The organism is Mycetohabitans endofungorum (assembly GCF_002927045.1).
GTDB lineage: Bacteria > Pseudomonadota > Gammaproteobacteria > Burkholderiales > Burkholderiaceae > Mycetohabitans > Mycetohabitans endofungorum.
This window is the reverse complement of sequence record NZ_PRDW01000014.1, coordinates 1-57,671: the sequence shown is the minus strand read 5'-3', so window position 1 is coordinate 57,671 and position 57,671 is coordinate 1. Positions and strand designations below refer to the sequence as shown.

General features: G+C 59.2%; 45 protein-coding genes and 2 pseudogenes (1 of these 47 running past the window's edge). 17 read left to right on the top strand and 30 right to left on the bottom strand.

The features are described 5' to 3' along the window. Both lplT and thiD read left to right on the top strand, forming a co-directional pair. Positions 1–1,031, top strand: the 3' portion of a protein-coding gene (gene lplT, locus B0O95_RS13080; RefSeq protein WP_104078272.1) for a lysophospholipid transporter LplT. The gene continues 274 nt to the left of window position 1, outside the view; 1,031 of the gene's 1,305 nt are visible here — the last part of the coding sequence; its start codon lies off the left edge, out of view; the stop codon is at positions 1,029–1,031. A gap of 67 nt (positions 1,032–1,098) precedes the next feature. Beyond that, entirely contained in the window at positions 1,099–1,908 is an 810-nt protein-coding gene (gene thiD / locus B0O95_RS13075) for a bifunctional hydroxymethylpyrimidine kinase/phosphomethylpyrimidine kinase (protein ID WP_104078271.1), read from the top strand. Positions 1,909–1,916: 8 nt separating this feature from the next. On the opposite strand, the gene B0O95_RS13070 is transcribed toward thiD, so the two are convergent. The 4 genes and pseudogenes from B0O95_RS13070 to tsaB all read right to left on the bottom strand — a co-directional run bounded on the left by B0O95_RS13070 (position 1,917) and on the right by tsaB (position 5,308). Beyond that, a complete protein-coding gene (locus tag B0O95_RS13070) occupies positions 1,917–3,050 on the bottom strand; it encodes a DUF1853 family protein (RefSeq protein WP_199180518.1) in 1,134 nt (377 codons plus the stop codon). Then, positions 3,005–3,964 carry a uracil-DNA glycosylase gene (locus B0O95_RS13065; RefSeq protein ID WP_104078269.1) on the bottom strand — a complete coding sequence of 320 codons (960 nt, stop codon included), beginning with the start codon at positions 3,962–3,964 and terminating at the stop codon, positions 3,005–3,007. Before B0O95_RS13065 ends, B0O95_RS13070 begins: the two co-directional genes overlap by 46 nt. A 130-nt stretch (positions 3,965–4,094) precedes the next feature. Then, positions 4,095–4,559 (bottom strand): annotated as a pseudogene (gene rimI, locus B0O95_RS13060) (ribosomal protein S18-alanine N-acetyltransferase); the annotation flags it as partial. Continuing rightward, the gene (gene tsaB / locus B0O95_RS13055; protein WP_104078267.1) at positions 4,556–5,308 is read right to left on the bottom strand and encodes a tRNA (adenosine(37)-N6)-threonylcarbamoyltransferase complex dimerization subunit type 1 TsaB; all 753 of its coding nucleotides are present in this window, start codon (positions 5,306–5,308) and stop codon (positions 4,556–4,558) included. The pseudogene rimI and the gene tsaB, both read right to left, overlap by 4 nt. Before the next feature lie 125 nt (positions 5,309–5,433). Here tsaB and B0O95_RS13050 point away from each other — a divergent pair, with 125 nt between their 5' ends. The 4 genes from B0O95_RS13050 to aceB all read left to right on the top strand — a co-directional run bounded on the left by B0O95_RS13050 (position 5,434) and on the right by aceB (position 11,374). Beyond that, positions 5,434–5,703: an acyl-CoA-binding protein gene (locus B0O95_RS13050; protein WP_104078266.1), complete on the top strand. Its 270-nt coding sequence runs from the start codon at positions 5,434–5,436 to the stop codon at positions 5,701–5,703. Positions 5,704–6,281: 578 nt separating this feature from the next. Then, a complete protein-coding gene (locus B0O95_RS13045) occupies positions 6,282–7,886 on the top strand; it encodes a DEAD/DEAH box helicase (protein WP_233203361.1) in 1,605 nt (534 codons plus the stop codon). Positions 7,887–8,286: 400 nt separating this feature from the next. Then, positions 8,287–9,594, top strand: coding sequence for an isocitrate lyase (aceA, locus tag B0O95_RS13040; RefSeq protein ID WP_104078264.1), 1,308 nt, complete (start codon positions 8,287–8,289; stop codon positions 9,592–9,594). 184 nt (positions 9,595–9,778) lie between these two features. Continuing rightward, positions 9,779–11,374 carry a malate synthase A gene (gene aceB / locus B0O95_RS13035; RefSeq protein WP_104078280.1) on the top strand — a complete coding sequence of 532 codons (1,596 nt, stop codon included), beginning with the start codon at positions 9,779–9,781 and terminating at the stop codon, positions 11,372–11,374. Positions 11,375–12,008: 634 nt separating this feature from the next. Here aceB and B0O95_RS13030 read toward each other — a convergent pair. The 3 genes from B0O95_RS13030 to B0O95_RS15910 all read right to left on the bottom strand — a co-directional run bounded on the left by B0O95_RS13030 (position 12,009) and on the right by B0O95_RS15910 (position 13,711). Next, positions 12,009–12,659, bottom strand: coding sequence for a hypothetical protein (locus tag B0O95_RS13030; RefSeq protein ID WP_104078263.1), 651 nt, complete (start codon positions 12,657–12,659; stop codon positions 12,009–12,011). A 2-nt stretch (positions 12,660–12,661) separates the two neighbouring features. Then, entirely contained in the window at positions 12,662–13,144 is a 483-nt protein-coding gene (locus B0O95_RS13025) for a glycoside hydrolase family 108 protein (RefSeq protein WP_104078262.1), read from the bottom strand. 420 nt (positions 13,145–13,564) lie between these two features. Next, positions 13,565–13,711: a hypothetical protein gene (locus B0O95_RS15910; protein WP_158249496.1), complete on the bottom strand. Its 147-nt coding sequence runs from the start codon at positions 13,709–13,711 to the stop codon at positions 13,565–13,567. 897 nt (positions 13,712–14,608) lie between these two features. Between B0O95_RS15910 and B0O95_RS13015 the strand changes: the two genes are divergently transcribed. Beyond that, a complete protein-coding gene (locus B0O95_RS13015; RefSeq protein WP_104078260.1) occupies positions 14,609–16,105 on the top strand; it encodes a glycerophosphodiester phosphodiesterase family protein in 1,497 nt (498 codons plus the stop codon). A gap of 338 nt (positions 16,106–16,443) precedes the next feature. Here B0O95_RS13015 and B0O95_RS13010 read toward each other — a convergent pair whose 3' ends face one another. Then, positions 16,444–17,277, bottom strand: coding sequence for a sulfite exporter TauE/SafE family protein (locus B0O95_RS13010; protein ID WP_104078259.1), 834 nt, complete (start codon positions 17,275–17,277; stop codon positions 16,444–16,446). Between the two features lie 780 nt (positions 17,278–18,057). Here B0O95_RS13010 and B0O95_RS15905 point away from each other — a divergent pair. Both B0O95_RS15905 and B0O95_RS13000 read left to right on the top strand, forming a co-directional pair. Next, complete coding sequence (locus B0O95_RS15905; RefSeq protein WP_233203358.1) at positions 18,058–18,228, top strand: hypothetical protein; 171 nt, start codon at positions 18,058–18,060, stop codon at positions 18,226–18,228. A 466-nt stretch (positions 18,229–18,694) separates the two neighbouring features. Continuing rightward, a complete protein-coding gene (locus B0O95_RS13000; RefSeq protein WP_104078257.1) occupies positions 18,695–19,624 on the top strand; it encodes a DMT family transporter in 930 nt (309 codons plus the stop codon). Positions 19,625–19,987: 363 nt separating this feature from the next. On the opposite strand, the gene B0O95_RS16170 is transcribed toward B0O95_RS13000, so the two are convergent. From B0O95_RS16170 to argG, 6 genes are all read right to left on the bottom strand, one after another. Next, positions 19,988–20,254 (bottom strand): LysR substrate-binding domain-containing protein, encoded by a 267-nt coding sequence (locus B0O95_RS16170; protein ID WP_199180519.1) that lies wholly within the window; start codon positions 20,252–20,254, stop codon positions 19,988–19,990. Positions 20,255–20,337: 83 nt separating this feature from the next. Then, positions 20,338–21,627 (bottom strand): phosphatidylserine decarboxylase family protein, encoded by a 1,290-nt coding sequence (locus B0O95_RS12985; protein WP_370641804.1) that lies wholly within the window; start codon positions 21,625–21,627, stop codon positions 20,338–20,340. A gap of 75 nt (positions 21,628–21,702) precedes the next feature. Further along, positions 21,703–24,354 carry a hybrid sensor histidine kinase/response regulator gene (locus B0O95_RS12980; RefSeq protein WP_199180517.1) on the bottom strand — a complete coding sequence of 884 codons (2,652 nt, stop codon included), beginning with the start codon at positions 24,352–24,354 and terminating at the stop codon, positions 21,703–21,705. Positions 24,355–24,571: 217 nt separating this feature from the next. Then, positions 24,572–24,760 carry a TetR/AcrR family transcriptional regulator gene (locus B0O95_RS12975; protein ID WP_233203357.1) on the bottom strand — a complete coding sequence of 63 codons (189 nt, stop codon included), beginning with the start codon at positions 24,758–24,760 and terminating at the stop codon, positions 24,572–24,574. Positions 24,761–25,246: 486 nt separating this feature from the next. Beyond that, positions 25,247–26,692 carry an NAD-dependent succinate-semialdehyde dehydrogenase gene (locus B0O95_RS12970; RefSeq protein WP_104078253.1) on the bottom strand — a complete coding sequence of 482 codons (1,446 nt, stop codon included), beginning with the start codon at positions 26,690–26,692 and terminating at the stop codon, positions 25,247–25,249. 67 nt (positions 26,693–26,759) lie between these two features. After that, entirely contained in the window at positions 26,760–28,118 is a 1,359-nt protein-coding gene (gene argG, locus B0O95_RS12965; protein ID WP_104078252.1) for an argininosuccinate synthase, read from the bottom strand. 506 nt (positions 28,119–28,624) lie between these two features. On the opposite strand from argG, the gene B0O95_RS16165 reads away from it, so the two are divergent. Beyond that, positions 28,625–30,058, top strand: a complete 1,434-nt coding sequence (locus tag B0O95_RS16165) for an F-box domain-containing protein (RefSeq protein WP_199180516.1) — start codon at positions 28,625–28,627, stop codon at positions 30,056–30,058. A gap of 106 nt (positions 30,059–30,164) precedes the next feature. Here the strand turns inward: B0O95_RS16165 and B0O95_RS12955 are convergent, their stop codons facing one another. Further along, positions 30,165–31,736 (bottom strand): hypothetical protein, encoded by a 1,572-nt coding sequence (locus tag B0O95_RS12955; protein WP_233203355.1) that lies wholly within the window; start codon positions 31,734–31,736, stop codon positions 30,165–30,167. 716 nt (positions 31,737–32,452) lie between these two features. After that, entirely contained in the window at positions 32,453–32,956 is a 504-nt protein-coding gene (locus tag B0O95_RS12950) for a ProQ/FinO family protein (protein WP_233203360.1), read from the bottom strand. Between B0O95_RS12950 and B0O95_RS16675 the strand changes: the two genes are divergently transcribed. Beyond that, positions 32,849–33,223, top strand: coding sequence for a hypothetical protein (locus B0O95_RS16675; protein WP_233203363.1), 375 nt, complete (start codon positions 32,849–32,851; stop codon positions 33,221–33,223). The two genes, B0O95_RS12950 and B0O95_RS16675, sit on opposite strands and share 108 nt — an antisense overlap. A gap of 140 nt (positions 33,224–33,363) precedes the next feature. Here the strand turns inward: B0O95_RS16675 and B0O95_RS12945 are convergent, their stop codons facing one another. From B0O95_RS12945 to B0O95_RS12935, 3 genes are all read right to left on the bottom strand, one after another. Further along, complete coding sequence (locus B0O95_RS12945; protein ID WP_104078249.1) at positions 33,364–34,473, bottom strand: NADH:flavin oxidoreductase/NADH oxidase; 1,110 nt, start codon at positions 34,471–34,473, stop codon at positions 33,364–33,366. A 138-nt stretch (positions 34,474–34,611) separates the two neighbouring features. Beyond that, on the bottom strand, positions 34,612–35,211 hold the full coding sequence (locus B0O95_RS12940) for a TetR/AcrR family transcriptional regulator (RefSeq protein ID WP_104078248.1): 600 nt from the start codon (positions 35,209–35,211) through the stop codon (positions 34,612–34,614). A 282-nt stretch (positions 35,212–35,493) separates the two neighbouring features. Next, positions 35,494–36,954 (bottom strand): DegQ family serine endoprotease, encoded by a 1,461-nt coding sequence (locus B0O95_RS12935; protein WP_104078247.1) that lies wholly within the window; start codon positions 36,952–36,954, stop codon positions 35,494–35,496. Between the two features lie 2,002 nt (positions 36,955–38,956). Between B0O95_RS12935 and B0O95_RS12930 the strand changes: the two genes are divergently transcribed. Next, a complete protein-coding gene (locus tag B0O95_RS12930) occupies positions 38,957–40,753 on the top strand; it encodes a pyridoxal phosphate-dependent decarboxylase family protein (protein ID WP_104078246.1) in 1,797 nt (598 codons plus the stop codon). A gap of 631 nt (positions 40,754–41,384) precedes the next feature. Here the strand turns inward: B0O95_RS12930 and B0O95_RS12925 are convergent. From B0O95_RS12925 to B0O95_RS12905, 5 genes are all read right to left on the bottom strand, one after another. Beyond that, positions 41,385–41,660 carry a hypothetical protein gene (locus tag B0O95_RS12925; protein WP_104078277.1) on the bottom strand — a complete coding sequence of 92 codons (276 nt, stop codon included), beginning with the start codon at positions 41,658–41,660 and terminating at the stop codon, positions 41,385–41,387. 272 nt (positions 41,661–41,932) lie between these two features. Beyond that, positions 41,933–42,832 (bottom strand): LysR family transcriptional regulator, encoded by a 900-nt coding sequence (locus B0O95_RS12920; protein ID WP_104078245.1) that lies wholly within the window; start codon positions 42,830–42,832, stop codon positions 41,933–41,935. Positions 42,833–43,258: 426 nt separating this feature from the next. Next, positions 43,259–44,035: an SDR family NAD(P)-dependent oxidoreductase gene (locus tag B0O95_RS12915; RefSeq protein WP_104078244.1), complete on the bottom strand. Its 777-nt coding sequence runs from the start codon at positions 44,033–44,035 to the stop codon at positions 43,259–43,261. Positions 44,036–44,139: 104 nt separating this feature from the next. After that, on the bottom strand, positions 44,140–50,067 hold the full coding sequence (uvrA, locus tag B0O95_RS12910) for an excinuclease ABC subunit UvrA (protein WP_104078243.1): 5,928 nt from the start codon (positions 50,065–50,067) through the stop codon (positions 44,140–44,142). Positions 50,068–50,215: 148 nt separating this feature from the next. Next, the gene (locus B0O95_RS12905) at positions 50,216–50,455 is read right to left on the bottom strand and encodes a sugar ABC transporter permease (protein WP_233203354.1); all 240 of its coding nucleotides are present in this window, start codon (positions 50,453–50,455) and stop codon (positions 50,216–50,218) included. 620 nt (positions 50,456–51,075) lie between these two features. Here B0O95_RS12905 and B0O95_RS15645 point away from each other — a divergent pair. Further along, positions 51,076–51,300 (top strand): hypothetical protein, encoded by a 225-nt coding sequence (locus tag B0O95_RS15645; protein ID WP_146064076.1) that lies wholly within the window; start codon positions 51,076–51,078, stop codon positions 51,298–51,300. Between the two features lie 54 nt (positions 51,301–51,354). On the opposite strand, the gene B0O95_RS12895 is transcribed toward B0O95_RS15645, so the two are convergent. Beyond that, a complete protein-coding gene (locus B0O95_RS12895) occupies positions 51,355–51,897 on the bottom strand; it encodes a GNAT family N-acetyltransferase (protein WP_104078240.1) in 543 nt (180 codons plus the stop codon). A 195-nt stretch (positions 51,898–52,092) separates the two neighbouring features. Beyond that, the gene (locus tag B0O95_RS15640; RefSeq protein WP_146064075.1) at positions 52,093–52,407 is read right to left on the bottom strand and encodes a hypothetical protein; all 315 of its coding nucleotides are present in this window, start codon (positions 52,405–52,407) and stop codon (positions 52,093–52,095) included. A gap of 169 nt (positions 52,408–52,576) precedes the next feature. On the opposite strand from B0O95_RS15640, the gene pip reads away from it, so the two are divergent. Further along, complete coding sequence (gene pip / locus B0O95_RS12885; protein WP_104078276.1) at positions 52,577–53,557, top strand: prolyl aminopeptidase; 981 nt, start codon at positions 52,577–52,579, stop codon at positions 53,555–53,557. Positions 53,558–53,587: 30 nt separating this feature from the next. On the opposite strand, the pseudogene B0O95_RS16665 reads toward pip, so the two are convergent. Both B0O95_RS16665 and B0O95_RS12875 read right to left on the bottom strand, forming a co-directional pair. Further along, positions 53,588–53,754 (bottom strand): annotated as a pseudogene (locus B0O95_RS16665) (type II toxin-antitoxin system RelE/ParE family toxin); the annotation flags it as partial. 159 nt (positions 53,755–53,913) lie between these two features. Continuing rightward, on the bottom strand, positions 53,914–54,555 hold the full coding sequence (locus B0O95_RS12875) for a hypothetical protein (RefSeq protein ID WP_233203352.1): 642 nt from the start codon (positions 54,553–54,555) through the stop codon (positions 53,914–53,916). Positions 54,556–55,013: 458 nt separating this feature from the next. Here B0O95_RS12875 and B0O95_RS15635 point away from each other — a divergent pair, with 458 nt between their 5' ends. Further along, on the top strand, positions 55,014–55,586 hold the full coding sequence (locus B0O95_RS15635; protein ID WP_146064074.1) for a hypothetical protein: 573 nt from the start codon (positions 55,014–55,016) through the stop codon (positions 55,584–55,586). On the opposite strand, the gene B0O95_RS12870 is transcribed toward B0O95_RS15635, so the two are convergent. Next, the gene (locus B0O95_RS12870; protein WP_199180515.1) at positions 55,553–56,104 is read right to left on the bottom strand and encodes an NADPH-dependent FMN reductase; all 552 of its coding nucleotides are present in this window, start codon (positions 56,102–56,104) and stop codon (positions 55,553–55,555) included. The two genes, B0O95_RS15635 and B0O95_RS12870, sit on opposite strands and share 34 nt — an antisense overlap. Before the next feature lie 326 nt (positions 56,105–56,430). Here B0O95_RS12870 and B0O95_RS12865 point away from each other — a divergent pair, with 326 nt between their 5' ends. Both B0O95_RS12865 and B0O95_RS12860 read left to right on the top strand, forming a co-directional pair. Then, entirely contained in the window at positions 56,431–56,619 is a 189-nt protein-coding gene (locus B0O95_RS12865) for a hypothetical protein (protein ID WP_104078237.1), read from the top strand. A 206-nt stretch (positions 56,620–56,825) separates the two neighbouring features. Continuing rightward, positions 56,826–57,185: a DUF3564 family protein gene (locus B0O95_RS12860; RefSeq protein WP_104078236.1), complete on the top strand. Its 360-nt coding sequence runs from the start codon at positions 56,826–56,828 to the stop codon at positions 57,183–57,185. A 12-nt stretch (positions 57,186–57,197) separates the two neighbouring features. On the opposite strand, the gene B0O95_RS12855 is transcribed toward B0O95_RS12860, so the two are convergent. Next, positions 57,198–57,671, bottom strand: a 474-nt coding sequence (locus B0O95_RS12855; protein WP_199180514.1) for a lysylphosphatidylglycerol synthase transmembrane domain-containing protein, incomplete at its 5' end; no start/stop codon positions are given.

The following is a 57,671-nucleotide window of genomic DNA, read 5'->3' as shown; positions in this document are numbered from 1 at the left end:
TGCTGGCCTACGGTGTCGTCGGATTCGGCGCGGCCGCGTACTCGCCGGCTAAGTACGGCATCTTGACCGAGTTACTGCCGCCAGAGCGCCTGGTAGTGGCCAACGGCTGGATCGAGGGAACGACCGTCGCGTCGATCATCCTGGGCACCGTGATGGGTGGCGCGCTGATCAGTCCGCACATCGCACAACTGTTGCTGCGGCACTTGTCGTTCGCCCACACCGCGGCAGAATCGGCAATTGTGGTGATCATGTCCGTGTACGCACTGGCTGCGGTGTTCAATCTGTGGATACCGGACACCGGCGCACGCTACCCACAGCAGCAACACCGGCCAATCCGGCTGATCCGTGACTTTGCCGAGTGCTTCGGCGCGCTGTGGCGCGACAAGCTCGGCCAGATCTCGCTGGCGGTCACCACCTTGTTCTGGGGCGCTGGCGCTACGTTGCAGTTCATCGTGCTTAAATGGGCCGAGGTATCGCTCGGCATGACGCTGTCCGAAGGTGCCGTGCTGCAAGCCGTGGTCGCGGTCGGCGTGGCCGGCGGCGCAATGCTCGCGGCCACGCGCGTGCCGCTCAAGCGCTCGCTGACGGTACTGCCCGTCGGTATCGTGATGGGTCTGCTGGTCATGACGATGTCATTCTATACCCGGGAATTATTTCCATCCGACTGGGCATGGCACATTGGCCACATCCGGGTGCCCGCCTACCTGATATGCGCGTATGCTTTCCTCATGGTGGTCGGCGGCATGTCAGGCTTTTTCGTCGTTCCGATGAATGCGCTGCTGCAGCACCGCGGGCATGTGCTACTGTCCGCCGGCCATTCAATCGCGGTACAGAACTTCAACGAGAATCTGTCGGTGCTCGTGATGCTGTGCCTGTACGCTGTGCTCATCTGGTTCAACGTGCCGATCCAGCTGGTGATCGTGCTGTTCGGCACCCTTGTGTGCCTGACCATGTGGTGCGTAATGCGCCGGCACGCAGCAAACCAGCGCGCGTTCGATTCAGTCGCGTTGATCGGTGAGCAGGGGCATTGACGCGTGCGGCGATGGCCGCAGCGCGGCATGGATGACTATTTGAGTGGCTTTTCGCGTGCTTTTTGCCATGGAGCATATGATTCCGAATGTGCTGACAATTGCCGGGTCCGATCCAAGCGGCGGCGCCGGCATCCAGGCTGATCTCAAGACCTTTTCCGCGCTAGGCGCATACGGCACCGCGGCGATTACCGCGTTGACCGTGCAAAACACGCGGGGCGTCACCGCGGTGCATCCGGTGTCTGCCGACGTCGTCTCTGCGCAACTGGACGCGGTATTCAGCGATCTGCGCATCGACGCAGTCAAGATCGGCATGCTGGCGAACGCGGCGATCGTTCGCGCAGTGGCTGCCGTACTAGAGCGGTACCAGCCCGCGCACGTGGTACTCGATACCGTGATCTTGTCGTCCAGCGGCCACTCGTTGCTCGAGCCCGATGCACTTGATGCGCTGCGCGAGCGATTGCTGCCATTGGCCAGCATCATCACGCCGAACTTGCATGAAGCGGCAGCGCTGCTTGACCAACCCGTCGCCGCCGACGAAGCGCAGATGGCACGCCAAGGTGATGCGCTACACGCGCTAGGCGCCCACGCGGTGCTGATTAAGGGGGGGCACTTGCCGGGCGATTTCAGTCCAGACTGGCTGATCGAGGCAAGCCGCCATACCCGGCTGGCCGGCGCTCGCGTGAACGTGACCGGCACGCACGGCACCGGCTGTACATTGTCCGCCGCGATTGCCGCGCTGCGCCCGCAACGACTGGACTTGGCCAACGCCGTCAGCGATGCAAAGACCTATCTGACCCAGGCATTGATCCACAGTACGCGGCTTTCGGTCGGGCAAGGCACCGCCGGGCCACTGCACCACTGTCACGCATGGTGGTAGCCGCGAGGTCACGGAACCGTCGTATACGCGGCCGCACGTTTGGGCCAGTCATCCGGCACGATGAATCCGCGCGCCAACTCACACCACTCGCCGGCCGGGTTGCCGACGTCCTGGCTGACGCGCACGTCGGCTAGCGCCGCCACCATCAATGGCTGATTCGGCCGGTCGCGCCAATAGTCGATGCAGCGCACCAGCACAGCGGTCGAATCGCGATACACGCGCGGGTCGTCAGCGGACAGCCGCAGCGGCGCCATCCAGCGCAAACGTGGCACGATCGTCCAGGCAGGCGCGTCGAATACGGGCCACTGCGCGGCACATGTCCACCAGCCCTGTAAGTGATCCGGCGCGACGGGTCCCGGCGCGGCATCGCCGCGCGGCGCGCAGTTCCCGCTGACGTTGTCCGAATCGCCGACGCCGCTCAGATCCCAGCGACGGAACAGCCAGCCGCACACGATCATGGCCGCCTGCCAACGACCATTGGCGGCCAACGCCGCGATTTGCGGATGCTGGCTCAGCGTCAGCTGGTGGGTCAGCAACCGAGTCAGCTTACGGTCGAAGCGGTCGGCCAAATTCGGCCCCACATAGCGCGCCAGCGAACCGGGCGGACCACCCACGTCGAGATAGCACTTGACCGTCAGCTCCCAATGCCACGCCCTTGCGTCGTCATCCACGAACAGAAAGTCGCACTCCCCCAGTGTGTGGCCATCGACCCGCACGGGCCGGTTCGCAGCAATCAACCGCGTTGCGGGGCCATATTGTAAAAAGAAGCTGAGCAACTGCTCCGCATATAAGCCGAGACGCGACTGCGGCCGGGCATCCAGAGCCGCATGCAACGCGTGCGGATCGGCGTCGAGCCGCGCCAGCCATGCGAGCGCTTGCTGCCGCTGCCGCGGCTGCGCCAGCACGTGTGCCAATCGCGGGCCGAAATATCGCGCGTCAAGCAACGAGGGCGACAATAGCAGCCACGCCAGATCACGCACCGCAACGTCGCGATACGCATGGAGCAGATCAACGCAGAGCCTGCTGGCATGCGCAGGCATCCGGTGATCCACGCGCTCGCGCGCGGCAGCCGCGCCGGCGTCGCGATCATGGCGGCTCAATGCGCGACGGTGCGCTTGCGATGAATCGCACGAGCCAGACATAGGTCGCTCCAGGCCTTGTGCTTGTCGTGCAGGCTGCGCAACAGGTACGCCGGATGATATGTGACGATCACCGGCACGCCTTCATACTCGTGCACACGCCCCCGCAACGAAGCAATGCTCGCGTCGGTCTTCAGCAAGCTCTGCGCGGCGAACCGTCCGAGCGCGACAATCACGCTCGGCTTGACCAGCGCCACTTGCCGTTTCAGGTAGGGCTCGCAGCGCACCACTTCGTCCGGCTCCGGATTGCGATTGCCCGGCGGCCGGCATTTCAGCACATTCGCGATATAGACGTTGTCGCCGCGCCGCAGCTGCAATGCACGCAACATGTTGTCCAACAGCTTGCCAGCCTGGCCGACGAACGGCTCGCCTTGCTTGTCCTCGTTCTCGCCTGGTGCTTCGCCGACCAGCATCCAGTCGGCCGTCTCGTCGCCGACGCCGAACACCGTGTTCGTGCGTCGTTCACACAGCCGGCACAGCGTACAGCCCGCGACGCGCGCCTTCAACGCTGCCCAATCCAACATCGGCACCGGTTGCGCGTCTGCCGCGGCCCCGGGCGCTGATGCAGCAGCCGTCTTGACTCCTTCAAATGCCTTGCCGACTTCACCCGTTGGTCCAGTTGCACTGTCCTCTGCCCTAGTCGCTTCAACTCGCGACCGCGCGGCCTCAACCGACGTGTGGCTTGCTTGAGGGGGCGCATGCGCTGCACTCTCTTGCGTGTCGCAAGCCTGCACAGTCACATCCGTCGCTTGGAGCGGCTGCGACGGCAGCGCGATGCCGGCCTCGCTCATGACGTCCCGAGCCGGGAACAGCGCATCGCCCTGAGCGTCACCAGGACGATGAACATGCCCCGCGCCGCGGCGGACCCACAACGGCGCAATGCCGAGTTCTTCCAGAATCGTGTCAAGCTGCGCCATCGGCCTGCTCCCGTTCCGCTTCCAGCGGGGTGCCCGCGCGCCGCGCGCCGGGCATCGCCTGTCCGTGTGGTGGCGCACTCTGTGATGAGGCAGCCTGCTGCCGGGCACGCCACCCCTGTGCGTCGGCGTGCAAGCCATAACGCATCACGATTGCGTCCTCGCGCGTGTGGTGCCGCGCGGGATAGTAACTCTTGCGCCGGCCGATTACGATGAAGCCAAAACGCTCGTACAGCCGCATGGCACGCTGATTGGACGGACGCACCTCGAGCAGCACGCTGCCGAGCTGGCGCGCACGCGTGATGCGCACCGCTTCGCGCAGCAACGTCAAGCCAGCGCCGTGGCCTTGCGCGCCGGGCGCCACGCACAGGTTCAATAAGTGCATCTCGTCCACGACCGGCATCAGCACGCAATAGCCGACTAACACGCCAGTGACGTGCCTCAGGCAGACACCGAAATAGCCATTGCGCAGTGAGTCCTCGAAGTTGCCTCGCGTCCAGGGAAACTCGTACGCGTCGCGCTCGACCGCCGCGACCTCATCGAGATCGCTCTCGGTCATCGGCGTCAGATAGCGCTGGGTCATCAACACGCCGCTCATCGAGCCTCCTTCGCCGAATCTTTGAGCGCACGGGCCGCCGCGCGCTCGTCAGTGGTCTGCGCGACTTTGTCGCGCACGTACTCGGGCATGGCCAGGTGCGCCGGCAACGCGTGGCCCGCCATAAACGCACGCCAGCCAGCCAGCGCCAGCGCGTGGGCGTGCGGCATCGCGCAAGGGTCGATCACACGCGCCCGCGTCGCGGCACACAACGCGTCGCCGAACACGGACGATGCATTGCCGGCTAGCGTAAACGGCTCGTCCGGAGCCGGCACACGGGCGGGCGCGGCGAGCGCGGCAGGATGGCATACCCGCCAGTCGGCGAGCGTGTCGTCCCACGCAAAGTCCGCCCAATAAACCTCGCCCATCCGGGCGTCGAGCGCCACAAGCACGCGTTGTGCATCTGGATCCGATGCGCGCGCGCGTTCCGCACAGGCGAGCAACGTGCCAACCGGCACCACCGGCACGCCAAGCCCGAATGCCAGACCCTGCGCCACGCCAGCCGCCGTGCGCAGGCCGGTGAACGAGCCGGGCCCCGCGCCGAACGCCACCGCGGCGCAATCAGTCAGCGTGAGTGTTGCTTCCTCCAGCACTTCGCGTACCGCGGGCAGCACGCGTGCGCTGGAAACCGGGCCAGTGTGCTCATGGCGGCTGATCACGCACGGCGAACCGGCGGCATGCGGCAGATGGAACACCGCGACCGAGCAGAATTCGGTCGACGTATCGAGGGCAAGCAAGGCATGAGGCGTCATGACCGCTATTGTAATGCCGGCCCGCGTCAACTCTATTATTTGGAGGACTTGCTCCAGCACATGGCGGCACGTTCCGACTACACTCGGCAGTTCAGCATTGATGGACAGGGCCGAGGAGGGTCACGATGAGTGAGATCGATGCGCGGTTCGCACAGGCGCAAGACGAAGTTAGGCAATTGCCGGAGCGCCCCAGCAACCTAACGTTGCTGCGCTTATACGCGCTGTTCAAGCAAGCCACGGAAGGTGATGTGTACGGCGACAAGCCCGGCTTAGCCGATATCGTCGGCAAGTACAAGTACGATGCCTGGGCCGCGCTGAAAGGCACGTCGCAGGACACCGCCAAGCACCAATACGCCGAGTTGGTCGAATCGTTGAAGAACGGCACCGCGTCGTGATGCTGCGCGCCCGCGCCGGCGGGCACAGCGCGATCTTGCTCGCAGCAGGTGGCGCAGCGCAGCAAATTCAGGTAGAATCGAGGCTTCGCGCGCCGGCGAACTACTAACATATTGTTTGGCTGGGTCGCGCGTTTTTGCAGCGTTTTGCTCCAATCCCCGTTTAGAAACTGTCCCCTCCCACCTTTGCCCGCTTTTGGGTGCGGTTGTAGACCAAGCAAGGTTCGCGTTTCCGCGTTGGGCGGTTCGCACCGTTACAGGTTCTAACATCGGCTCGCATTTCACGAGCCATGCCCGTTTTTCGATCTGGTGAACGGATATCGTTCATCGCATCCGACGATCGTGGCTGCCGATTGGCGCCTCTCGCATTTTTCCGAACCGGTTCGCGCCGCAGGCGCGAAACTCATAGGATCGTCATGACCTCGAATTCCCCCTCGTCACTCGGCACGCTGGCGCGTGAACTTTTCGGCAACGATGCCCCCTCGTCGCACGGCGACGCGCCGGCGGTGCCCACGCCGGCCGCTGAAGCCCCCCCCGCCACGGCAGTGCACGCAGCCGCCGCCACACCGGCACCTGATGCAATGGCCACGTCGATGGCCGCGCAACCCAACTCCGCAGCAAGCGCGGCCATCGACGCTGCACAGACCGCCGACACGGCGAACAACGATACCCCCCGCGGCGACGGCTTTATAGCGCTCGGCCTGTCGCCGGAGATTGTCTCCGCGCTGACCGCCGCCGGCTATCACGCGCCAACGCCGGTCCAGCAGCGCGCGATACCGGCTGCACTCGCCGGCCGCGATCTGCTGGTCTCGAGCCCGACCGGCTCGGGCAAGACCGCGGCATTCATGCTGCCCGCAATCGAGCGCTTCGCACAGATGCAAAAAGCCGGCACGCTTGGCCAGCGCGCGAACCAGCCCGCGCATCAGGCACAGCGCGGTGATCGGGGCGAGCGCCGTCATCGCCGCGAGCAACCTGTCGCCAAACCGGCGCTGCTGGTGCTTACACCGACACGCGAACTCGCGATGCAGGTGACCACTGCGGCGACCACCTATGGCAAGCACCTGCGGCGACTGCGCACGGTCAGCATTCTGGGCGGGGTCGCCTATGGCCAGCAATTGATGCTGCTGGCGAAGAACCCCGAAATCCTGGTTGCCACCCCCGGCCGGCTGATCGATCACCTCGAGCGCGGCCGCATCGACCTGTCCCAGTTACAGATGCTGGTGCTCGACGAAGCCGACCGGATGCTCGACATGGGGTTCATCGAAGACATCGAGGCTATCATCGACCGCACCCCGGCCACACGGCAGACGCTGCTGTTCTCGGCGACGCTCGACGGCAAGGTAGGTTCGCTGGCGCAGCGCTTTCTTAGCGACGCCGAACGGATCGAAATCCGTCGTGAGCCGGAGTCGCGCGCGAACATTGCGCAGTCCATCCACTACGTCGACGACCGCGCCCATAAGGATCGGCTGCTGACGCATCTGTTGGCTGACGGCGCGCTCGATCAAGCGATTGTGTTCACCGCGACAAAGAATGATGCGGACGTGATCGCCGCCAGGCTGGCCGAAGACGGCTTCGCCTCCGCCGCATTGCATGGCGACTTGCCGCAAGGCGCGCGCAACCGGACAATCCGCGCATTGCGTGAACGACGCGTGCGCGTATTGGTCGCGACAGATGTCGCTGCGCGTGGCATCGACATACCCGGCATCACGCACGTGTTCAATTACGATTTGCCCAAATTCGCAGAAGACTACGTGCACCGGATCGGCCGGACCGGACGTGCGGGGCGCAGCGGCATCGCTGTCAGCCTTGTGCACCATGCTGAAGTCGGCACCCTGAAGCGGATCGAGCGATTCGTGCGCACGCCGCTGCCTGTCAATGTGATCGCCGGATTCGAGCCCAAGCGGGCACCGTCCACGCGTGCACCGGCCCGTCGCGGCGCGCCGCCGCGCGGCCACGGGCGGGGTGCCAGCGGCTATCAAGGGCGAGGAACGAGCAACGGTTACGGCAACGCTCGGCACGGTGCCGGTGGTGGTAGTCGCGAAGGCGGCGGCCGCGAGGCCGGCTATCGCGGCGGGTTCAGTGACGCCCGCGCCGGTAATGACCGTGGCCGGGGCGGTTTTGCGGATTCGCGCGGGCCGACGCGTCGTCGGGATGACGATCGCCGTACGTCACGCTACGACGACTGACCGTTCTGACGCGAGCGGGCCGGCGACGGCCCGACATTCCGAGAGATGGCGCCCTGCGGCGCCATTTTTTTTGCGCCGTACTTATTGCACCGTACGGCTGGCGTTCGGATCAAAAATTTCATTATATGAAATTATCTTTTGTGTCATAAAAATAGGTGGTGCGTGGCACAAAATTTCTATTGCAGGATAGAAAACATAATTTCATATAATAAAATATAATTTTCAACGCTTTGATTTTTATGGTTTAAATATATTCAACAAAACGCTTTTCGCCCCTGTTTCGCTTGGCTTGGTTTGCCTAATCTCTTATATAAGACTTCCCAACGCAACGCTAACCTCGGCGGTGCGAAACCGAAGTCATCCAGGCTACCCAATACGTTATTCGAGCAAGGAGAACGCTATGTCTCGCCAACAGGAAGCTCAAAAACTGCAGGCCCAGTGGGAAACTGATCCACGCTGGAAGGGCATCAAGCGCGGCTACACCGCAGAAGACGTAATTAGCTTGCGTGGCTCGGTATCGGTCGAGCACACGCTTGCCAAGCGCGGCGCCGAGAAGCTGTGGACGCTGATCAACGAAGAGCCGTTCGTCAACGCGCTTGGCGCATTGACCGGCAACCAGGCGATGCAGCAGGTCAAGGCCGGGTTAAAGGCAATCTATTTGTCCGGTTGGCAAGTCGCGGGCGATGCCAACGTCGCTGGCGAAATGTATCCGGACCAATCGCTGTACCCAGCCAACTCGGTGCCGCTGGTGGTCAAGCGCATCAACAACACGCTGACCCGCGCTGATCAGATCCAATGGTCCGAAGGCAAGAATCCGGGTGACGAAGGCTACATCGACTTCTTCGCGCCGATTGTCGCGGACGCCGAAGCCGGCTTTGGCGGTGTGCTGAACGCATACGAGTTGATGAAAGCGATGATCGAAGCGGGTGCGGCCGGTGTGCACTTCGAGGATCAGCTCGCCGCCGTCAAGAAGTGCGGCCACATGGGCGGCAAGGTGCTGGTGCCGACCCGCGAAGCGGTGGCCAAGCTCATTTCGGCGCGGCTCGCGGCCGATGTCAGCGGTACGCCAACGGTATTGGTGGCCCGCACCGACGCGGAAGCCGCCGACCTGATCACCTCCGATATCGACGACAGCGACAAGCCGTTCCTTACTGGCGAGCGCACGGTCGAAGGCTTCTTCCGGGCCCGTCCGGGTCTGGAGCAAGCGATCTCGCGCGGCCTGGCGTACGCGCCGTATGCCGACCTAATTTGGTGTGAGACCGGCAAGCCGGACCTGGAATACGCGAAGAAATTTGCCGAAGCAATTCACAAGGCATTCCCGGGCAAGCTGCTGTCGTACAACTGTTCGCCGTCGTTCAACTGGAAAAAGAACCTGGACGATGCAACGATCGCAAAGTTCCAGAAGGAACTCGGTGCGATGGGCTACAAGTTTCAGTTCATCACGCTGGCCGGCTTCCACAGCTTGAACTACTCGATGTTCAACCTCGCGTACGGCTACGCGCGCAACCAGATGAGCGCCTTCGTTGAATTGCAGCAGGCCGAGTTCGCCGCAGCCGAAAAGGGTTTCACTGCGGTCAAGCACCAACGTGAAGTCGGCACCGGCTACTTCGACGCGGTCACGCAGACGGTCGAGCGCGAAGCGTCGACGACCGCACTGCATGGCTCCACCGAAGATGAACAGTTCTTCGACAGCAAGAAGGTCGCGTGAACCGCGTCGGCTGACCGCCCCCGACAAAAAAGGGCGTCTGCGCACGACGTGTCGCCGATGCAGCCAGGCCAAAGGCGGCGCTATTCGACGCGCCGGCCGCGGATGCGCTGGGCGAAACCGCGTTCGGTGTACCGTGCGCGTCGCTGCTGTTCGTGTCATAAACTTGACCGACCAAGGAGAAATCATGGCACACCCGACTCTCTCGCTACCCGAAGGCGTGCAGATTCACGCCCCGCTCAAGCCCGGCTTCGAAGCAATCCTCACGCATGACGCACTCGAGCTGGTTGCCCAGCTTCACCGCCAATTCGAAGCGCGCCGCCAAGCCCTGCTGGCTGCGCGCGTGGCGCGTGCCAAGCGGTTGGATGCCGGCGAAAGGCCCGACTTTCTGCCTCAGACTCAAGCCATTCGAGATGGCAGCTGGACTGTCGCACCGCTGCCTGCCGACCTGCAATGCCGTCGTGTCGAGATCACTGGGCCGGTCGAGCGCAAAATGATCATCAACGCGCTAAACTCCGGCGCGGATTCGTACATGACCGACTTCGAGGACTCAAACGCGCCGAACTGGGACAACCAGATCCAAGGCCAGATCAATCTGAAGGACGCGGTGCGACGCACAATCTCATTAGAGCAGAACGGTAAGTCATACCGGCTCAACGACAAGATCGCGACGCTGCTGGTGCGCCCCCGTGGCTGGCACCTCGACGAGAAGCATGTGACAATCGATGGCCAACGCGTGTCCGGCGCTCTGTTCGACTTCGCGTTGTTCCTCTTCCACAACGCCAAGGAGCAACTGTCGCGCGGCACGGGTCCGTATTTCTACCTGCCGAAAATGGAAAGCCACCTGGAAGCGCGGCTGTGGAATGATGTGTTCGTCGCCGCGCAACAGGCACTCGGCATCCCACGCGGCACGATTCGCGCGACCGTGCTGGTCGAGACTATCCTCGCCGCGTTTGAGATGGACGAGATCCTGTACGAGTTGCGCGAACACAGTGCCGGACTGAATGCCGGACGCTGGGACTATATCTTTTCGGCAATCAAAAAATTTAAGAACGACAACGACTTCTGCCTCGCCGATCGTGCCCAGGTGACGATGACTGCGCCGTTCATGCGGGCGTATGCGTTGCTGCTGGTCAAGACCTGTCACCGGCGCAACGCACCGGCGATCGGCGGCATGAGCGCGCTGATCCCGATCAAGAACGATCCTGCCGCCAACGACAAGGCGCTGGCCGGCGTGCGCTCGGACAAGGCGCGTGATGCGGGCGATGGCTACGATGCTGGCTGGGTCGCCCACCCCGGCCTGGTGCCGATCGCAATGGAAGAGTTCGTCAAGGTGCTCGGCGACAAGGCCAATCAGATCAGTAAGCAACGCGACGACGTGCAAGTCACCGCCAAGGATCTGCTCGACTTCCGTCCGCAAGCGCCGATCACCGAAGCCGGCTTGCGCAACAACATCAACGTGGGCATCCATTACCTTGGCTCGTGGCTGGCTGGCAACGGCTGCGTGCCGATCCACAATCTGATGGAAGACGCGGCGACCGCCGAGATCTCGCGTTCTCAGGTGTGGCAGTGGATCCGCTCGCCGAAGGGCAAGCTCGATGACGGCCGCAAGGTGACCGCGGAACTCGTGCACGCGCTGAGCGTCGAGGAACTCGCGAAGGTCAAGGTTGTCGTCGGCGGCGACACTGCGCCGTATGATCGGGCCGCACAGATCTTCGAGCAGATGTCGACGTCGGGCACGTTCACCGACTTTCTGACGTTGCCGCTGTATGAATCGATCTGACGCAACCCCTTCTGTGGGTTGCTTATCGGCAGCGCTGGCGCATGGTTCGTACCAGGCCGCGGCGCGATGGTGGCCGTGACCGGCCAGCGTAGCCCGCCAGCCTGCAAGCTCGGCGCAATCAGCCCGCTGAACCGTCCAACTGCGCGCGCGTGGGACGACTGCAGCACATGAACACGACTCGCGCTCATGATGCCATCATCCTATGATGCGCTTTTCTGCGTGCCGCCGCTTATCAATTCTCATCGCGGTGCCAGGCGACGCGGCATGTTAAATCCTTGTCGATTTGTTGCCCTGGCCAGCGGCTCGCGTTGATCAGGCTGCTGGTGCACACGGCAGCCGGCGTGGCTCGGGACGATATTGTTGTGATTACGGGCAACGCGGTGACCGCGTCGCATTCATGCAACATTTCGCAGCCAACGGCACCGATTAATTACCGTACGGCGGGTAGAATTTTTGTAAGCGCGCAGAAATGGACGGCTAGCACTCTGCGATCTGCCCAGGCAGACTTATCTCTGCTCGGAGCAAACGGTTGCTTACACGCCAATTCGTATGAGATGCACCTTTTCACTTCGCACTGGCACCGCTCTCGGTAACGCCTAAACTGCCGCACTCGCTTGCAGCATTTAATTAATATTTATGATTTGTCGTTCGCTATAGTGGGCAACGTTGCCTGAGCAGACATTGGTGCACCATTCATCGTTTGGGTTGTCACATGCGTGTCCGGATCGGTCGCGAAGCTGGTAATTACCGCCGCCTGCTTGGTTGCCGTCGATGATGAGCCAAAAAAGAATTCTTTTGCACCCAGCACCATCGCGATCAGCACCCCCTCAATATTGCCGAGCACGCCAAAAGCGACCGGATTGACAGGTATGCGAGCGAACAGCAACCAGAAATGCGCGCCAATCACTAAAAATAGGCCAACTGTGTACAGATAGGCTAGGTTACGCGGAGTGTGATCGTGTTCAGTCAAAGCCATTTGCCGGGCATTGGCGCGATCAGCCGCATTCGTCTTCGCGGTTTCCACGTTGGCCGTAATGCGCGTCTTTTCCACATCCGCTGCAATGCGCTGCAGATCAACCTGGCTCTCAACGATCGACTCCTGAAACCGGTAAGCAAGGTCTGGGTTTGCCTGGATCGCAGCCAGTGCCTGTTCTGGGGTGTTCGTGCCCGTGACAGTTTGGGCGATATTGACTACTTTTTGGGCCACTTGCTCGGCTTGACTGCCGCCAATCCAATGCGCAATCTGCGGCGCGAATTGTGCGAGTGCAAGAACAATCGGTAACATGGTCAACCTCCAGCCACTCTTAAGTTAGTCGCGATGCGCCGCGCCCAGCCGCGGCCAAAGCTTGGCCAAGTTTGCAGTGCGGTCAAGTAAGTCAAGCGCGCGGCAATAAAACGCATAATGAAAAGCTCAGGATCGACTGCCTGCACCGCAGCGATCGTCTTGGGCCCGAGTTTGCCGTCGGCGAATGCGTCACTGGCCTGCTGCATCCAGATAACAACGTGACCACCGTTGTAGTTGGCATCAAAAATTTGAAATGCGACCCGTGCGTCATAGCGGTCACAGTGCAATGGATCCCAGTACAAGGCCTTGGCGATCTGTTTCGCTGTCTCACGCGGTAACTCTCGCATCGGGCCGGTGTAGCCCCATGCGCGCGCGACGCGCTGGGTCACGCCCCACATCGTCTCGCCCCCCGGATCCTGAGGGTTATTGGAATAACCGCCTTCATTGCCGATAAGCTTATCGAATGCGTCGTCGAAAACGCCCATACCTTTCTACCAAAAAAGGAACACTTTCGCTTCGCACGCAAAGCGATTCATGCACCAGCTGATTAAAGCACCGCATCACGCCGACACGCGTCAGCACGAGCCGTTAAACAATGAGCAGAAAAGTGAATATGCTTGATCAGTCATCACGCGGCGTTACCGCCATGCTCGTAAAACTGATAGTCGGGAAAAGAGGCTGCGTGTGGACTGCGTACCTGAGGAGAGTGTCGTTGAGTCAAGCCAGTATTCTCTTTCATTATTGCGCCCCAAACATCACTTGCATGGATCGAAGACCGCGGTACTGCACTTGCCTCAGCGAACCGTCATGCCTCATTTCGCTGCATGCCCCATCGTTCGGATGGAAGGAAATTTCTCACAAGTTCAACAAAAGTTCAAGTTTTTTGGACTGCGGCATTTGTCTCATCATGTCATCACGCTATTGGCATGCCCGCTTACGTCGTCCAGGTGCAGCGCACGATCAACCGCCTCCAGGCTCTCGAACAACTCGCACCGCCGATGCATCACCGGCTTGACCGGTGCATAGCGCAAACGTGATGGCCGCTCGAGCATCTCAGCAACTTACAATCCGAGTGGTTCGTCCGTCCGCGGATTTTCGATGAATCCAGGTCTGCTTTACAACGCAGTTCTAAATAATTGAGCACATTCCGATGAACTATGTCGACGTATAACTTCGCAGGTACACCCTGCGGGTCTTGCCCTTGCCGGAGCAGCGCATCTGCACCAGCGTCCCGCACACATGTAACGCACTCTGCTGCTGGATTTTTTGGTAAAGCGTGTCGATCAGCCGCTGTCGCTGCACACCGCTGTACCGACCCCAGGCGCCATGTCATGGCCCAATAATTTCGAACAGTTAGATAGATAGTTTGTGTCTCCGTCAATTTCGAAGGTAGTGGGCGACGATAGCCTAATGTTGAATTCTTCCTGCACCGGCAAGACCCGCGTCACCTCTCACCCAGACTTGCTCTGACACCCACGATCTTGGTCGCGCCACGTCGCTCAACACCTTGCACGTGCCAACCACGATCGCGCCAATGCGCATGCAGTGCATCAATGCATTGGTCGCACTGCTTGTTGCCTTTGCCGATGACCTCAAGCAACCCACTCGGCTCGCTGGTGACCATTTGTCGTAATTTGCTGACATGGCACGCTTATCACCAATGCATTATCCGCCAAAAACTTAGCCATTTCTATTCTCTCCCGTGGTTTTTCACGTGCTTTGGGCTAGCTTGTTGCACACACAGTATCGCTCCGCGTTGCGCTTGTCTCACTCACTACCGAGTTTGCCGATGGACTTCGATCTGAATGCCGTATCCAACAACGCTCAAGTAGCCTTACATATGGGGAGCCTGCAAGCCGGTCACTCTGTCCGAGGTTGCCCCGCCTCGTTTTCTAGTCCTAACGACGCCAACAAGCACGAACACCCAACAAGATTCATAAGGGTATATTATGAAAGAATTTAAGACAAGACCATTTAGAAAAATCAACCGATCCTTACAACTTTTAGATAGAGCAAACATCGAAAATATCGATGACATCGTGGCAACAGTTGTATTTGGATTAAATAATAAGTTTGACCCTGACTGGAAAGAAGAAACGGTTCCCGAAGGCTTATCTTCAAGCGTGATTGAGATAGTAGAAAAAGCCATCACTCAGGCACAAAAGAATAAAAATACTACGGCTCGCGAAGCAAATGCCTATTATGGACTTAGCCCGCTGGTTTCATCACTCAAAGGAGCAGAAGAAGGCCAAGATAAAGGAACGTATGTCTCAATCGTCGATGAAGTACAAAGAGCGCTACGTCTAAAAATGGCGCAGCGTAGTGACGGCGTTAGTATTATTGCACATCGGGGACATGGCCCCACCAACCGAACGCGTGGCGGCCTGATTAAGCTTACTGATAAGCGGCGTACCGATAGACCCGCGGAAAATTCAGAAAGTGCATTTCGGGCAGCATTTAACGCTGCTGGCACGAAATTGCAACCCGGACTCGACGGCATTGAATGTGATGTCTTTTTATCAAAAGATAACATACCAATTCTGAGCCACGAAGGAAAAATAAAAGAACAACTTTCAGATAGCGCATCATATCCACACATCGACGAAGAAAAATCGATTGATCATTTAAATGCGGAAGAATTGTATAAAATACGTCGAAACGGAGAAGAAAGCAATTTTATTTCACTCGAACATCTTCTCAAACTATCCGAACAAAAAGCCCCAAGTTATTTTAACGGAACAAATAATCCGTTTCGCATAGAAATTGAGATGAAGGGAAAGCCATCAGACGAGAAAAACAAAGACGAATACTCAAAAAATCTCACAAGCAGCGTTGCAAAAACTATTAATCGATTTTTAAAAAGGCAAACCGAGCCATGGTGTTGGGAATTTATCCTCTTCAACGGTGAAATGAAAGATATAGAAAGTTACAACAACCTTAGGTTTACAAAAACTCACTTGGGTGGACTGTACACAGGCATCAACTACAAAAAACACACATTTGACAAAATTCGCCCAGATGAATTGCGCATGGCGTTAAGTAACCAAAATATAAAAAATTTTAATAATAGCAAATTAGGGGAATATGAATATATTATAACCCTTGTGCCGGGCGCTGAGAGACCATACGAGGAATACGAATCCGAGCTGGGCGAACTTGACTTCCCCAACCCAAAAAGCGAATATGCACAATCCGTTAACAAAGACATGCTTAATAAAAAAGGTAAAGAATATATTAATATTATTAAATTTCTTGATTCTATCAAGGACAGGACGAAAACCGACCAATCCGGACCCTCCCATCATTTGCTAACTGATATTCCAAAAAACGCCGAGCATTATAAACTGTATATCCAAGGCAAAATTCCCAGCATGAGCCAGCTGACTTCACTGAATTCAGGAAATAAGCAGCCTGCATCGGGAACCAAGCGCAAGGGCAAAAAGTGATAAGCGGATGTAATCCCACAGAGGAAAATAGCCCGGTTTGGTTATCTGATCTGCCGTGCCGCGCCAGCCGCATCGCCACCTTGCCTTTCAAGTTCAGAACCAGCGTTGCACGCCCTATGTATCGGCCCCAGGAATGCGCCACCACGACGCCCGGTGTAGTCGCCCTCGCCAGCACATATGATGCCTTGTTCACCGCAGTGCGGCGGCTGACTGCGGGCCAATCCGCGTCAGGCGGCACGCATCCTTGCGCCAATCTGGGGGCTCGTCGCGTCGAGCGTCAAGCGCACGAATGCTCGACGCAGCGATCAAGCCCACTGGATCGCCACGCGCACCGTAGCTCATGCCGACCAACCGCGCGAGGCAAACAGCACCTTGACCATCATGCCAAGCGCAACCAACCCAGCCCCCACCGCAAAACACTGTTGCAGGCGAGGTCCACTCAACCGCCCGGCGATTCGGCATCCACCGAGCATGCCGACGACAGCACCGGCGGCGAACGGCAAGCCCACTGGCCAGTCCATCCGTCCAGCCAGCGCACTAGCGGCGACGCCAGCCGTCGAGACCAACGCGACCACCGCCAACGACGTTGCGACGATCGCCTGCATTGGCGCGTTCGTCGCTCGCCTGAGCGCCGGCACGATCACGAAGCCGCCCCCCACCCCAAGCAAGCCGGACAGAAATCCTGCACCGGCACCCAGCGCGATCAAGGCACGCGCGCAGGAGACAGTCCAAACGAAGTGCCTGCTCGCGTGCTCCAGTTGACAAGGCGGTGACATGCTCATGCACGGCGCGCATCGATCCGAATGGCTGGCACACGCACGGCTCTGAAGGAGCATGCGCCATGATACCCACGCCAACACGCACGCAAAGACGAGCGCCAACGGCCCGTTCGGTAGCCAGCGCGCGGCCCACAGGCCGATCGGCGACCCAACCATGCCGCTTACCGCCATCAGCGCGGCCGCCCGGTAGCGGACAATCCCGCTGCGCAAGCCAATTGCCGCGCCGACCGCTGCCGACATACCCACCGCAAGCAGTGCTATCGGCCCAGCCCGCGCAACGCTCAGATCCAGCGCAAATAACAGCAGCGGTACCGCAAGAATCGCACCGCCTGCACCGGTCAATGCCAACACCAGGCCAACCGCAACGCCAAGGATCGCAGTACTTTCGATCATTTTTACGCGCTCCTGATTGTCGCTGGGATGTCGCCGGGCCGCACGACCTGACACGCGGCGCGAGCCGGAATACCACGCCACCCATTAACGCCCACGGATACCACCGTTGCGCAGCCTCGAGACGAACCGCGCGGCGCGCCCTGGCCGAGCGCCACCCTGCTCGAGTTTGCGTAACCGTATGATCGAAGTGAAGCACCAGCATCGGCGTTCGCTTTCGATGCGTTGCGCATCCGGCAATGCTCCCCCAGTGCGTCACGCCGCGTCGTCCAGGATGCGGCTTCTTGCCAAAGCGCGGCTAACACGCGCACCAGCGCCCGGCAGACGGAACGCCAATACATGGTCCAGCGCGCCTGGCGCACGATCCAGCGCGAGCCGTTGCCCAGGGACGCAGCCGGGCGCCATTGTACGTGCCAGCGCCAACAGCAACCGATGCGGCCAGGACAGCCGCCACCGTGGCGATCGCCTCGTGCGCCCGAGATCAACGCATCGGCCGACAAGCTCGTGGTGATCGTGTTGATGTTACAACTCAAAGGACCGCCGGCCGCCCGATACGACCGATGGCCACATCCAGCTTTGGCGTTGACGTGCTGGCCGAACGTTTGGCACATCCTGTCAGTATCCGGAACACGTGCCCCACTCGTTCGAAAAACCATGTCGTGCTGGGATATTGCGATGGAAGCAACGACAAAGCACTCAGGTACTACGCCGGTTTGTCTCCTGTAACCAGCTTTATTCGCAAAAAGCGATGGCGTCATTCGGAGCCTTTCTATTAATCTCGGCATGCTGCCATTCGGCAGTGCAATGCCGCTGCGGCCTGCGCCGCCCGCCGATGCATTGACCACGTCGATAGCATCGAACCGCCAGGTGATCGTAGCCAAGCACAAGCCCATTGGCATCGAGCCGACAATCGTACGCGAAGCCGGAATGCAGCGTGACACACTGATGCAGTAGTCGGATAAGCTGATACTATGTAATAGACAATGCGCGAGGCGGCGCTGCGCGTCGGCGCACCCCGACAGCGTTTTGTCGGATCACGGACGTTTTGCCCGCTTAACATGCGCGGTAACGGACCGTTTCAGGCTATGCACAGCGGCCAATTCAATTCTCTACCATTCGGCTTACGGGGTATGTGGCACGTTTCCCGCACAAGGTCGTGACGCTATCGTGGTATGAAAAACTACCATGATAAGTGGCGAGTCCACCCATAGGCTGTCCTTCACAGCAGCCAGCGGCGGCTGCGCTTACCGCTTACCATACGTTATCCGCCAAAAATATAATCGCCTCCGCTGACCCCACCGATACTGCTCGCGCTTTCGAATAGGCTGCTACACAGTGGTGCTTGCCTAGTTGTCCTTGTCCCATCCGGACTTGCCGATGCGTGTAACGTGCAATACCGGTCACCCTGCGAAGGCTATGCATGATCTCCCGATCGGTGTTCAACGTGGCCAACTTGCTGGCGCTCGCAGCACTTTGGAGTACGTCGTTTCTTTTTGTGCGCATCGGCGTTGCGGAGTTCGGCGTCGTGCCGATGGTAGCGTTGCGTGTGTCGATCGGCGCTACTTTCTTAATCGCGCTGTTGATCACGCGAAAAGGCGTGGAGGGAAAATGGCGTGATTCGCAACGCAAGCTGTGGCCGTTGTTCGTGCTCGGCGTAATGAACGCTGCGATGCCGTTTTGCCTGTTTGCGTATGCCGTGCCTGCCCTGTCGGTGAGCCTGGCCTCCGTGATCAACGCGACTGCACCGCTGTGGGGCACGCTGGTAGCGTTCCTGTGGCTCGGGGACCGGCCCAGCATCATGCGAGTTTCAGGCATCGCGCTCTGTTTCGCCGGCGTGACGCTGCTGGTCGGAAATCAGATCAGTGCAACGAGCGGCATCGCAGGCGCGGCACCGTGCGCGCAGGCCACTGCACTGGCCGCCGCCGCGGGACTCACCGCCACAGCGCTGCTGGGTATCGCGGCCAGCTATACGAAGCGCTATTTGTCCGACATCGACCCATTAGTGATCGCGGCCGGCAGCCTCGTCGGCGCATCGATCGTACTACTACCGCTCGCCGCATGGGCGTGGCCAGCGACACCGGTTTCGATGCAGGCGTGGCTCGCGGCGCTGGCGCTCGGCGTGGCGTGCACCGGCGTTGCCTATGTACTGTACTTTCGTCTGCTCACCACCGGTGGGCCGACTCACGCGATGACCGCCACATTCGTGATTCCGGTGTTCGGCATCCTTTGGGATTCGCTATTCCTTTCGGTATCCATATCAATACGGATGATGGAAGGCTGCGCCATTGTGCTGATCGGTACCGTCTTCACCACGGGCTTAATCGAGCGACTTCGCTCGCAGCCATCATAGCGACGTGTAACGCGTTGTGGACCACACGGCTTATTCGGCCGGCGCAGAGCGCGCTAATCAGGCCGGCATCGATCAGGCCATAAGCGTGACGGCACTCCATGCGTTTGCCGCCGAAGCGGTCGATCCCGCCACCAACGTGGCGATGGGAATCTTTTTCACGTCTAAGCGCCTGCTTGTCAAGAATGGGCAACGACGCAAGTATAAGAACGCTCAAGCGCGAGCAGCGCGTCATCGTAACGTATCGTATTTTCACGGCCGTGGACGCGCGAGGCAGCGCGACCCGGCAGTGGGATTGACGAGGGGTGATCGTCGGCGGCGGGCGGACGCGCCAGCCAGCCGCGTCATTGCCGGACAGCTTGCACGCTAGAACAGGCCGGACTGTCGCATTTGCGCGAGAAAAGCTTGCACGGCGGCCGAATGGCGACGGCCGCGCCGCACGAATAGCTGAGCCTTGGCACTTTCGAGCACGGCGTTGGTCGTGCGCCGTGCAACGAGCACACCAGCGGCCAATTCGCGCTCCACCGGATAGACTGACAAGAATGTCACGCCCAGCCCCACGCCAACGTAGTGCATCAGCGCATCGATCGAGTTTGCCGAAAATACGGCATTGAACCGGATTCCCTCCGCCACCTCGGCTTGGCGCGTCAGCGCGCACAGGCCGGTGCCCGCCGGGCGAGCGCCAGCGGGTATTGCGTTACAGCATGCGGCGGGGTCTATCGCGCCATCGCCAGCCGCGCATTGACCTTGATTGGCGTGGCATTGTCGTCGAATGGCGGCTGCGGCTCGAACTGCTCGATCACACCAGGCTCGAATATCAGGCAGTACGTGGAGCCGCCGTACTGGAAATAGCCGATCTCGTCGCCCTTGTCCACATGTTGCCCAGGCAACGCCACGATATTGCATGACGAGACCTCGGCCATTCCGACGAACACGCACGCGACCTGCCCGAGCGCACAATCATCGCAATCGATCACGATCACCGCCCGCGCGGCGATCGCGGTGGTGTAGCCCTGCGAGGCATTCAGCCCGCTCGGGTTGACACCCTCGGCCTCGAGATCGGAATAATAGCTGCCATCGACCCAGTATGCCTTCGATACCGTACCACTGACCGGCGCATGCCAACGATGATAGTTGTATGCGCTCAAGTATGCCTGGTACACGGATCCGCCGACGAACCGCTTGGCCAATTCGCGCTCGCCCGTCGTTAGAATTTCCTGCAACGAATAGGGCTGCTCTTTGATCCAAAAGCGATTATGAAGCTGGACGTCCGAGCGGATGTTATATGGCGACGCCTCGCAGGCACTGACAATGACCTTGGAGTCGTGCGGCGCGTCGACAGGCCGCGCGCCGGGCTTGAACTGGCGTGTAAAGAAACTATTCCAGGATGCGAAGCCCCAATACGGCTGCTTGGGATCGCAGATGAATTCCATCATGCCAATTTTTTTTAACGCTTCGTCGCAGAACCAACCATCCGGCGATTGGGTGTTCAGGTGCGTTCGGGAGTACGGACCGCTCAGGAACCCGCACCAATGATTCAATACCCGCTTGAGTTGCGCGTTGAGCGCCGGGTCACGAAAAAATGCATAGCCGGACGGCATGCACATCGGCCAGTCGAGCAACGCATTGAGAGGGCAGATGATCAGGCTCGACTCGCTGAAGGGCGGTGCATACGTCATCAGATAGTCGATCAAGGACATCAACTCGTCGATCGTCGCGTAGCCCAGTTGGTAACCCGCGCCACGCGCATCATCGATGGCCCGTTCGAGGTTCATGCGTAATACGGCATCATTGCCCACCAACGCAGCCAGTTCCTGAACCACGCTGGTACGCAAGTCGGGGCGTGCTTTTGCGCGCGCCGCCAATTCCAGCCGATACTGCGCCAGCACGTCTTCCCGGTTGGGAAGCCAGCCGCCGAGCCGCCGCTTTTCGCGTGTGCGTGCGTCCGTTCCAGATGCCATTGCTCTCTCCGACTGTCGATAGGTTAAGGAATAGCGTGAACGCACCGACCTCAGCAAGTTGCTTACCCGGGAATATCGTCATATCGCGCTGCGACTGCGCTGACAGCCAGCGGGCGGCCGCTACGCCGATTTGCGGCACGCCGCAAGCCGACGGCCAAGCGCCAGCGCGTCCAACGGCTTTTGCAGTACGGGAACATCGTCGAGCAATGGGTCAACATCCGCGCATTGCCCGTACCCCGACATCAGAAACACATGAACATGCGGCTGGGTACGCCGCAGCGCTAATGCAAGCTGGTCGCCAGCCATGCCGGGCAACGTGAGATCACTCAGCAGGACATCATAGCGCTGCGCCGCGGCCCGCTTCAGCGCTTCCTCCGCGCTGCCGGCCGCACAGCACCGCAGCCCCATCACTTCGATCAGGTCGCGCATCGCCTCACGCGAGGGTGCGTCGTCTTCCACCAGAAGCACATGACATGGCAACTGCCCTTCTTCGCCGCACGGCCCGGGGACGGCGGACTGTGCCGCCACAAGTAATGGCAATGGGGAGGGCGATACCGATTCGGCTGGTAGAATAGACGGCGATGGCGACTCGACATTGGAACTCGACAGTGCCGACTGAGGAGGCATCGCCCGTCCCCCAGACTGCCCTTCGAGCGCACTGCGCAGCTTATGCGCCAACTCATCACGCCGATACGGCTTGGCCAGCAACGTCACGCCCGGATCGAGCCGGCCATGATGGAAAATCTCGTCGCGCGTGTAACCCGACGTGAACACCACGGGCACAGACGGCACCCGTTGCGCGGCAAGGCGGGCAAGTTCGGGGCTCTTCACGTCCCCCGGCATCACGACATCGGTGAACAGCAGGTCAATGCGCGCGTCGCCGAGCAGTATCGCCTTGGCCTCGTCGCCGGTCGATGCAGTCAACACCTGGTAGCCAAGCTGCGCAATCATGTCGACAGCGGTCAGACGCACGTCCGCATCGTCTTCGACGATGAGCACCGTCTCGTTACCACGCGGCACGCCGCCCGACGTCGCGGGCGAGTCCGCGCACAGCGTCTCGAGCGAGCGCGGGAAAAACAACTCGACCGTCGTGCCGCGCCCGACCACGCTATCAATCTCCATGTGACCGCCGCTTTGCTTGACAAAGCCGAATACCATGCTCAAGCCCAGCCCGGTTCCATGGCCTTCCGGCTTGGTCGTGTAGAATGGCTCGAACGCATGCTCGAGCACCTCGGCAGACATGCCCACACCGGTATCCGAGACTGAAAAACAAACGTACTCGCCCGGTCTGACTTCAGTGTCGCCGCCACCGCCGTGACCATTGTCCGGCTTGCCGTCCAGCATCACGTTGCGTGCGGCGATCGTCAACGTGCCCTCGCCGCACATCGCGTCACGAGCGTTGATGGCCAGATTCAGCAGCGCGTTCTCCAACTGATTGCGGTCGACCAGCACGTTCCACAAATCGTCCGGCACGATCGTATCAATATTGACCGTCTCGCCAAGCGAACGATGAACCATCTCGTCCATGCCTTCGAGCAACTGCCGCGGACAAACCACCGACGGCGACAAAGGCTGGCGTCGCGCGAACGCGAGTAGGTGCGACGCCAGCCGGGCACCGCGCCGCACCGCCTCCGCCGCGGTTGCAATCCGGCGTTGCGCGACCGGGTGGTTAGCCAGTTCCGCCGACAACATTTGCAGGTTGCCGTTGATCACTTGCAAGACATTATTGAAGTCGTGGGCGACACCGCCGGTGAGACTGCCCAGCGCCTCCATTTTTTGCGCCTGCCGCAGTTGCGCCTCCACCGCCGCCCGCGCGGAAACCGCGTCCTTGACCCGCTGCTCCAGGGTGGCCGTCAACTGCACTAATGCCGCTTCCGCGACCTTGCGCTCATGAATGTCGATCAGCACGCCGGGCAGCCGGCGTGGCCCTCCATGCGCATCCAACTCCCACTGTCCACTCGACTGCACCCAAAGGAATTCGCCGTTCGCGCGTATGATCCGGTATTCGGCGCGAAACGGCGTTTGCGCACGCAGCGACGCAAGCATCTGCGCCTGCACTTGCGCGACATCGTCAGGATCAACCTGCTGAATGGACAATAAATCGCCGATGCCACAGACTTTTCGCTGCGAAACATCGCCGAAGGTGCGGGTAAAGCGTTCGTCGCCGCTAACCGTGCCGGAGCCAACGTCCCAGACCCACGTGCCAAGTACCGCGCCGGTATTGAGCGCGAGTTGCAACCGCTCGTTGGCTAACCGCAGCGCGCCCTCCGCGCGTTGCCGCGATTGTTCCGTCAACACGCGCTCGGTTGTCTCCACGACTACCGCGATAACGCCCGCAGGCACGTCATCATCGCCGGCGACTGGACTGTAATACAAGTCCATCCAGACGTCCTCCGGCTTGCCGTCGCGCAGCAACACAAGCTCCTTGTCGCGATACGTCAGCGTGCCGCCGGCAAGGCAAGTCTCCAGCACGCGGCGGTTGAACGCGGCCACTTCCGGCCAGCCTTGCTCGACCGGACAGCCGAGCAAGTACGGATGCCGACCGCCGGCAAATACCGCATACGCATCGTTGTATAGCATATAGCCATCGGCGCCCCACAGCACCACCATCGGCACTGGAGAGGCCAGCACCACTTGCATCACCGACACCAGGCTCTGCGGCCAGCGCTCGATCGGGCCCAATTCGGTCATGGACCAGTCGAACGCCCGAATCCGCTGTGCCATTTCACCGTCGCCACCCACATGGCGCCGAGATTCGTCGAGCACGGACATGGCTCCCCCTGCAAATATCGCGCGGAATTCCTGCACCCGGCCAATGCCGCCGCGACGGTCCGCAACCATCACGCAGACCGGTGAACATAGCGAACGCTAATCTAAACGCAAACCACGCGACACTTCAAGCGCCCTGCGCATCGGCTGTCTGCAGCCTCGCAAACAACATCACCAGGCCTTGAAAATTGCCTCGCAATGCGTCAACGGGTTCATCCTTCTACTTGAAATAATGATAGAACGTACCCTTCGAATTGGCTGCCTCAATGACGATGTCGTCGATCGTCGTCTTGTCGATGCCGTTCAGCACAAATAGCTTGGCACCGGCATCCATAAGTTCCTCGCGCCGCACGTCTGCGGGCTTGATCGTATGCCGCGCTTTCGACGGGACGCTGTTTTTTATCGACATGGCTGTCAAATCGGTTATCGCAGACTATCTAGGAAAAAGTGAATTCTACCGCCTCTGGCTCGCATGCTTGCCCCGCAACCGTGACGATGCACCACGGCGCCGGTGCACAGCCCGCGCCACCTTACAGCGACCGAGTCACAACGCGCCCACCGATGAAAAAAGCCTTTAGTTATAGGCTTGTTAATAGACTGACGGTCGGCCTAAAGCTACGATCGGCGCTACTCGCTCGGTAACAATAATGCGTCGCATCCATCCTGCGACGTAACTTCACTTTAAGGCAACGCAAACCCTTTTGAGCGGATTTATCCGATTTCCGCTAACCTATTTCCGCTCCTGACAGCAGCCTTGGGTGGCCGGATGGGGCGGTTGCATAGGCCGCCGGCCGGCTTCGCGTGAAAGAGCCTATTCTCGAGCGTGAGGCGCGGGGCCTATATCGGCCAGCCCCGCCGAGCGCCCGAATACCGCGGCGGCGGCGTCACAGCGAAATCAAACCGCCGTCACGGACACCGCCTTGGTGACCAGATAGGCATCCATCGCCTCCGGCCCACCCTCGGACCCATACCCTGAATCCTTGACGCCGCCAAACGGCATTTCAGGCCACGACGTCGCAGGCTGATTAATCCAAAGCATGCCGACCTCGAGCTGCAGAGAGAGCAAATGCACGTTGCGCACGGAACGCGTGAACGCATAGCCAGCAAGGCCATACGGCAACCGATTCGCTTCGGCGATCGCGTCCTCGAGCCGGTCGAAGCCGCGGACCGCGGCAACAGGCCCGAATGGCTCATGATTGAACACGTCCGCCTCCCGGGATACGTTCGTCAATACCGTCGGCGCAAAGAAATTGCCTGCGGAGCCGACCCGCTCGCCGCCGGTGGCCACCGTCGCGCCGGTGGCGCGCGCATTCTCGACGATCCGCGTCATCGCCGCAAGACGACGCGCGTTCGCCAACGGGCCGAGCGTGGTGCCTTCTGCAAGCCCGTCACCGAGTTTCAAACCCTGTGCGTGCTTAACCAGTGCCGCCTCGAATGCCTCGCGGATGCTGTTGTGTACCAGGAAACGCGTCGGCGAAATACACACCTGCCCCGCGTTCCGGAACTTCGCCCCACCAGCTGCCTTGATCGCCAACGCGATGTCGGCGTCCTCGGCGACGATCACCGGCGCGTGGCCACCCAACTCCATCGTCGCACGCTTCATGTGCGCGCCGGCCAACGCCGCGAGTTGCTTGCCGACTGGCGTCGATCCGGTAAACGTCACCTTGCGGATCACCGGGTGCGGAATCAGGTAGCTCGAGATTTCCGCGGGATCGCCGAACACGAGTCCGACGGTGCCGGCCGGCACGCCGGCGTCAACGAACGCCTGCAGCAGCCCCGCCGGCGACGCCGGCGTTTCCTCCGGTGCCTTCACGAGGAACGAGCACCCGCATGCGAGCGCCGCGCTGAGCTTGCGCACTACCTGGTTGACCGGAAAATTCCAAGGCGTAAAGGCGGCGACTGGCCCGATCGGCTCCTTCAGCACCGACTGCTGCACTGCAAGATTGCGCGACGGCACGATGCGACCATATACGCGCCGCCCTTCATCCGCGAACCATTCGATGATATCGGCTGCCGACAACACCTCGATCCGCGCTTCTGCAAACGGCTTGCCCTGCTCCTGTGTCATCAGCCGCGCGATCCCTTCGGCGCGCTCGCGCACCAGCGCCGCGGCCTTGCGCATCGTCGCCGCGCGCTCGTGGGCCGGTACTTTACGCCAAGTATCGAAGCCGCGCTGTGCAGCCGTCAACGCGCGGTCCAAATCCGCGATGCCGGCGTGCGCGACGCGGCCAATGACCTGGCCGTTCGCCGGATTGAGCACGTCGAGCGTCTTGCCGCTCGCCGCATCGCACCACTGGCCGTCAATGAGAAGTCGGGTGTCCGTATAGCTCGACGTAACCATGCTGCCTCATCCCTGAAAGTTAGAGTACGGTCATGCTGCTTGCCTTGCGATGCGGCGCAGCGGAGCGTTACTTGCCCGCGGCGTCGCCACGCTGGCCTTCGGCTTGCTCCAGCTGTGGCAGCGAGATCTCGCCTTTGGCGCCGAGCACACCAGTCTTCGCGTAGATCTGCAGCTTGTCGCGGGTATCGGCGATATCGAGATTGCGCATCGTCAACTGGCCAATGCGGTCCAGCGGCGAGAACGTCGATTCACCCTTTTCCATTGTTAGCCGCTCGGGCTGGTAGGTCAGGTGCGGCGATTGGGTATTAACAATCGAATAATCGTTACCGCGACGCAACTCGATCGTCACCTCGCCGGTGATCACGCGCGCAACCCAGCGCTGCGACGCCTCGCGCAACATGATCGCCTGCGGATCAAACCAGCGACCCTGGTACAACAGTCGTCCAAGACGGCGACCGTTGTCACGATACTGGTCGATCGTATCCTCGTTGTGGATACCCGTGACCAAGCGCTCATAGGCGATATATAGCAACGCCAGTCCCGGCGCTTCATAGATGCCGCGGCTCTTCGCCTCGATGATCCGGTTCTCGATTTGGTCGCTCACGCCCAGTCCATGCCGTCCGCCGATGCGGTTCGCCTCGAGTAGCAGTTCGACACCGCTGTCAAATTCGACGCCGTTGATCGCCACCGGAAGTCCCTGCTCGAACCGTACGGTCACGTCCTCGCGGGCAATCTGCACGTCGTCGCGCCACGACGCAACGCCCATGATCGGTGCGACGATCCGCACGCTGCTGTCCAATTGCTCCAGATCCTTAGCCTCATGCGTGGCGCCGAGAATGTTCGAATCGGTCGAATATGCCTTGTCAGCCGACATCCGGTAATCGAAGCCCGCCTGGCGCATGAATTCCGACATTTCGGCCCGACCACCAAGTTCGTCGATGAACGCCTGGTCCAGCCATGGCTTGTAAATGCGCAGGCCCGGATTGACAAGCAGACCATAACGGTAGAAACGCTCGATATCATTGCCTTTGAATGTACTGCCATCGCCCCAGATGTTGACACCATCCTCCTTCATCGCCGCCACCAGCATCGTGCCGGTCACTGCGCGGCCCAACGGCGTCGTGTTGAAGTAGGTGGCGCCGGCGGTACTGATGTGGAACGCGCCGCACTGCAGCGCGGCAAAGCCCTCTGCGACGAGTTGCGCACGACAATCAATCAGCCTTGCATTTTCAGCTCCATACTGCTTCGCGCGACGCGGGATGTCATCGTAGTCGGTCTCGTCCGGCTGGCCCAGGTTGGCCGTGTACGCATACGGGATCGCCCCCTTGATGCGCATCCAGTGCAGCGCTGCGCTGGTGTCCAGGCCGCCGGAGAACGCGATGCCGACCTTTTGGCCGCGCGGAAGTTGTTGCAGGATAGTTGCCATAGCTGATGTGCGGAAATGTCGGATGAAAACGCTTGCAGACAGGGCGTTGTGCCCACAGAGCATCAATTGTATTACCAAACGCAATACAGGCGGCGTTCGGGCCAAACGCCCCGTCTCTTGCCAATAGTTTACACGTCATGCGCAGCCCGCGCGCCATACAGGGACTTCCCGCACGCTCTCATGTATCGCGTCGCGCGCGGTGAGAATGTCTCACGCCAAGGCGTCAACTTTTGATTAACCCGCCATGATGCTGCTTAAAAACACATCAGACATTATGAATCAGACCAAAAGTTACTTGATACTGCTTAACCCGTGTACTTGGTAACCTTTTTCCATTAGCCTTCACTTTGCACCTCGGTGCTTTTAATTTTGCCCATTGTGGCAAATCGCACGGCTAGTGCAATGAACGCCCAGGCGCTGCGATGCATTCATAGTGCAACGACAAGTGTCTGTACCAATGACGCCATCCGCATGCCTATTCAAACATAAACCTAATAAAATTACCCATGGATTTTGACCCTAACCTTGCATCTATCAGCGCTCAGGTGACTATGTGCGCACTGCAGAGCTCGCAAAACCATCATGCTGCTGCAGCCGCGCCGCCTGGCTCATTACGTCAGCTGGCACCCGAGAACACATATACGTTGAAAGAGCCGCTGATCTGTACAGCGGAAAATCAAGCCAAAGAACCAGCAAATGGCTCAACAATAGTTCGTAAAAACCGTCCGACAACCTACCGAGATCTGCCGCTCGAAATCATCCAACAGGTGGCCGACTACCTACCCTTTTATCTTATCGGCGATCTATCGACCGTGGACAGGCGCACATACCACGTGCTGCGAGAACAGCGGCTACGTTATCTTTGCTATGCACGCGCCTTGCGCCTAGGAGAAAGAACTTTTGATTTAGCATCAGTGCTTCAGTTGTTAGCCGAGATTGAACGCATCCGCATAAACCCTGCGTTGCGCGCCGAGCCACTCAGAACGCTGGGGTGGCTAATATTAGACTTGCCCGATGCGCAAAAGCCAACGGCATTCTCACTTATTTTTGAGGCTGCAGACCGCATGCCCCAAAAGCAACGCTTGCAGATACAAAGAAAGATGATCGAACTTATAAGCGATTGTCCAGCCCCGCAGCAACTCAAAATGTATAATTTTGCGTATGCAATTGCCGAACGACGAGGCAGAGAGCAGGACAATACCTGGGCCGAGCTGGCATCGCTGCTAGAATGCCTGCCAATCGACCCCTCGCAGTTTGAAAGCGAATATCGGGTTTTCCTAAACCGGCTTCCCAATTTAAGCGTGGCCGGGCAAGCCGATTTGATTATAAAACTGGCGGAACTCTTGTCGCGTTTATACTGGAGTGTCAATAAGACGAAAGCTGCCGAATATTATGAAATACTTCAACAATGGGCACAGCGCCTGCCACCGTCGCACCAAGGTGCACCGATTGGCGCATTGGCCGAGACAATATGGGTCGTTCCAGAATCTCAAAGGCCGGGGTACTTCTCCAATATACGTAGCATGACGTTGTCATTGCCGAATCACCAATTGGGTAGCGCGTTGCGCAACCTGCCATGCGCGCTAAAGTATCTACCATCCGCTTTACATGCGTATGAATTTTCGCTGCTCGAAACCACCATTCAACGCGTGGAGCCTTCGCAGCGTAGTATGGCGGCGTTTGGCTTACTATTAAGCGCAGCGATGCTAAGAGACACATTACCATTGAAACACATATGGCAACTTGCACTACGTCTACTTGACGGCGGCGATGAAACGGACATCGTGGACGTGCTTGAAGCAGCGAAAGATATGTGTTTGATGTTGGGATTATCCTCCGAGCAAAAAAGAGATGTCAAAATTGAAATCATGGCTTTTGTCGAGCGTAACAAACTTACTCAAAATACCCAAACCTTTCTGCTTACATACATTGCCGAGTAGCGTTGGCTTATACTATTTGTCGACGACCGTCACCAATGCCTAGCATACGCACGAATGCGGTCATCGATTTCATCAGCTCTTATTATGGTCAAACTTTAGCTATGAACTAATCGTTAACGCTGTTATGCACACCAGCACCACCGTTTAACATACTCCTTATATTCTCTATATCTCTAATTTTACCAACAAATATTTTTATATCACTTCTAAATCTTAGCTCAATTTCTTTATCCAAAACATATTGATCCATCAGCGCATCGACTTGCCTCTTGCAATGGTCCCCGAATAAAATATTCGCCAAATCAATATCAAAACCTTTAGCGTCCAGCCAACAAGAAAAAACTTTCAATGATTTGATGTTGATATCACTATTCCCAAGACTAATTCCATTATCCTTGCAATAATTATAAATAATATCGGAAGTTATTTTGTCTCGCGGATACAATAAATTATCGTAATCCCCCATCAAAAGAGCTCTTTCTTTTCCGCGCAAAGCATTAATCGATCTCCTAAAGTCGCTCTTGGAATTTTTTGATATACTTTGATCAGCCTTAAAAAGTACCTCCAGCGCATTATTAAATTCCCTATCAGCCTCTGACCTTATAATACTCAACGATTCATCAAATCCAAATTCTTTTCTAATAAAATTCTTTATTTTCAACAACGTACCACAATAGACCGGAGAATTCCGAAATTCATCAAGGATGTCAGCATCTTTTTCTTTAGGCGACGACATTTGCAATCGGAGACTAATGATATTACGAGCATCACTAGCCAGAGTGGGGGCCGAAGAATTTTCCAAATTCAAACCATCATAGCCCGTCATTTGCGAAAACTGCTTCCCTCTCTCCCACTCAAGCAAACATCTAAATTTTTTAATAGCCCTATCAAGCTTAGCTCTATATCCATACCCTATTTTTAAATTAGCATCGTTTTTAAATAAATCAAACGAAGTAGTAGGATTGTAAATATTTGCTCGATCTGTAACCGGCTGACTCCTCAAATAATCAGCAAAACTGCCCCCATGCTTCACATTTAGCCAATGAGAAAAATAACGCAAAATGCCCGATAACCGTCCGTCCTCGGATGGTTTATGCCTAAATTCCGGGCAAGCTTCCCCTAAAGAGGCAAAGCGGTCTTCTAAGTCGGACAGGATCAACTCATCCTCTCGTGACAAAATAAAATTCATTTCGGGCACGAAACGAGTGTTCGCTACACCAACAAAACCTGCGGTCACGTTAAGACCAGCAAGATATTGCTGGATCGTCGCAGCATTAGAAACTACGCTGGTTCCGGCATGCTCGGCTATTAGCGGTTGCTGCTGTTTGGACGCCGAAGGCGATCGAAGACGCCGGAACATGTTGCTAAGCGACGAAATATTGACGGGTGGACGCTGTGAATACTGATCTTCAACCGTAGCCGGTTCATCACGTCGTGTTGGCCTCGATTGACCTCGAATGGGTGAGCCGCTGCGAGTTCGCACCCGTGTCCATACACTCGCATTATCCGAACGGGTATGGTTTTCAAAATTGAACGGATGCCGAATGTCATCATCCAACGCATCATCTAATTGCGCAAAGTTGACCGACTCAGTTATAGAGAATTGCTGACGCCTACCTCGCCGAAGCTGGCTACTATTTGCCAGGGTCGTCCTTACCGGATCCGACGACCAAGTCATGATCGCCTCCTGACGAGCCCGACGTGACGAATGAACGCGTGGCTGTTCTTGACGCGATGTGGCGTCAGCGCCTGTTTGCGTTAAGCCGTCCGATTGTTGAAAATTTCTAGTACTGGAGAAATTTGCCAGGGTCCTTATTGTCGGGTCCGACGACCAGGTCATGATCGCCCCCTGAAGAGCCCGAGGTGACGAATGAACGCGTGGCTGTCCTTGACGCGATGTGGCGTCGGCGCCTGTTTGCGTTACACCGTCCGGTTGTTGAAAATTCGCAGCGTTGGAAGAATGAGCGTGAGAAAAAACGTTGAAGGGATTCATTAAAAAGCAAACAGCGTTGCAGCTGCGTTCTCCGGTGGACAAACTAGAGCATATTTTGCTAAGCAACGCCTTTACGAGTACGTGTTACTACGAAACGGGTTCATGGCTAACGCACTATCTACTGTTGCCACCCTTAACAAAGTAATTTACCCATACAAATCATATAGGCATCCATATAATAATATGGATGCCTATATACTGACAGCAAGCTTATGCATACCTTGCATGTTTACCTTTACAAGGTAAACATGCTAACTACGCCGTTGCGTATCACGATGCAGGTGTGTTCGGGCACGGCAACTAAACAACAAGGCTCCGTGGTGTAGTCAACGCCAACCGCTCGTGCACGTCATTATACGCATCGCTGCTGCACTGGCGCAGCAGCTGGAATCTACCCGGCCTCACTCCAAATTTGTCTTCTGGTCCTGGGTCGTTCCATACGCTTCGGGCGAATGAGCGTCCCGGCATTCCATCTGCTGCGCGTCCACCGATGCGTGTGCGGACGGCTGCTGCGCCGGCTGCGCCGACGTCTTTGCTATCCGCGCTTCGTTTGACAAGCATGCCGCGTCGGTCTTCGCCTCAGCACGTTGTCGTTTGACGCCGCCATGCGGATGCGAGCGCCGCGACGCCAGCCAGCGCGCGCGCGCTGCCTGCGGCGCCGAAACCTCACCAACAGGATTGCCTTGCAAATCGACACGCGCAGCATGTTCGACAAGGCAATTCCAGTAACGATTACCCTGACACCACGTCGCGATCGCATCCTTGATCTGCGCTTCGGTCAGTCCAAGCTTTTTCGCATGCTGCATCGCATCGATATGAATACCGAGTTTGAGCGGCAGCTTTGGTTCGGGTTTTTTAGGAAAAGACTTTGGAAAATGCTTCTGCAAGCGCCAGATCGCTTCCACTACCGGATCGACCGGTTTGTTGCTCTGTGCAACGGGCCGCTGCTGGCCGCCCTGCCCGGTTCGTGCCAGCTTTGCATGATAAGCCGCAGATTGTTGCTTGCTCTGCTGCTTGCCTTGTTCGGCATGCTGCGGCCCGCCTCGTTCCGTACGCTGCTTCGCCTGCTCAGCACGTTGCTGTTTAGCCTGTGCAGCGAGTTGCTGCTTCAGCGCGGCAAGTTGCTCAAAACCCATGTTGCTTGTTATTTAAAAGGAGTCTACCCATTGTAGCAGTTCGTCTTTAGGCGCAAGAGACTATCGTCGGTCATGAAGCCGCGTGCGGCGGCTACGGCGTACCCGAATTGGCGCTAAATAAGTCCTCGCTACGCTCAATCACCGTAGCACGCTATCGCGGCACAAGCATGCAGGTTTCACGCGGCCTTCTCCGACGCCTTGTAGCGTTCAAGCCAGTGTGCATATGGTGCGGGCAGCGTCCACGCTGGCCGCTCAACACCCAGTTGACGAGCGGCGTAATATGGCCAATGCGGATCAGCCAGGTGCGCGCGACCGACCATCACGAGATCGAGTTGCTCATTGGCAACCACCCGTTGAGCAAGCTCTGGCGTATCGATGCCCCAAGCCGACGCCACTGGCAATCGCGCTTCGCGGCGCACCCGCTCCGCAATCGGTGCTAGAAACGCAGGCCCCCATGGAATGCGCGCTTGCGGCGTCGAAAAACCGATTGTCACGCTCAACAAATCGAGCCCTTCTTGCTTGAAGCGCTTCGCAAGTTCAATCGACTCGGCAAGGGTTTGCTCATCGCGGCCGTCGTACTCGATTACGCCAAAGCGCGCGGTAAGTGGCAATCGCTCCGGCCATACAGCACGCACCGCTGCCAACGTCTCAACCAGGAAACGGCCACGGTTTTCGGCACTGCCTCCATACGCATCATCACGCTGGTTGGAATGCACCGAGAAAAAGCTCTGCGCCAAATACCCGTGCGCAAAGTGCAACTCGAGCCACTCAAAACCCGCGTCGAGCGCACGTTTCGCGGCTGCAACATAGGCGGATTTCACACGCTCGATCTCGTCTAGCGTCATCGCACGCGGCACCCTCGGCAGACGTGCTCCGAATGGGACAGCCGATGGCGCAATCGTCTGCCAGCCACGTGGATCGTCGTTTGCGATGTGATCATCGCCCTCCCATGGGCGGTTCGCGCTTGCCTTGCGGCCAGCATGCGCGAGTTGGATACCCGGGATCGCGCCGGCTGCCTTGATCGCCGCCACCGACGGCTCGAATGCCGCGGCCTGCGCATCGGACCACAGACCCGCGCAACCTGGCGTAATACGCCCTTCGGGCGACACCGCGGTCGCTTCCGCAATCACCAAGCTCGCGCCACCCCGCGCGATACTTGCCAGATGCACATGGTGCCAGTCGTTCACGACCCCTTCGTTGGCCATATACTGGCACATCGGCGGTACTACAATGCGGTTGCGCAAGGTGACGTCTTTCAGCTCAAACGGTTCGAATAACGCGGACATGAAAACTCCTTGATTACGTCAGAAGTGCCGCACCAGGTACGGTACACGATAAGAAACCAGCTCAATTAGACTGGTCGTCTACAAACTCACTCAAAAAAAAGTAATGTCCAACACTACGCGTTGCCGCGCCCGGCGCTGTCATTCTGCAGACAACTGCAGCATGCGCCGTGTCATTGTCATCGCCACGTCCAACGCAGTGCCATCGCGCCGAATCTTTTCCAGCAGTGTCGCGCCGAGCCACAACTCGTACAATGTCGCAGCAGTTGGCTGCGGATCAAGCTCCACCTTTAACGAGCCGTCATCAATGCCCGCCGCAATGCAAGCTGCGAGCCGCTGCACGATCTGGTCGGTACCTCGCCTGAGTGCGTCACGCATCGCCTCGGACAGGTCGCAGACTTCGGCGCCAAGCTTGACCGCAAGACATTTGCCATACGGGTCACCGCTCGCTTGCATCGCCTGCCAATCGGCCCAGTAGCGCATCAGCCGCTCGGCAGCCGTTCCCGACGTGCGTTCAAACAGATTGTCAACGCGATCGGTATAGTGAATGAAATAAGCATCCAGTAGCGCCTCGCCAAATGCCTCTTTTGAACCAAAATAGTGGTAAAACGAGCCCTTTGGCACGCCAGCAGCCGCCAGGATCTCGTTCAGGCCCACGCCGGAAAAGCCCTTGCGAAGCATAATGGGCGTGGCCGTGTCAAGGATATGTTGCCGCACGTCGGCAGCGGTACTTGTACTCATAAACGTAATCGTAGCGCTTAGTAGACCAGTCGTCTAGAACAGGCCACTTGGCTCTATATTTGCATTTGCGCCTCGGCTGACGTGTAAGACGGCCCTTCCAGCAATCTTGCAAATCGCGTGCCAAAGCGCCGGCTCAATAGCGGTACCGAGAGATTGCGCGTGCTCACGTTGCTGTCCCGGGCTCCGCCGTGCGCGGCGCATCGACGGCGACGAGCACGGCCCAGGCGGTTGCATTTCCAATTCGCACCACGGCCGGCCCTGCAACCATGGTGTAGGGTGGGTTCAGCCGAGGTCAACCGGTATAAAGATTTGTGCGTTGTCGCGCTGCACCAGCAATGCAACACTGCTACCGGCACGCGAGATGCTTGACGCGAGTTGAGCGGGCGTAGTCACCGGCTGGCCGTTCACCGCCAGGATGACGTCGCCAGGCTGCACGCCGGCTGCTGCTGCCGGGCCCGCCACATCCTGCACCAGCAGGCCGTGAGCCTGCACTGCGCGTTGCTCCTGCGGCGTCAATATGCGCACCGCAACACCGAGTCGACCTTGCGTCGCGCCTTGCGCATCATTGGACCCGCCCTCGTCGTTTGCGAATGCGCCCAGTGTCACATTCACGTCCTTCGTGCTCCTGTCCCGCCACACCTGCAGTTTTGCAGTCGTGCCCGGTTGCATCGCGGCGATCTGCGCGGGCAGTTCCGATGAGCTTAGCACCGGCGCGCCATTGACCTGCAAGATCACGTCGCCTGCCTTCAGCCCGGCCTTCGCGGCCGGTCCACCAGGCTCGACCGAACTGACCAGCGCACCCTGCGGCTGCTTTAGGCCAAACGAGTTTGCCAGCGCCTGGTTCACTCCCTGCACCGACACACCCAACCGCCCACGACGGACGTGACCAGTCTTCACTAGCTGGTCTTTCACACGGATCGCCTCATCAATCGGGATCGCGAATGACAGACCCTGGAAACCACCGGTCTGAGAGTAAATCATCGAGTTGATCCCGATCACATCACCCTGCAGATTGAACAACGGCCCGCCTGAATTGCCTGGATTCACTGGCACATCGGTTTGGATAAACTGCGTATAGTTTTCGTCCGGCAGCGCACGCGACTTCGCGCTGATGATGCCCGACGTCACGGTGTTGTCAAAACCATACGGCGAGCCGATCGCGACAACCCACTGACCGACCTTGCTTTGCTTTGGATCGCCGATCTTCACCACCGGCAGGTTGCCCGCGTCGATCTTGAGCACCGCCACATCGGACTGCTTATCGCTGCCCACCACCTTCGCGCGGAACTCGCGCTTGTCGGTCAGTCGCACGGTCACCACGTTCGCACCGTCGATCACGTGCGCGTTCGTCAGGATATATCCGTCCTTGCTGATGATGAAGCCCGAACCCAGGCTGCTGCTCGGCACCTCCTGCCGCGGGCCGAGGTTGCCGCCGAACCCGTAGAAGCGGCGGAAGAACTGGAAGAACGGATCACTCGGGTCGATTGGCAACGGTAGGCCGCGCTGCGCGGCCTGCCGCACGATATGCTTCGCGCTGATGTTGACGACCGCCGGGCCGTACGTTTCAACCAGCCCGGAGAAATCGGGTACGCCGGTCTTCGCGGCAGCCTCGGCCGGCATCAGCGGAACTGCATGGGCCGATTGCACAGGCTCCATGTCCTTGTGCCCAGCGACGTACCCGGCCGATAACGCGACCACCACCGCGACGGCAACGGCGCTACGCGACAAGATTTTGGTTTTCATCGATTGCGCTCCTCGTCGGAATGACTGCTACGATGCCTGTCAGAATAAGAGCGGTCGCTTAAATCTGTCTTAAAATCCGCCCCTTTCAAGGTGATTAAACACCACGTGCCGCCTTGATGACACGCGCGGTTAAGACATGCCGTTGTGCCACGCATCCGGCAACATAGCCTTTCTTCTTGGACACATTCGGTCCCCGCATATTTCAGTTCATGGCAGATTCTAACCGCAGCGGCAATCACGCTCAGCACGTTATACGCGAGTGCCACCACGCCGAAGGCTAACAGCGCCGCGCGCGGCTAACTCGACGAACGAATCTCGCTGCTAAGATCGGCCACAGCGGCACTCGTGGGCTTCCATTGCCTGCGCTGTGCCCATGATCCACGCCCTGCTTCTGCCAACTCCGCTTGATGTGCCAACACTGCTCGCCGCGCTTGACGGTCGTGACGGCACCAACCGCTCACTCGGACGCCGGCAGCTTGCCACCGATGATGATCTCAATGCGATCCGCGCATGGCCGACACGAAAACTACGTTTAAAGACTACCGCAAGGAACCCAAACAGCCCAATATGACCGGTTGTATTACCGCAGCCTTTCGCCGCTCCCGCGCACCGTTACGGCATTGCACAATATATCACTAGAGGACCTAGATTGTGTTTGCATTCAACGGAGAGCCCTCGTAGTACGTAAAAATCCCTTTCTTGATGATATTCCTATTCGATCCACATATTTTTAAATAGTTTTCCTGGCCTCATTATTACGAATTTAGCGCATCCCGACGCAACAGAGGGTTCATTGTTTCATTACAGTTATTTTTGGAGATGAACATGGGACAACTTCATCGTTAAACTTAAATTTTTGACGGTTTGAATAATAGCAAGAAGCTTGCATTTTTCAAGAAATGGCCTATAGTGATTCTCAATTTATTAACTCAACCTCCGATCGCGCAGTTAGGCATGGTGTTTGCGCATAAGCTAAATCATGTTATGAAATTATATACAAGATCTTGATTAGTATTAGATAGGCTAAGGCGATAGGTTGGAGTGCGACAAGCGTTTATTCCAGCGTTTGCTGTTACGAGCCAAGGTGCAGTCTAGACGAAACTGCACTCAGCTAATCAGCCTTGGTCAACTGTCTGAAACCGCATTTGGACTCAACATGCATCCTATTTTTCTTGCAAAATCACCCGCTGACCCAGCGTATCAACCGTCGGATAACACTTTCGAGCCTTTACGGTGCTTTACACCATCCTAGTCAGCGCGTGTTCCTGCCCCCGGCCTTGATCGCAGCGTGCCCTCCTACGCGGAGATAATGACGATGGCAATCTCTCCGCTTGCATGCCAAATCATTAACCGCTTAGACCTGATATCCCTTATATAGTCAAAGCTGAAATTTCCCATACGCTGTATCTACGAAACAACGAGAATCCGTATGGCACCCAATACAAGCGCTATCCTAGTTTTTGCAAAGATTGTTTTAGTGGTCTTCCGGAGGCTTACCTCGGATTGGTCGAGGCAATTGACCAAAACTGCGATGCTTCTCCACCGCTTCTACACACGTCAAACATTGTGCTCACTCCGAGGGCCGCGAATGCACTCGAGCAAATATTCAAGGCATTTTTTGAGCCCGGCGTTGACCGTGTCGGGCACGTTACTCGCCTGGTGGCCCAGCGTTGGCCAACGGCCACGCTATGGGGTATTGATTCTTCTTCATCCATGTTATGCGAGGCTTGCGTCGTTAACAACCCGCAGATTTGATCTGCTTTTCGTAAATTCTTTGTTGCACTTGCTGGGCCAGCAGCATTTGCTGCCAATCTTGCTGTCGTACGTGCGATCAGGGGGCAGTTGGCATTGCAGCTGCCCGATTGCTTCGATGAACCGTGGTACCAGTTGATGCTTAAGGTATAGCGCATAAGCGCCTGCGATACCACTATCCGGCTCACCAGAACGGACGTACCCTATTTCCGTTCCGGCGCAGGTTTGTTGTGACAACCATGGCTTAACTATGAATAATCCGACAACACCTGGCATTTTCCATCAGCTTGACGAGCCTGATCTCATCACTAAATGGCGACACCTGTGGCCGCATCCGGACAACCAGAGGGTCATCCGCGAAACACTTGGTGCTCTGCTGGATGACTATTACCATTGGCACGCACGCTGGCAGCCGTCCAGCACGGCGGCATCACCCGCAGATGACTCGCTTGTGCACCGCTCCGTCATCTTGCTGCGTGAATTGTCGCAACGATTGCAAGCGGACTCCATGCCATGGCCTGCATCTGGATATCTGGCGCACATAAACACAGATGTGTTGCTGCCTGCAGAACTGGCCTATTTTGCCGCAATGCTCTACAACCCCAATAATGTTACGCCGGAAGCCTCGCCGGTGACTACATCATTGGAGTACGAACTAAGCGATGACTTTTGCAACCTCTTTGGCTTTGACCCAGAGCACGGCTGGGCACATCTTACATCGGGTGGCCATGCTGCGAACTATGAGGGGATGTGGATTGCACGTAACTTGAAATGCATTCCATTAGCTATCGCTGAAATGCCGGAGTTGGCCAGATTGTTGGAAGATAACGATCTCGATCGGCTTTGCAATCTTCCGCCGGCCTGTATCGCACAGCTGCTTACCCAGGCGGCTGAGCAAGGTCAACTAGATGTCTTGCTGGCGCACGCCCGCACGTTACACCTTCATCCTTCTCTAGCAGGTGGCCGAATCCTTGTTGCGCATGGCCGCCACTACGCGTGGGACAAATGTGCAGACCTGCTAGGGCTAACGCTTGAACCTATCGAGGTAGATGCGTCAATGCGAATTGACGTCGAGCATTTGCGCCGCCGCCTGTTTGCCCATCTGCAGGCCGCGCATCCCATTGTTGCCGTCGTCGCCACGGTAGGAAGCACTGGTGAAGGCAGCGTTGACGAGATTCATCGAATCGTGGCGTTGCGTCAAGAATGCGAACAGCGCTTTGGAGCTTCATTCTTTCTCCATGTCGATGCCGCTTCTGGGGGGTACTACCGAAGCTTGCTCCTGTCGCCAACTAAAGGCGACGACACATCCTTCGCTTCCACCATATCGGATCAATCAGCAAAGCTTAAACCCGAAGTAGCGGAGGCGCTGCGCGCACTGAATTGCGTTGACGCCGTCACCGTAGACCCGCATAAGTGCGGGTATGTCCCTTATCCCGCCGGATGTCTAGCGATGAGGGAGCGTCGCTTTTCGTGGGTAATAGCCAGTCAGATCAAGTATTTTGGGCAAGCACAGTGTGGACATATGGATTTCGGCCCCTATACGCTCGAGGGTACACGTCCAGGAGCGGCAGCGGCGGCAGTATGGACTGCGCATCGTCTGCTCGGCCTAAATTGGGATGGTTATGGCGCGTTGCTAAGTGGAAATTTATGTACAGCTTCCCGTCTTCATCATGCATTGAATGCCTTGCCGCCTCTTTCAATTGACGGCTATGCACACCGGTTTCAGAGTATCTATCGCCCTGACTTGAGCATCATAAATTTCTGTGTGCGTCCTATAGAGCGAGTAGAATCGGTGGAACAGCGCATTACCTTGCTTAGCGAGCGGATAATCGGAACCCCGCAACAGCGACATGCTAGAACGGAAAATATGCCGTGGTTTTCTTGCAACCGGATGGCATTGCAGCAGATCATGCCAGATGATAACAATTCGACATGCGAGACTACGGTAGTGCGTTGCTGCGTCATGAAGCCGGTTACGAACGAGCAATTTCCGGAGTTTTGGCACAACAGCCTCAAAAAGATTTTGGAGCGAGTCAAAGGCAAATAATTTGAGCCGCCTTGACAAGTTTTTCATCATACCTTTTCCAGCATGCTCTCAAGCCGATATTCGTTGCCGCGTCAGGTGATTGCTCTGACAAATCCGTGTGCGATATCGGCTTTGGCACAGGATTCACCACAAAAACCTTTCTGAGCATTAATATAGCACGTTACGTCGAAATGCGTAAGAGTCCTTATTTGATGCTATTTATGCACGCGACGAATCGGAATTTCAGAGTGTCGGCTATCCATTTACAAACTATCTCTGTTTAGCATTCGTGACAGGTACGATCGTTGTAATGTACTTGGCACCTCTTTTGTGTATTTCTACGTATTTTATCCTATCTGGCTTGGAGCACTGTTTATCGTCTACCATTTTCTGGTAATTTTTAAATCATTAACCGATTAGATAGACGTGACAAGATTTGTCTCTTCATGAGCATGAACACCTGGCTCAAGCCCTTGTTGTGGATCGTCGTGGTGACTGACATAGCCGGTGGGCTAAATCTTTGATGCAACGTCATCAGGCAAGCTTCGCAGCAATTGCTTTGACAATAAGACGGCGCGCGGGCTGGTGATCGCGGCGAGTCGCTTGCGTCCACCCACGACAGCGTGCGCGTGCAGACAAGCACCGGCCAGCGCTACTTGCCAAGCCGCGCGCGCAGCGCCCGCGCCGTTTCCAGCAGCCCTTCGTAGCCCGAACGCGCATGATCCGGCAGATCCGGATCACCGACCAGCGCGCCCAGGGTCTCGATCAGGCTGTACAGGATACCCTTGGCTGCGCCGGCTGCGATATGGCCCGACGAAAGCTGTGTATCCACGTGATTGAGCGCGGCATCCAGATGATCAACATCCGGCCGCTCGCCACGCGCGCCTGGCGACGACGACTGCCCACCAGGGCTCGATTCTTCCCGCATTCCGTTCTCCTGCTCAAGGATCCGATTATCCATCCCGCCTATCGTCCCCTCTTGGAAAGACGTTGGCGCGACGTCGGGACTCCGACCTGACGCTTAAATCATAACGCTTATTCACGATATCATATTGGCTCGATACACAGAATACGGCAATGAGTCAGCGTTCAAGGAGTTCGAGCAAATCGCTTTTTTGCTCGTCGTGATGTTTGGGCGGATCTGTTTCGCCGTGGTCGTCTACGGGTACAGCTCTGGGACGCGGCACGCGGTACGCGCGGTCATCGAGGCACGGCCTCGTCCAAGCCTAGTGCCTCGGACAAAAAATCGATGAAGGTGCGCACCTTCAGCGTCATGTACTTGCGGCTCGTGTAGACCGCGTACACGCGCGGCGAGAACAGCGCATAGTCTGGCAGCAGCCTGAGCAATGCGCCGTCATGCACCTCATTCGCGACAATCCACTCCGGCAGGTACGCCAAGCCTAGCCCCGCCTTGACACATTGCAGTGCCATCGACGTGTCGTTGGTCTTGAGCACCGCGCGGTTCTTGATGGTGAACCGCCCACGCGGCCCTGACAACTCAACCCTGTCCAAGTTCGTATAATTGGGCAGCACAATCCGATGCGCCTCGATGTCGAGCGGCTCGCGCGGCATGCGATGCCGGGCCAGATAATCGTGTGCGCCCACTAGCAGGAACGGCACTTCGCACAATGGCCGCACGATCAGCGACGGCGACGGCTCGGAGGTGGCGCGCAATGCCATGTCATAGCCTTCCTGCGTTAGGTCGACAAAGCGATTCTCCAGTCGCAGGTCGATCAACACATGGGGAAACCTGTGCTGGTAGGCCGCGACCAGGTCCGCGAATCGCCGCGTCGCGAACCAGCCCGGCGCCGAGACTTTCAGCACACCCTGCGGCTGGCTGCTCTGTACGCCGAGCGCCGCTTCGGCGGCCTGCAGAATGTCCAGTGCCTCACAGCATTGTTCGTAATACACGCTGCCTGCCTCGGTCAGACTCATCTGACGCGTGGTTCGGTTTAGCAACCGGACATGAAGTTCACGCTCGAGGCTGGCGATATGCTTGCTTGTCATCGCAGTCGAGATATTCAAGCGCTCAGCCGCCTTCACAAAGCTGCCCGCTTCGGCGACTTCACGGAACACTCGGATGCTGGTGAGTCTGTCCACGCTGCCCTTCCTATTGATAAGACCGACGCGCGGATGATAGCGGGTTCTGCGCGGCACCGTCGCCGGCTAGCCGAACGGGCGCACGTCACGAGATCACCGGCGCCGGTGTGCTGAACGATCCTACGGCTTTCGCCGATGCTACATCGAACGGTAGGGAGCGCGGCGCATTAACCGCACTTACGGCTTACAGAGAAGGTTAATGATCGTTGATGTTCGATGACGATTGCGCTGACGAGCACGACAATCCAGCAGCCGCCAGCGCCCGGCCCCTCGGGAAGGCTTGGATTATCGGGTTCAGGTAGCCATCTACTGGGCGACAATCAATGATGCCGCCAGGACACACCTACGACGCACACCGGATCACACCGGGTCACGCCGAAGCGCTGCCTGAGCCCTCAACCCTCGCGCATGATAGGGAAGGGATTGTCAGTGGAAAGTGAAACCGCCGTCCACATTAACCGATTGGCCTGTGACGTTCTCCATGGTCGCAAAGAATACGGCGAGCCTGCCCATGTCCTCCGGTGTCTGTGCACGGCCTTGCGGAATCAACGTCGTTTGATGACGCGACCATGATTCCTCCATCGACTCTCCGTCGTTTTTCCATTCGTCGGAGAGCCGATCCCACATGTCGGTCCGCACGATACCTGGGCATATCGCGTTAACTGTAATACCCTCGCGGACCACCTCTTTCGCCAGCGCATTCGTAAAACCAACGACCGCGAATTTTGAAGCACTGTAGTGGGCAAGATTCGGAAAACCTTCCTTGCCCGCAATCGATGCAACGTTGATGATACGTCCACGCTGCTTCGACTTCATGTAAGGTAGTGCCGCCTTACAACCAAGGAATGTACCCTTTGCGTTGACATCCATCACGAAGTCCCAGTCCTTTTCACTCAAATCGGAGACGGGATGGATATTGAGCACGCCGGCGCAATTCACGACGATGTCGAGTCCGCCAAGTTCGTCGATTGCTTGCGCGATCATGGCGTCAACCATGGCGGACTGCGTGACATCCACCTTCCTTGACGTCGCACGACGCCCCAGCGCCCGCAAAGCGGCTATCGTCTCCGCCATTGGTACATCGAGCAAATCGGCCACCATCACGTCGGCGCCAGCTCGCGCAAGCTCCAATGCAATGCCGCGTCCAATTCCGCGCGCCCCTCCTGTGACCACAGCGACCTGACCCTGCAACGGTTCACTCATCTCACGTCTCCTTCAAAGTGTGTCCTGTCTGTCCCGGACCGCCTAGGGCCATTCGCGCGGCATGCAAAGCGCGTCAGCCATCAGCGGATGGGCCGCCCATCCGGTCAACCCGTGCGGCGATCGCCGCACGAGACGTCGTGCTGTGGCGCCCGCTGGCGTGCAAGCACCGGTGCGAGCGCCGCGCCGGTATGGCTGTGCCGGACCTTTGCAAGCGCCTCGGGCGCCGCGGCGGCCACCACCGTCCCGCCGCCGGCGCCGCCTTCCGGGCCCAAGTCGATGATCCAGTCCGCCTCGGCGATCACATCAAGGTCGTGCTCGATCACGACGACGCTGTGCCCGGCATCGACGAGCCGGTGCAGCACGTGGATCAGCTTCGCGACATCGGCCATGTGCAGGCCAACCGTCGGCTCATCAAGCACGTATAGCGTATGCGGGACGCGCTGGCCGCGTCGCGCGACGTCATCACGGACCTTGCTCAACTCGGTGACGAGTTTGATGCGTTGCGCCTCGCCCCCGGACAACGTCGGCGACGGCTGCCCCAGCGTCAAGTAGCCCAGACCCACGTCCTTCATCAACTGCAACGGATGTGCAATCGATGAGATCGCGCCAAAAAACTCGACTGCCTCGTCAATCTCCATGGTCAGCACGTCACCGATGCTGCGGCCGTGCCACGTGACAGCCAGCGTCTCCGGATTGAACCGTTGCCCGTGACAAACGTCACACGGCACCTTGACGTCCGGCAGGAAGCTCATGCCGATCGTGCGCACGCCCTGTCCTTCGCACGCTGGACAACGGCCGTCGCCAGTGTTGTACGAAAAGCGCGATGCCTGGTAGCCGCGCGCCCGCGCCTCCAGCGTCTGCGCAAACAGCTTGCGGATCGCATCCCAGACGCCAATGTACGTAGCCGGACAGGAGCGCGGCGTCTTGCCGATCGGCGTCTGGTCCACTTCCAGCACCCGATTGATGCCATTCCAGCCAGTAATCGACTCACAACCGCGCCACAGATGACGGACGCTGACACGCGGGCGGGCGTCGGCGCGCGCCAGCACGCTCGTACGTCGAGCGCGTGCCGACGCGTTACCGGCGTCACCCTGCGCCGCTTTGCGCGCACGACGCTCCGCCGGCGATGACAGCACCGAGCGCCCGACCGCATCGAGTAGGTTCGCCATTAGGACATCGCGCGCGAGCGTCGACTTGCCGGAACCCGATACGCCCGTGATCGCGACCAGCCGCGCCAGCGGGATCTCGACCGTCACATCGCGCAGGTTGTGCAGCGACGCACGTTGCACGGTCAGCCAACGCGACGGCGCCGTGTGGCCGGCCGCATCGACAGCGCGTCTCGGCTGCAACGGGTGCACGATCGGCTGCGCGAGATAGCGGCCCGTCAACGACCGCGGGTCTGCCGCGATGTCGGCGACATGGCCGGACGCGACAAGCGTGCCGCCGCGCTTGCCGGCACCGGGCCCGATGTCGATGATGTAGTCTGCGCGCCGGATCGTGTCCTCGTCGTGCTCGACGACGACCAGCGTGTTGCCCTTCTCGCCGAGCTTGCGCAGCGCGTCCAGCAAGATCCGGTTGTCACGCGGATGCAGTCCGATCGTCGGTTCGTCCAGCACATAGCACACCCCTTGTAGGTTGCTGCCGAGCTGCGCGGCAAGGCGGATGCGTTGAGCTTCGCCACCGGACAGGCTTGGCGCCGCGCGATCCAGGCTCAGGTAGCCCAACCCGACCTCTTCGAGAAATTCGAGCCGACTTTGTATCTCGCTGACGACATCGCGCGCAATCTCCGCATCGCGCCCACCCATCCGCAATTGACTGATCCAGTGCCGTGTATCCGATACTGTCCACTGCGCGACGGCAACGATGGGCTGACCGGCAAACGTGATCGCCCGCGACACGTCGTTCAGCCGCGTGCCGCCACAATCCGGGCAAGGTTTGTCGCCGACGCCTTCGGGCTCTTGCTCCTCCGAAGGCAGCGTTTGCTCACGACCACGATCATCACCGCCAACGACCGTGTCATCGAACGCGGCGCGTTGCTCGCGAGTCAGGTTTAAACCGGTACCCACGCATGTTGTGCACCAGCCATGCTTGCTGTTATACGAGAACATACGCGGATCCAGCTCGGGGTAGCTGGTGCCACACACCGGGCATGCGCGCTTGGTTGAGAACACCTTGATCGCACCAATATCAACGCCCGAGCCGCCGCGTGTCATGCCGTTGAGTAGGCCATCCAGCGGCGCGAGCACGTGCATCACACCCTTGCCCACCTCAAGCGTGTCCGCGAGCAGGCGCCGCAACTCACCTTCGTGATCCGCCGACACGACCAGATCGGCGACCGGCAATTCGATCGTATGCTCGCGGAAGCGGTCCAGCTTCGGCCACGGATCGACACTGACAAACGCACCATCAACACGCAGGTGGGTATTACCCCGTGCCTTCGCCCACTTGGCCAGGTCTGTATAGACGCCCTTGCGGTTCACGACGAGTGGGGCGAGCAAGCCGATATGCTGTCCCTTGTAGTCACGCAGCAACTGTGCAGCGATCGACTCGATGCTCTGCGACGTGACCGGCGTGCCGTCATGCACGCAATGCTGCACGCCCAGCTTCACATACAGCAGACGCAGGAAGTGCCACACTTCGGATGTCGTCGCGACCGTGCTCTTGCGGCCGCCGCGCGACAACCGTTGCTCGATTGCGACGGTCGGTGGAATACCATACACCGCGTCGACTTCCGGCCGGCCCGCGGGCTGCACGATCGAGCGGGCATACGCGTTCAGCGACTCGAGATAGCGGCGCTGCCCCTCATGGAACAAAATGTCGAACGCGAGCGTCGACTTGCCTGAGCCCGACACCCCGGTGACCACGTTGAACTTACCGTGGGGGATATCAACATCGAGTGACTTCAGATTGTGCTCGCGCGCGTTAACGATCCGCACCGCCTGTTCAGTGCTCGCGCGTCGCACCCGCGCCGCTGCCAATGCCGTTTGCAGCGCGACGCCGGCGGCAGCGGCCTCGCCGGTCAGATACGGCACCGACGACTCGTTCACGCCATGCGGACCGGACAACGCCGCACCGGCGCCGCCTGCCTGCAATGCCCGATCGTATTGCAGCAGCGCCTGACCCGTGGGCGACTGCGCGCAGCGCTTCACCTCTTCCGGCGTGCCACTGCACACGAGCTTACCACCCGCATCGCCGCCATCGGGACCGAGATCGATCAGCCAATCCGCCGCACGGATCACATCGAGATTGTGCTCGATCACAATCAGCGAATGACCACGCTCGAGCAGCTTACCGAACGCGCGCATTAGCTTCGCGATGTCGTCGAAGTGCAAGCCGGTGGTCGGCTCGTCGAACATGAACAACCGTGCCGGCACGGTGCCCGCACCCCGGCTCGGCGCGGTCTCGGCGAGAAAACCGGCAAGCTTGAGCCGCTGCGCTTCGCCGCCGGACAGCGTCGGCACAGGCTGCCCGAGTTTCACATATTCGAGCCCGACGTCGATGATCGGCTGCAACACACGCAGCACTTCCGTATCGTTGGCGAACAGCGCCGCCGCCTCGCTGACCGTCAACTCCAGTACGTCGGTGATCGACAGGCGGCGCGACGCGCTGCCCGGCGCCGTGCGCTCGATCTTCACGTCCAAGACTTCCGTGCGATAACGCTTGCCGTCGCAATCCGGGCAGCGCAGGTACACATCGCTGAGGAACTGCATCTCGACATGCTCGAACCCCGAGCCGCCACATGTCGGACAGCGCCCGTCCCCAGCATTGAAACTGAATGTGCCGGCCGTGTAGCCGCGCTGCAGCGCGAGCGGCGCCTTGGCGAACAGCTTGCGGATTTCGTCAAACGCGCCCACATAGCTGGCCGGGTTCGACCGCGCCGTCTTGCCGATCGGTGACTGGTCCACGAACACGACGTCGCCCAGTGCGTCGGCGCCGCGCAGCGCACGATAGGCGCCCGGCGCGTCAGTCGGCTTGCCAAAGTGGCGCGCCAGGGCCGGGTGCAGCACGTCCTGCAGCAGCGTTGATTTGCCGGAGCCGGACACGCCTGTCACACACACCAGCCTCTGCAGCGGAATCTCGACGGTGACGTCGCGCAAGTTGTGCTCGGTCGCCCCTTCGAGCACCAGTCTTCGCGTCTGTGCATCGACGGGTCGACACAGCCACTCGGACGCATCGGCGACACGCTTGCGGCCGCCCAGATACGCGCCGGTCAGCGTTGACGCGTCGCGTACGTCAGCCGGCGTGCCGTCGTAGACGATCGTACCGCCGCGCTCGCCCGGACCAGGGCCCATGTCGATCAGGCGGTCGGCCGCAAGCATCACGAGCGGATCATGCTCGACAACCACCAGTGTGTTGCCGGCGTCGCGCAATCGCTGCATCGCCTCCACGATCCGGCCGAGGTCGCGCGGGTGCAAGCCGATGCTAGGCTCGTCCAACACGAACAACGTATTGACCAGCGACGTGCCCAGCGCGGTCGTCAGGTTGATCCGCTGCACCTCGCCGCCGGACAGCGTGCGACTCTGCCTGTCCAGCGTCAGGTAGCCCAGACCGACGTCGCACAAGTAGCGCAAGCGGGTCCGCACTTCGGCCAACAACAGCTTCAGTGCATCGTCGAGCAACAGACTCGGCAGCGTTAGCTCGTCGAAAAAACGGCGGATGCGCTCGATCGGCATCAGCATCAGGTCATGGATCGTCAAGCCGGGCAACGCTTCGAGCTGCGCACGCGTCCAGTCAACGCCGCGCGGCATGAACCGCTGCTCGCGCGGTAACACCACGTCCGCGTTGGCTTGCGTGCCGAGCCGCCACAGCAGCGCGTCGGTCTTGAGCCGTGCGCCGCCGCACGTGTCGCAGGGTGTATAGCTGCGATACTTCGACAGCAGCACGCGGATATGCATCTTGTACGACTTCGATTCCAGATAATCGAAGAAACGCCGTACGCCATACCACTGCTGCTGCCAATCGCCGTCCCAATCCGGCGAGCCGTTGATCACCCAATCGCGGTGCTGCGCGGACAACTGCGCCCACGGCGTGTCACGCGGGATGCCCGCGCGCGCCGCGTAACGTATCAGGTCGTCCTGGCACTCCTTCCACGCGGGGGTCTGCATCGGCTTGATCGCGCCATCGCGCAGCGACTTGCGCTCGTCCGGGATTACCAGCCCAAGGTCGACGCCGATCACGCGGCCAAAACCACGACACTTGTCGCACGCGCCATAGGCCGAATTGAACGAGAACAATGCCGACTGCGGCTCCGCGTAGCGCAAATCACTATCCGGACAATGCAGGCCGGTTGAGAAGCGCCAGGTCTGCGCGGGCACGTCACTGTGCTCAGGCACCTGCACGTCAACGCGGCCGCCGCCGCGCTTGAGCGCCGTCTCGATCGCCTCCACGACTCGCGCCTTGTCAGCGTCGTGCACGCGGAAACGGTCCGCCACGACGTCCAGCAGCTTACGGGAACCGGACGCGGTGGCAACCACGCGCTGCGCATGCACGCGCGTATAACCGCTTGCTGACAGCCATTGCTCGACTTCCGCCTCCGTTGCGGTATCCGGCAGTTCGACCGAGAACGTTACGATCACCCGCGGATTGCGTTCGCGCGTGCGTTCAACAAGCTCCGCGTAGATCGTCTCGGGCGTATCGTGGCGCACCCGCTGCGCGGTCTGCCGGTCAAACAGTTCCGCAGCACGCGCATAGAGCAACTTCAGATGGTCGTTCAACTCGGTCATCGTGCCGACGGTCGAACGTGAGCTGCGCACCGGATTCGTCTGGTCGATCGCGATGGCCGGCGGCACGCCATCGACCCGGTCCACTTGTGGCCGGTCCATGCGGTCTAGGAACTGACGCGCATACGCGCTGAAAGTCTCGACATAGCGCCGTTGCCCTTCCGCATATAGTGTGTCGAAAACGAGGCTCGACTTGCCGGAGCCCGACGGTCCGGTCACCACTGTCATCTCGCCCGGATACAAGTCGAGGTCGAGGTTCTTCAGGTTATGCTGGCGCGCGCCACGGATACGGATTGAGTTCGAGGAAGACAATTTATCCGACCATTTTAGGGTATTCCCCGATACTGTACACGCATACAGTACTTTTGTCTTCTAGGATCGTATCAGCGACTAGCATGACGGACCGCGCTAGACGACAGATCGTCTCACTCGCCGTGCTGGGCGATGGGATCGTCGCGCCTCAATGGGCGCGATCGCGCGTGCTCGGACACACCATGCCGAATTGCGCTTGCGGCACGCTGCGCATGATGACGACCATCGCATCGCCCACGCAGTGCGGGGCGAGCTGCAATTGCAGCGCCGCCCGTGCGTTGCGGTTGTGGATCGAGACTGTGTTGAGCCCCAATGCCGCCCCGAACGCCGCATGCAACGCACGGCGCGTCGCAACGAGGTCCCGCAACGCGACGCTGACGTGGAACAACACCGACGCGGCGGATCGCGATAGCCGGGATTCCCTACTGCACCATACAGCCGCGCCAGTCGGTCCACCCCCTGCAATATCCGTGGCATGCCGTTCAGTGGCGTGACTCCTGCGTAATTTCATTTTGACATTCCCGGATGGCGCAGCTTGCACGCCGCTCCAAATTAACTTATCGAGGACATCCAGACTTGCATCCGCCTGCGCCGCACCACGACCGACGCGCCACGCAACCGCTACCCCCGTCACATGTGACATCGATGAGACAGGCGGCCGCCTGCGCCCAGCATCACGATATCGTCTCGCACGGTCCACGTATACCACGTGCGCATTCTGATCGACACGTCGGATGCCCGTGTTCGCGCTGACGTTATGCGAGTGCCCATCGAGTCCATGCTGCCATTGCAGTACGCCAGCCCCCTATGCGTCGAAAAACTCCGGCGCGTGCATATAAAAACGCCAAGAGGGCGCGCGCGCCCGACACCCGACCGTGCCCCGGCGCTGACCCGCTGCTGCAACTGGCCGACATCCGGCTATGGATGTCGTTTTTACGGCAGCCAGCCGAACATTTAAACACCGTTTTTTGGCGAGTGGACAATGCAGATTCCCGCTTGGAGAACGTCATGTCTGATCTGTCCGTCTTGAAATATTCGATCCGCCATAGCGGCGAAAAAGGCCGCGAAAGGCAGCAAACACTTCACCGCCGCCTGCGTGTGCGCCGATGGCTGGACACGCTGGCGCTGACCGGCGGCGTCGTCGCAACGGCGACGATCGGCACTGGCCATCCGACGCTCGGACTGGGCCTCTATCTCGCTTCAACACTGCCCCTTGTATTCCATGGGACGTGATGCGCCAGCAACGCGATCGAAGACGAACCATGCGCTGGATGGGCGCTGCCACGCTTATGCGGCTCGGGCCAACGTGCGCCGCGCCGGCATCAGTCGCCGATCCCACTGACCAAGCATCCGTGCCGCAACCGGTGGTTTACTCAGGATGGCGCTGTCATAGCACTTGTCAGCAAATCGCATCACGTCCACGAGGCGAAATCCCTGTGAACGATAGAACGCAAGCAGCACCGCGCCGAGCCCGCGTCCCTGCCATGCCGGATCGATGCCAAACTGACGCAGCGTCGCAACATCACGCAGCCGATAGTAATCGCATGCGGACTCGACATCGCGTGCATACAACGTCATGGTGCCAATTGGCGTAGGGTCGTATGCTGCGACGAAGCAATCGCCGGCCTGCGCACGCTGCATTGTCGAGGTGACCGACTGGTCGACGCAGGCGCAGTTCAGCCCCATGGCCCCAAGGCGGGCGAATGCGCGATGCAGCATGGCAGTCAACGACACATAGGAATCCGCGCGTGGATCGAACCGTCTGAGTGTGATGCCCCGCCCGACTGTCCGCGCCTTGCTATCATCGACATACGAGCGCTGCAATGACATGCGACCTCCCACGCTGAATCAGTTGTACGAAGTCTAGAGCCCGGCTTCGCGGCGTCGCAAGCAAAAATAGCGGCGACCGTCGCCGCGACGCGCGCTATGCCGTCAGGCCGCGTGGCTACCACGGGCCGCGCGGGTGCCGATCGTGCTGCGCTCGTTATATTCGCGCCAGTAGCGATATTGATCGTTGTATTGCCGTCAATGTCGTTGCTGATCGTTATATTGACGCCAGTATCGTTGCTGATCGTTATATTGGCGCCAGTAACGTTGCCGGTCGTTGTATTGCCGCCAATACCGTTGCTGATCGTTGTATTGGCGCCAATATCGTTGGCGATCGTTATATCGGCGCCAGTACCGCTGCTGATCAAGACGTGCCCGCTCGCTCGCGCTGTCGCTGATGCGCATGCGCCAATCGTCGTTTCCGTGCTGCACGGTGCCCGGCTCCACGGCCACGCATCGAAGCGCGTACGCAAGGACCATCGCGGCCAGCAGCATCGCTCGTTTCTTGTGCACCGACATTCTCCATTGCATGGCCTATGCAGGATGTGGCACGGTAGCGCGACATCGCACTCACGTGCCGAAACGACTTCGCATGCGGCGCGCCGGCAACGCAGTGCCTAATACAAAATTCGCCAAGCCGGTTATGCTTTCAGATACATTGGCAAACCCTGGCGAACCATACATGGACAACCCAAGCAAGACGGCGCAGAAAACAAGCGATGCCGAAGGCATGCTTGACGTCGGCAACGGCCATTCGATCTACTGGCGCGAATTAGGCGATCCGCAGGCGCAGCCAATCGTCGTGCTGCACGGCGGTCCCGGCGGCGCGATGAGCTTGGGCTGGGCCGACCATCTCGATGCGACGCGCTGGCGGATCGTCTTCTTCGACCAGCGCGGCTGCGGTCGCTCCACGCCGTTCGGCGAGCTAGAGCACAACGGCATCGTGGATCTGGTGAGCGACATCGAAAAACTGCGCGAACACTTGCGTATCGAGCGCTGGGCCGTGTTCGGCGGCTCATGGGGTACGACGCTCGCACTCGCCTATGGCAGCACGCATCCGCAACGCTGTAGCGGATTTCTGTTGCGCGGCGTCTACCTGGCGCGCGAGCAGGACACAGACTGGTTCCTGTGGGACGTGCGGCGTCTGTACCCCGACCTGCATGCGGCGTTTCTCGATGCAATCGAAAAAGCCAGCGGCCAGCGGCCCGCCAGCGCGCGCGACGTACTCGCACTGACGCAGGCACCGCTGGCGCGCTTCGATGCAACCGGCATTGAATTGGCGCGCGCGTGGCATCGTTACGAAACGACGCTGTCCGTCATCCGGCACGATACGGTGCCCGGCCAGGATCCCGTCCCGGAGGACACGCAGGCACGGGCGGCCATCGCCATGGCGCTGCTCGAGCGGCACTACATGGCTGACGAACTGCCACCTTCACCGCCGCTGCTCACGCGTGTCTCCCGTATCGCCCATTTGCCGTGTCACATCGTCCATGGCCGTTTCGACATGGTCTGCCCGGCCGACCAGGCCTACGCGCTGGCGGCCGCTTGGCCGCGTGCGCGGCTGTCTTTGGTCGACGCCGCCGGGCACTGGACATTCGATCCTGGTATTTCGGCCGGCTTGCGGGAAGCAGCCAGCCGGCTCCGAGCCGACCTTGCCGGTTGACACAACGCATTCCCGCCGCCCTGCTCCTTAAATGCGAATACTGTACTGCCCAGTACGGTCGCCTTTCAGCAGTTCCAGCCGGTTTTTGACGGGACGCGCAGGTCGTTGATATTAGCTGCGCGGTGCAGCATCGCCAGCTTGCGCATTGCAACCGTTTCGACGTTGACGAACCGCGCTACGCGCTTACCAGCAAACATCGCTGCGCATACAGTACACCTATGCGCCAGAAAACAGCGAGACTTCAATCGAAGTGGATAGGTCTGCAAGTTGATTACGCGCGCAGGAAACCGGCAGCGTGCGGCGCCCCGGGAACGTAGCCGAACATTGGCCACAAACGGCACCCGCGATGGCCCATGTCAATCGCGCGGTGTCGGCGACGGCAGTGTCTCGAAGTCCCAACCGATACTGGCATACGCACGTGCGGCCCTTTGGGGATCCGACGACCGTCTGGCATCGTCGAAATCATGCGCCGGTCCGACTGTCATCGACGCCACACCATTAATTAGCGAGCCAAAGCAATTTACCGCAGCAAGATACATCTCACCCGACCTAAGATGTTCAATAGCATCGCGTCCGAATACCCTGCTTTCGACCAGATGCGCCCCCGTATGGGTTTGCGTACCGGAGCACAACCCTTTCATATTCGCAATGACCCCGTCATGCGCGTGATCCGATATGCCGATGTCCTGTTTCTCCAATAGGCCACTGATCTGTCGCACCGCGGGAGGGTAATACTTGGCTTCAGGATGCTGGGCAAAGACGGCGGCCTGGCTCGTCACGTTTCTGCGTCTTGCCATCGACGTGCGGCACGCGAGCGCGGGCAGCTCAGCCAACATTCCATCTGGCTTTGAACCGGCACGTGCCAGCCCCTGTCCCGCGACTTCACTACGTGTATTCAGCTCGTTATGAAACGACAAGGAATCCACCTGCGACGAGCCTGGATTGATCGTATTAACTTGCATGGGGGCCTCACTAATTAAACTGTCAAACAAAAGCATCTGACTTGACTGAACTGCAACATGTACTGGCTCAACAACGTCATTCAGTGCTCAATCAGGTTAGGTTTGCGTACATAAACAATATTCAGGATAGCGATCTAATATCCGTTTCAGCGAAGTCTCGACAATCTCGTGGTTATTAACTAGCATTTCTAATTAAAAAATGATGCACCGCCTTAAAAACAACGATACCTCAGATTCGGCGGACAGTTCTGCGGCACCGCGTCACCCCTGCGGCACTGCGTCACAGTATGGCGACAGCGTATGATCTATACTTCTTCGCGGGATAGGTTAGAGACCTCTGAACGATGGTCCATATACGTGATCGCATAATCATGCACGACGGCCACCTTTGCGGTGAATCCGCATAACATCCTTTCGACCAGCGTGCCATCCGCGTTTAACGTTGCTCCGCTACCAATGGATCGATAACCGGCATCATCCATGCAGAACACAGTATGCACGGCATACTCGATGTTGATGTCGTGTCACGGCAGCAAAGCACCCGCTCGGTGCGGTTCATCGCGCGCCATGCGACAGGCCCGTGCGTGGGCCTGATCTACTGCATCGGCGCTCAAGGGCTCCCGAATAACCTCACCTTTGCGGCGCCCGCTGCTGCGTCGCATCGGCATCTCACGCCCCTGTCCCGAATACTCTCACCTTCGAGATGTCGGGCCGCCTATCTGCGTCACGCTCGCCTGGTAAGGTTCGTTCGGATCTCAAATAGCCCGCGCCAATTCTTCGACTTACAGAACGTCGGCCATCATGCGACCAGCAACTACGTTGTACCCCCGGCGAGCGCTCGCCGAGCCGCCACGACCGACCAGCAGGTTGGGAACATCATCGCTGACAGCGCGGCATTGGAAAGCATGCTGCCTGGCCGCTGCCCTGGCTGGGCGATGCCGCGCGGCATCCTCGTCGCGGAAGGCGTGGAAACCAAGGCGCAACTGCACGGCGCGCCTCGGTCACCGACATGGCCGATGCGCGCAGTCGGCACTCACTTCAGCAACTTGTCCAGCCATCCGACGTAGCGATCGGCGAAACCTTGCAAGAACTGCTTCGTTCTGGCATTCGCAATGTCGCCATCGGCATTGAACGTATCGTCCTTGACATGCAGGAAGACCTCGGGCTGACCGAGCGTGGGCACATCTAGGTACGCAAGTACGTTGCGCAGCTGCTGCTGGGCGATCGCCGTACCGATCGTGCCAATTGAAGCGCCTGCCACCGCAGCCGGCTTGCCAGCGAACGAACTCTTGCCATACGGACGGGAGGCCCAGTCGATCGCGTTTTTCAACACGCCGGGCAGGCCGCGGTTGTACTCGGGGGTGAAGAACCACAACGCCTGCGCCGCCTCGATGTCACGCTTTAGCCGGCTGACCGGCTCCGGCATCTGCGCTTCCAGATCCTCACTAAACAACGGCAACGTGGCAATATCGACGAACCGGCACTCGAGCCGGTCGCCCGCCAGCCGCGTGAGCGCATGCGCGAGCTTCTTGTTCCACGAGTCCACGCGGATACTTCCGACTATTACCGCAACTTTGTAGGCCATCACGCCCTCCTTCGAACGGGTGGATAGGACAATGCACGCCCATACGGACCATCGCGCGCAACCTCTCGTCACTATAGCGGCGCTGGATGAAAGTATCGAGCAGCGCGTCCGATACATTCGGACAACACATGAGGCAGGCTCGGCCAACATTGCTCAGGCCCGCATGCGCTGCGCGCGTCAGCATGCTGCATCGGCGCAATCGCTCGTTACACCTTCAGGCGTTTGCATACAACCGTGATGTCCGCGCATGGCCGTCCTGAGCCGTTGTTCTACGGAAAGGCGCCGTCATTACGCCGGCGTCCCGACTCATTCACAGGAGAACTCGCATGGAATATGCCATCCCGGCGATTCGACGCCTGCGCGCGCTCGTGCTCACCGTAGCCGTACCCGCCGCGCTTGCCGCGTGCGTGGTGGAGCCCGCGCGCCCGCCGCAACCGGCCCCCGTCGTCGAGGTGCTGCCGGGCGGCCTCGCGCCGGGATACCATTGGTCCAAAGGCCACTACCGGTGGGACTAGGATCACTGGAAATGGGAGGACACTGGGCGCCCAATGATTAATCTTCTTGCTTTTCGCGCGTGTGGCTACGATCATTCAATTAGGGCCGGCAGCCCGCCCCGGATGATGCGCCGTGGCGCGGCCGTGCGCACCGCCCCCGTTACGCCGGATCACCGGTCACGGTCGAGATCAGACGGTGTCTGCGCGCAACCGCGAAGGAGCACACGATGCGCTTGACAATCCTAGTTAACGGTAGCGACCCGCAGGCTCGCGACGACCTCGCGGTATTGTGGCCCGATATTGACGAACGCGTCTGGTCACGGGAATCGCACAGTGGCATCGATCTGCCGTCATGGGGACGGCTGCGCGACGAGGACGACACGATGCTGCTGGGCGGCCCCGAGGAAAACGCCCCGCTGTGCACGCTGCACGGCTTGCGCTTCGGGCGCGGCGTGCGCGCCGCGATCGAGCATGGCGCTGCCGCCTGGGTCAGCACCCGCAGCGGTGAGCCCGTGGACGATCGCTGGCGCCTGCAGGCGGTCAACCACGAAGTCGAACCGGCCAAGCCCAGCGAATTGCGCCACTAACACGGTGTTGTGTCAGCGACGCTCCAACGGCACGGGAACTGCGGCAGCACGGCGCGCCCGCCGTCGCAGCCGTCGCTGCACCCGCCAATGACGGCGCAATGGCTCACCGATGGTCCGGTGTGCACGCCAGGACTCCGCAAGCTGCCATGATGCGAGCGCCAGGCCGCTGAATACGACCTCGCGCATGCGCTTGGTCACCGCCAGCGACATCGCGGTCGCCGCATCGACCCCCAGCATCTGCGCCAGCACGAGCACCGCCGCCTCTTGCACCCCGAGACCGGCCGGCACGATGAATGCGGCGTGGCGTACCGCCTGGGTCAGCGCCTCGATAGCCAGCGCCGCGCCGATCGATACGGGATGACCCAGCAGCGCCAATGCCCAATACGTTTCCAGCGCGCCGATCACGTAGCCGGCCAGTTGCCATGCGAACGCTGACGCCAACGTCGCCGCACGCGTGAGCACCGCGTCGATGCGGCGATCCAATGC

Bases quoted from the DNA above. Each gene is read 5' to 3' on its own strand.
- thiD (WP_104078271.1), top strand. From the start codon at position 1,099: ATGGAGCATATGATTCCGAATGTGCTGACAATTGCCGGGTCCGATCCA.
- B0O95_RS13070 (WP_199180518.1), bottom strand. From the start codon at position 3,050: ATGTCTGGCTCGTGCGATTCATCGCAAGCGCACCGTCGCGCATTGAGC.
- B0O95_RS13065 (WP_104078269.1), bottom strand. From the start codon at position 3,964: ATGGCGCAGCTTGACACGATTCTGGAAGAACTCGGCATTGCGCCGTTG.
- tsaB (WP_104078267.1), bottom strand. From the start codon at position 5,308: ATGACGCCTCATGCCTTGCTTGCCCTCGATACGTCGACCGAATTCTGC.
- B0O95_RS13050 (WP_104078266.1), top strand. From the start codon at position 5,434: ATGAGTGAGATCGATGCGCGGTTCGCACAGGCGCAAGACGAAGTTAGG.
- B0O95_RS13045 (WP_233203361.1), top strand. From the start codon at position 6,282: ATGGCCACGTCGATGGCCGCGCAACCCAACTCCGCAGCAAGCGCGGCC.
- aceA (WP_104078264.1), top strand. From the start codon at position 8,287: ATGTCTCGCCAACAGGAAGCTCAAAAACTGCAGGCCCAGTGGGAAACT.
- aceB (WP_104078280.1), top strand. From the start codon at position 9,779: ATGGCACACCCGACTCTCTCGCTACCCGAAGGCGTGCAGATTCACGCC.
- B0O95_RS13030 (WP_104078263.1), bottom strand. From the start codon at position 12,659: ATGTTACCGATTGTTCTTGCACTCGCACAATTCGCGCCGCAGATTGCG.
- B0O95_RS13025 (WP_104078262.1), bottom strand. From the start codon at position 13,144: ATGGGCGTTTTCGACGACGCATTCGATAAGCTTATCGGCAATGAAGGC.
- B0O95_RS15910 (WP_158249496.1), bottom strand. From the start codon at position 13,711: ATGCTCGAGCGGCCATCACGTTTGCGCTATGCACCGGTCAAGCCGGTG.
- B0O95_RS13015 (WP_104078260.1), top strand. From the start codon at position 14,609: ATGAAAGAATTTAAGACAAGACCATTTAGAAAAATCAACCGATCCTTA.
- B0O95_RS13010 (WP_104078259.1), bottom strand. From the start codon at position 17,277: ATGATCGAAAGTACTGCGATCCTTGGCGTTGCGGTTGGCCTGGTGTTG.
- B0O95_RS15905 (WP_233203358.1), top strand. From the start codon at position 18,058: ATGCTGCCATTCGGCAGTGCAATGCCGCTGCGGCCTGCGCCGCCCGCC.
- B0O95_RS13000 (WP_104078257.1), top strand. From the start codon at position 18,695: ATGATCTCCCGATCGGTGTTCAACGTGGCCAACTTGCTGGCGCTCGCA.
- B0O95_RS12980 (WP_199180517.1), bottom strand. From the start codon at position 24,354: ATGTCCGTGCTCGACGAATCTCGGCGCCATGTGGGTGGCGACGGTGAA.
- B0O95_RS12975 (WP_233203357.1), bottom strand. From the start codon at position 24,760: ATGTCGATAAAAAACAGCGTCCCGTCGAAAGCGCGGCATACGATCAAG.
- B0O95_RS12970 (WP_104078253.1), bottom strand. From the start codon at position 26,692: ATGGTTACGTCGAGCTATACGGACACCCGACTTCTCATTGACGGCCAG.
- argG (WP_104078252.1), bottom strand. From the start codon at position 28,118: ATGGCAACTATCCTGCAACAACTTCCGCGCGGCCAAAAGGTCGGCATC.
- B0O95_RS16165 (WP_199180516.1), top strand. From the start codon at position 28,625: ATGGATTTTGACCCTAACCTTGCATCTATCAGCGCTCAGGTGACTATG.
- B0O95_RS12955 (WP_233203355.1), bottom strand. From the start codon at position 31,736: ATGACTTGGTCGTCGGATCCGGTAAGGACGACCCTGGCAAATAGTAGC.
- B0O95_RS16675 (WP_233203363.1), top strand. From the start codon at position 32,849: ATGCTGCATCGCATCGATATGAATACCGAGTTTGAGCGGCAGCTTTGG.
- B0O95_RS12945 (WP_104078249.1), bottom strand. From the start codon at position 34,473: ATGTCCGCGTTATTCGAACCGTTTGAGCTGAAAGACGTCACCTTGCGC.
- B0O95_RS12940 (WP_104078248.1), bottom strand. From the start codon at position 35,211: ATGAGTACAAGTACCGCTGCCGACGTGCGGCAACATATCCTTGACACG.
- B0O95_RS12935 (WP_104078247.1), bottom strand. From the start codon at position 36,954: ATGAAAACCAAAATCTTGTCGCGTAGCGCCGTTGCCGTCGCGGTGGTG.
- B0O95_RS12930 (WP_104078246.1), top strand. From the start codon at position 38,957: ATGAATAATCCGACAACACCTGGCATTTTCCATCAGCTTGACGAGCCT.
- B0O95_RS12925 (WP_104078277.1), bottom strand. From the start codon at position 41,660: ATGCGGGAAGAATCGAGCCCTGGTGGGCAGTCGTCGTCGCCAGGCGCG.
- B0O95_RS12915 (WP_104078244.1), bottom strand. From the start codon at position 44,035: ATGAGTGAACCGTTGCAGGGTCAGGTCGCTGTGGTCACAGGAGGGGCG.
- B0O95_RS15645 (WP_146064076.1), top strand. From the start codon at position 51,076: ATGTCTGATCTGTCCGTCTTGAAATATTCGATCCGCCATAGCGGCGAA.
- B0O95_RS12895 (WP_104078240.1), bottom strand. From the start codon at position 51,897: ATGTCATTGCAGCGCTCGTATGTCGATGATAGCAAGGCGCGGACAGTC.
- pip (WP_104078276.1), top strand. From the start codon at position 52,577: ATGGACAACCCAAGCAAGACGGCGCAGAAAACAAGCGATGCCGAAGGC.
- B0O95_RS12875 (WP_233203352.1), bottom strand. From the start codon at position 54,555: ATGCTTTTGTTTGACAGTTTAATTAGTGAGGCCCCCATGCAAGTTAAT.
- B0O95_RS15635 (WP_146064074.1), top strand. From the start codon at position 55,014: ATGCACGGCATACTCGATGTTGATGTCGTGTCACGGCAGCAAAGCACC.
- B0O95_RS12870 (WP_199180515.1), bottom strand. From the start codon at position 56,104: ATGGCCTACAAAGTTGCGGTAATAGTCGGAAGTATCCGCGTGGACTCG.
- B0O95_RS12865 (WP_104078237.1), top strand. From the start codon at position 56,431: ATGGAATATGCCATCCCGGCGATTCGACGCCTGCGCGCGCTCGTGCTC.
- B0O95_RS12860 (WP_104078236.1), top strand. From the start codon at position 56,826: ATGCGCTTGACAATCCTAGTTAACGGTAGCGACCCGCAGGCTCGCGAC.